This window comes from Labrys sp. F242, assembly GCF_057813875.1.
Genome location: NZ_JBVASG010000006.1, coordinates 282934 through 338557 on the forward strand (window position 1 = coordinate 282934; position 55624 = coordinate 338557).

At 64.4% G+C, this 55624-nt stretch carries 57 protein-coding genes and 1 pseudogene (2 of these 58 running past the window's edge); 37 read left to right on the forward strand and 21 right to left on the reverse strand.

Translation table 11 applies throughout. The annotated features are described in order from the left end of the window. The 5 genes from ACZYTC_RS29595 to ACZYTC_RS29615 all read left to right on the forward strand — a co-directional run. Positions 1–851: the 3' portion of an ABC transporter permease gene (locus ACZYTC_RS29595; protein WP_434960002.1), read on the forward strand. It extends 145 nt beyond the left edge of the window; 851 of the gene's 996 nt are visible here — the last part of the coding sequence; its start codon lies off the left edge, out of view; the stop codon is at positions 849–851. A gap of 151 nt (positions 852–1002) precedes the next feature. Continuing rightward, positions 1003–2031: a sugar ABC transporter substrate-binding protein gene (locus ACZYTC_RS29600; RefSeq protein ID WP_434960003.1), complete on the forward strand. Its 1029-nt coding sequence runs from the start codon at positions 1003–1005 to the stop codon at positions 2029–2031. Positions 2032–2200: 169 nt separating this feature from the next. After that, complete coding sequence (locus ACZYTC_RS29605) at positions 2201–3730, forward strand: sugar ABC transporter ATP-binding protein (RefSeq protein WP_488991282.1); 1530 nt, start codon at positions 2201–2203, stop codon at positions 3728–3730. Then, positions 3720–4778: an ABC transporter permease gene (locus ACZYTC_RS29610; RefSeq protein ID WP_488991223.1), complete on the forward strand. Its 1059-nt coding sequence runs from the start codon at positions 3720–3722 to the stop codon at positions 4776–4778. The genes ACZYTC_RS29605 and ACZYTC_RS29610 overlap by 11 nt, the downstream gene beginning before the upstream one ends. Then, the gene (locus tag ACZYTC_RS29615) at positions 4775–5755 is read left to right on the forward strand and encodes an ABC transporter permease (RefSeq protein ID WP_488991224.1); all 981 of its coding nucleotides are present in this window, start codon (positions 4775–4777) and stop codon (positions 5753–5755) included. The genes ACZYTC_RS29610 and ACZYTC_RS29615 overlap by 4 nt, the downstream gene beginning before the upstream one ends. A gap of 18 nt (positions 5756–5773) precedes the next feature. On the opposite strand, the gene ACZYTC_RS29620 is transcribed toward ACZYTC_RS29615, so the two are convergent. After that, entirely contained in the window at positions 5774–6187 is a 414-nt protein-coding gene (locus ACZYTC_RS29620; protein ID WP_488991225.1) for an NUDIX hydrolase, read from the reverse strand. 96 nt (positions 6188–6283) lie between these two features. On the opposite strand from ACZYTC_RS29620, the gene ACZYTC_RS29625 reads away from it, so the two are divergent. The 8 genes from ACZYTC_RS29625 to ACZYTC_RS29660 all read left to right on the forward strand — a co-directional run bounded on the left by ACZYTC_RS29625 (position 6284) and on the right by ACZYTC_RS29660 (position 12234). Continuing rightward, complete coding sequence (locus tag ACZYTC_RS29625; RefSeq protein ID WP_322433168.1) at positions 6284–7195, forward strand: LysR substrate-binding domain-containing protein; 912 nt, start codon at positions 6284–6286, stop codon at positions 7193–7195. A gap of 246 nt (positions 7196–7441) precedes the next feature. Beyond that, positions 7442–8212, forward strand: a complete 771-nt coding sequence (locus ACZYTC_RS29630; protein WP_488991226.1) for an ABC transporter ATP-binding protein — start codon at positions 7442–7444, stop codon at positions 8210–8212. Between the two features lie 250 nt (positions 8213–8462). Continuing rightward, positions 8463–9242 carry a transporter substrate-binding domain-containing protein gene (locus tag ACZYTC_RS29635; protein WP_488991227.1) on the forward strand — a complete coding sequence of 260 codons (780 nt, stop codon included), beginning with the start codon at positions 8463–8465 and terminating at the stop codon, positions 9240–9242. A gap of 6 nt (positions 9243–9248) precedes the next feature. Further along, entirely contained in the window at positions 9249–9938 is a 690-nt protein-coding gene (locus tag ACZYTC_RS29640) for an ABC transporter permease (protein ID WP_488991228.1), read from the forward strand. After that, the gene (locus tag ACZYTC_RS29645) at positions 9935–10627 is read left to right on the forward strand and encodes an ABC transporter permease (protein ID WP_481271805.1); all 693 of its coding nucleotides are present in this window, start codon (positions 9935–9937) and stop codon (positions 10625–10627) included. The genes ACZYTC_RS29640 and ACZYTC_RS29645 overlap by 4 nt, the downstream gene beginning before the upstream one ends. Positions 10628–10701: 74 nt before the next feature. Continuing rightward, on the forward strand, positions 10702–11661 hold the full coding sequence (locus ACZYTC_RS29650; RefSeq protein ID WP_488991229.1) for an arginase family protein: 960 nt from the start codon (positions 10702–10704) through the stop codon (positions 11659–11661). A gap of 76 nt (positions 11662–11737) precedes the next feature. After that, positions 11738–12028, forward strand: a complete 291-nt coding sequence (locus ACZYTC_RS29655) for a hypothetical protein (protein ID WP_488991230.1) — start codon at positions 11738–11740, stop codon at positions 12026–12028. Then, positions 11971–12234: a DMT family transporter gene (locus tag ACZYTC_RS29660; RefSeq protein ID WP_488991231.1), complete on the forward strand. Its 264-nt coding sequence runs from the start codon at positions 11971–11973 to the stop codon at positions 12232–12234. Before ACZYTC_RS29655 ends, ACZYTC_RS29660 begins: the two co-directional genes overlap by 58 nt. A 130-nt stretch (positions 12235–12364) precedes the next feature. Here the strand turns inward: ACZYTC_RS29660 and ACZYTC_RS29665 are convergent, their stop codons facing one another. The 4 genes from ACZYTC_RS29665 to ocd all read right to left on the reverse strand — a co-directional run bounded on the left by ACZYTC_RS29665 (position 12365) and on the right by ocd (position 17229). Then, positions 12365–13426: a hypothetical protein gene (locus ACZYTC_RS29665; RefSeq protein WP_488991232.1), complete on the reverse strand. Its 1062-nt coding sequence runs from the start codon at positions 13424–13426 to the stop codon at positions 12365–12367. Then, the gene (locus ACZYTC_RS29670) at positions 13427–14695 is read right to left on the reverse strand and encodes a KAP family P-loop NTPase fold protein (RefSeq protein WP_488991233.1); all 1269 of its coding nucleotides are present in this window, start codon (positions 14693–14695) and stop codon (positions 13427–13429) included. 484 nt (positions 14696–15179) lie between these two features. After that, positions 15180–16112 (reverse strand): citrulline utilization hydrolase CtlX, encoded by a 933-nt coding sequence (ctlX, locus tag ACZYTC_RS29675; protein WP_488991234.1) that lies wholly within the window; start codon positions 16110–16112, stop codon positions 15180–15182. Between the two features lie 67 nt (positions 16113–16179). Continuing rightward, the gene (ocd, locus tag ACZYTC_RS29680; protein ID WP_488991235.1) at positions 16180–17229 is read right to left on the reverse strand and encodes an ornithine cyclodeaminase; all 1050 of its coding nucleotides are present in this window, start codon (positions 17227–17229) and stop codon (positions 16180–16182) included. A 123-nt stretch (positions 17230–17352) separates the two neighbouring features. Here ocd and ACZYTC_RS29685 point away from each other — a divergent pair, with 123 nt between their 5' ends. From ACZYTC_RS29685 to ACZYTC_RS29695, 3 genes are all read left to right on the forward strand, one after another. Then, the gene (locus ACZYTC_RS29685; RefSeq protein ID WP_068289037.1) at positions 17353–17811 is read left to right on the forward strand and encodes an Lrp/AsnC family transcriptional regulator; all 459 of its coding nucleotides are present in this window, start codon (positions 17353–17355) and stop codon (positions 17809–17811) included. Positions 17812–18271: 460 nt separating this feature from the next. Then, complete coding sequence (locus ACZYTC_RS29690) at positions 18272–18724, forward strand: (2Fe-2S)-binding protein (protein WP_441771637.1); 453 nt, start codon at positions 18272–18274, stop codon at positions 18722–18724. Positions 18725–18738: 14 nt separating this feature from the next. Continuing rightward, positions 18739–20916 (forward strand): xanthine dehydrogenase family protein molybdopterin-binding subunit, encoded by a 2178-nt coding sequence (locus tag ACZYTC_RS29695; protein WP_488991236.1) that lies wholly within the window; start codon positions 18739–18741, stop codon positions 20914–20916. A 128-nt stretch (positions 20917–21044) separates the two neighbouring features. On the opposite strand, the gene ACZYTC_RS29700 is transcribed toward ACZYTC_RS29695, so the two are convergent. Beyond that, entirely contained in the window at positions 21045–22241 is a 1197-nt protein-coding gene (locus tag ACZYTC_RS29700) for an NAD(P)-binding domain-containing protein (protein ID WP_434960020.1), read from the reverse strand. A 134-nt stretch (positions 22242–22375) separates the two neighbouring features. Here ACZYTC_RS29700 and ACZYTC_RS29705 point away from each other — a divergent pair, with 134 nt between their 5' ends. Next, positions 22376–23041: a helix-turn-helix transcriptional regulator gene (locus ACZYTC_RS29705; RefSeq protein ID WP_434960021.1), complete on the forward strand. Its 666-nt coding sequence runs from the start codon at positions 22376–22378 to the stop codon at positions 23039–23041. Between the two features lie 135 nt (positions 23042–23176). Beyond that, positions 23177–24487 carry an MFS transporter gene (locus ACZYTC_RS29710; RefSeq protein WP_488991237.1) on the forward strand — a complete coding sequence of 437 codons (1311 nt, stop codon included), beginning with the start codon at positions 23177–23179 and terminating at the stop codon, positions 24485–24487. Between the two features lie 87 nt (positions 24488–24574). Here the strand turns inward: ACZYTC_RS29710 and ACZYTC_RS29715 are convergent, their stop codons facing one another. Further along, the gene (locus ACZYTC_RS29715; protein WP_434960023.1) at positions 24575–24961 is read right to left on the reverse strand and encodes a c-type cytochrome; all 387 of its coding nucleotides are present in this window, start codon (positions 24959–24961) and stop codon (positions 24575–24577) included. Positions 24962–25262: 301 nt separating this feature from the next. Between ACZYTC_RS29715 and ACZYTC_RS29720 the strand changes: the two genes are divergently transcribed. The 10 genes from ACZYTC_RS29720 to ACZYTC_RS29765 all read left to right on the forward strand — a co-directional run bounded on the left by ACZYTC_RS29720 (position 25263) and on the right by ACZYTC_RS29765 (position 34606). Continuing rightward, a complete protein-coding gene (locus tag ACZYTC_RS29720) occupies positions 25263–26249 on the forward strand; it encodes an ABC transporter substrate-binding protein (protein WP_488991238.1) in 987 nt (328 codons plus the stop codon). Between the two features lie 89 nt (positions 26250–26338). Then, the gene (locus tag ACZYTC_RS29725; RefSeq protein WP_434961312.1) at positions 26339–27019 is read left to right on the forward strand and encodes an ABC transporter permease; all 681 of its coding nucleotides are present in this window, start codon (positions 26339–26341) and stop codon (positions 27017–27019) included. After that, positions 26988–27719 carry an ABC transporter ATP-binding protein gene (locus tag ACZYTC_RS29730; protein ID WP_488991239.1) on the forward strand — a complete coding sequence of 244 codons (732 nt, stop codon included), beginning with the start codon at positions 26988–26990 and terminating at the stop codon, positions 27717–27719. Before ACZYTC_RS29725 ends, ACZYTC_RS29730 begins: the two co-directional genes overlap by 32 nt. A 69-nt stretch (positions 27720–27788) precedes the next feature. Then, on the forward strand, positions 27789–28727 hold the full coding sequence (locus ACZYTC_RS29735) for a quinoprotein relay system zinc metallohydrolase 2 (protein WP_488991240.1): 939 nt from the start codon (positions 27789–27791) through the stop codon (positions 28725–28727). Between the two features lie 353 nt (positions 28728–29080). Then, entirely contained in the window at positions 29081–30883 is a 1803-nt protein-coding gene (gene xoxF5, locus ACZYTC_RS29740; protein WP_441771642.1) for a lanthanide-dependent methanol dehydrogenase XoxF5, read from the forward strand. A 336-nt stretch (positions 30884–31219) separates the two neighbouring features. Further along, positions 31220–31708, forward strand: a complete 489-nt coding sequence (locus tag ACZYTC_RS29745; protein WP_434961313.1) for a c-type cytochrome, methanol metabolism-related — start codon at positions 31220–31222, stop codon at positions 31706–31708. Between the two features lie 52 nt (positions 31709–31760). Next, positions 31761–32567, forward strand: a complete 807-nt coding sequence (locus ACZYTC_RS29750; protein WP_441771643.1) for a substrate-binding domain-containing protein — start codon at positions 31761–31763, stop codon at positions 32565–32567. Positions 32568–32571: 4 nt separating this feature from the next. Further along, positions 32572–33120 carry a PQQ-dependent catabolism-associated CXXCW motif protein gene (locus ACZYTC_RS29755; protein WP_488991241.1) on the forward strand — a complete coding sequence of 183 codons (549 nt, stop codon included), beginning with the start codon at positions 32572–32574 and terminating at the stop codon, positions 33118–33120. 72 nt (positions 33121–33192) lie between these two features. Then, positions 33193–34032 carry a quinoprotein dehydrogenase-associated SoxYZ-like carrier gene (locus ACZYTC_RS29760; protein WP_488991242.1) on the forward strand — a complete coding sequence of 280 codons (840 nt, stop codon included), beginning with the start codon at positions 33193–33195 and terminating at the stop codon, positions 34030–34032. Positions 34033–34321: 289 nt separating this feature from the next. Further along, the gene (locus ACZYTC_RS29765) at positions 34322–34606 is read left to right on the forward strand and encodes a hypothetical protein (protein ID WP_434960031.1); all 285 of its coding nucleotides are present in this window, start codon (positions 34322–34324) and stop codon (positions 34604–34606) included. A gap of 14 nt (positions 34607–34620) precedes the next feature. Here the strand turns inward: ACZYTC_RS29765 and ACZYTC_RS29770 are convergent, their stop codons facing one another. The 6 genes and pseudogenes from ACZYTC_RS29770 to pqqA all read right to left on the reverse strand — a co-directional run bounded on the left by ACZYTC_RS29770 (position 34621) and on the right by pqqA (position 38825). Beyond that, the gene (locus ACZYTC_RS29770; protein WP_488991243.1) at positions 34621–34980 is read right to left on the reverse strand and encodes a hypothetical protein; all 360 of its coding nucleotides are present in this window, start codon (positions 34978–34980) and stop codon (positions 34621–34623) included. Continuing rightward, positions 34961–35650 carry a hypothetical protein gene (locus tag ACZYTC_RS29775; protein ID WP_434960033.1) on the reverse strand — a complete coding sequence of 230 codons (690 nt, stop codon included), beginning with the start codon at positions 35648–35650 and terminating at the stop codon, positions 34961–34963. Before ACZYTC_RS29775 ends, ACZYTC_RS29770 begins: the two co-directional genes overlap by 20 nt. Next, complete coding sequence (gene pqqE, locus ACZYTC_RS29780; protein ID WP_454817049.1) at positions 35647–36777, reverse strand: pyrroloquinoline quinone biosynthesis protein PqqE; 1131 nt, start codon at positions 36775–36777, stop codon at positions 35647–35649. Before pqqE ends, ACZYTC_RS29775 begins: the two co-directional genes overlap by 4 nt. Continuing rightward, positions 36774–37792, reverse strand: a pseudogene (pqqC, locus tag ACZYTC_RS29785) (pyrroloquinoline-quinone synthase PqqC). The gene pqqE and the pseudogene pqqC overlap by 4 nt, the downstream one beginning before the upstream one ends. After that, a complete protein-coding gene (gene pqqB, locus ACZYTC_RS29790) occupies positions 37789–38688 on the reverse strand; it encodes a pyrroloquinoline quinone biosynthesis protein PqqB (protein ID WP_441771701.1) in 900 nt (299 codons plus the stop codon). The pseudogene pqqC and the gene pqqB overlap by 4 nt, the downstream one beginning before the upstream one ends. Before the next feature lie 44 nt (positions 38689–38732). After that, a complete protein-coding gene (pqqA, locus tag ACZYTC_RS29795) occupies positions 38733–38825 on the reverse strand; it encodes a pyrroloquinoline quinone precursor peptide PqqA (protein WP_068288997.1) in 93 nt (30 codons plus the stop codon). Between the two features lie 347 nt (positions 38826–39172). Here pqqA and ACZYTC_RS29800 point away from each other — a divergent pair, with 347 nt between their 5' ends. After that, complete coding sequence (locus ACZYTC_RS29800) at positions 39173–39724, forward strand: hypothetical protein (protein ID WP_434960035.1); 552 nt, start codon at positions 39173–39175, stop codon at positions 39722–39724. A gap of 95 nt (positions 39725–39819) precedes the next feature. Here the strand turns inward: ACZYTC_RS29800 and ACZYTC_RS29805 are convergent, their stop codons facing one another. The 7 genes from ACZYTC_RS29805 to ACZYTC_RS29835 form a co-directional block, all read right to left on the reverse strand. Next, a complete protein-coding gene (locus ACZYTC_RS29805) occupies positions 39820–40521 on the reverse strand; it encodes a response regulator transcription factor (RefSeq protein WP_434960036.1) in 702 nt (233 codons plus the stop codon). Continuing rightward, entirely contained in the window at positions 40518–42098 is a 1581-nt protein-coding gene (locus ACZYTC_RS29810) for a sensor histidine kinase (RefSeq protein WP_488991244.1), read from the reverse strand. The genes ACZYTC_RS29805 and ACZYTC_RS29810 overlap by 4 nt, the downstream gene beginning before the upstream one ends. Positions 42099–42224: 126 nt before the next feature. Further along, entirely contained in the window at positions 42225–42431 is a 207-nt protein-coding gene (locus ACZYTC_RS29815) for a hypothetical protein (RefSeq protein ID WP_434960038.1), read from the reverse strand. 133 nt (positions 42432–42564) lie between these two features. Next, positions 42565–43371 (reverse strand): formylmethanofuran dehydrogenase subunit C, encoded by an 807-nt coding sequence (locus tag ACZYTC_RS29820; RefSeq protein WP_488991245.1) that lies wholly within the window; start codon positions 43369–43371, stop codon positions 42565–42567. Then, entirely contained in the window at positions 43368–44312 is a 945-nt protein-coding gene (fhcD, locus tag ACZYTC_RS29825) for a formylmethanofuran--tetrahydromethanopterin N-formyltransferase (RefSeq protein WP_488991246.1), read from the reverse strand. Before fhcD ends, ACZYTC_RS29820 begins: the two co-directional genes overlap by 4 nt. Further along, positions 44300–45934: a formylmethanofuran dehydrogenase subunit A gene (locus ACZYTC_RS29830; RefSeq protein ID WP_488991247.1), complete on the reverse strand. Its 1635-nt coding sequence runs from the start codon at positions 45932–45934 to the stop codon at positions 44300–44302. The genes fhcD and ACZYTC_RS29830 overlap by 13 nt, the downstream gene beginning before the upstream one ends. After that, positions 45928–46956 (reverse strand): formyltransferase, encoded by a 1029-nt coding sequence (locus ACZYTC_RS29835; protein WP_488991248.1) that lies wholly within the window; start codon positions 46954–46956, stop codon positions 45928–45930. The genes ACZYTC_RS29830 and ACZYTC_RS29835 overlap by 7 nt, the downstream gene beginning before the upstream one ends. A 180-nt stretch (positions 46957–47136) precedes the next feature. Between ACZYTC_RS29835 and ACZYTC_RS29840 the strand changes: the two genes are divergently transcribed. The 7 genes from ACZYTC_RS29840 (at position 47137) to fae (ending at position 53687) form a co-directional block, all read left to right on the forward strand. Next, positions 47137–48189 (forward strand): beta-ribofuranosylaminobenzene 5'-phosphate synthase family protein, encoded by a 1053-nt coding sequence (locus tag ACZYTC_RS29840; protein WP_454817062.1) that lies wholly within the window; start codon positions 47137–47139, stop codon positions 48187–48189. Continuing rightward, a complete protein-coding gene (locus ACZYTC_RS29845) occupies positions 48189–49082 on the forward strand; it encodes an NAD(P)-dependent methylenetetrahydromethanopterin dehydrogenase (protein ID WP_441771652.1) in 894 nt (297 codons plus the stop codon). Before ACZYTC_RS29840 ends, ACZYTC_RS29845 begins: the two co-directional genes overlap by 1 nt. Next, positions 49048–50202 carry an ATP-grasp domain-containing protein gene (locus ACZYTC_RS29850; protein ID WP_441771653.1) on the forward strand — a complete coding sequence of 385 codons (1155 nt, stop codon included), beginning with the start codon at positions 49048–49050 and terminating at the stop codon, positions 50200–50202. Before ACZYTC_RS29845 ends, ACZYTC_RS29850 begins: the two co-directional genes overlap by 35 nt. Further along, entirely contained in the window at positions 50199–51173 is a 975-nt protein-coding gene (gene mch, locus ACZYTC_RS29855) for a methenyltetrahydromethanopterin cyclohydrolase (RefSeq protein WP_434960046.1), read from the forward strand. The genes ACZYTC_RS29850 and mch overlap by 4 nt, the downstream gene beginning before the upstream one ends. 94 nt (positions 51174–51267) lie before the next feature. Continuing rightward, on the forward strand, positions 51268–52179 hold the full coding sequence (locus tag ACZYTC_RS29860; RefSeq protein ID WP_434961315.1) for an ATP-grasp domain-containing protein: 912 nt from the start codon (positions 51268–51270) through the stop codon (positions 52177–52179). Continuing rightward, positions 52176–53024, forward strand: coding sequence for a triphosphoribosyl-dephospho-CoA synthase (locus tag ACZYTC_RS29865; RefSeq protein WP_441771654.1), 849 nt, complete (start codon positions 52176–52178; stop codon positions 53022–53024). The genes ACZYTC_RS29860 and ACZYTC_RS29865 overlap by 4 nt, the downstream gene beginning before the upstream one ends. 156 nt (positions 53025–53180) lie before the next feature. After that, positions 53181–53687 carry a formaldehyde-activating enzyme gene (fae, locus tag ACZYTC_RS29870; RefSeq protein WP_441771655.1) on the forward strand — a complete coding sequence of 169 codons (507 nt, stop codon included), beginning with the start codon at positions 53181–53183 and terminating at the stop codon, positions 53685–53687. Positions 53688–53824: 137 nt separating this feature from the next. On the opposite strand, the gene ACZYTC_RS29875 is transcribed toward fae, so the two are convergent. Continuing rightward, positions 53825–54547: a HisA/HisF-related TIM barrel protein gene (locus tag ACZYTC_RS29875; protein ID WP_488991249.1), complete on the reverse strand. Its 723-nt coding sequence runs from the start codon at positions 54545–54547 to the stop codon at positions 53825–53827. Positions 54548–54614: 67 nt separating this feature from the next. Between ACZYTC_RS29875 and ACZYTC_RS29880 the strand changes: the two genes are divergently transcribed. After that, positions 54615–55624 carry the 5' portion of a hydantoinase/oxoprolinase family protein gene (locus ACZYTC_RS29880; protein WP_488991250.1) on the forward strand. It continues 103 nt past the right edge of the window, so only the first 1010 of its 1113 coding nucleotides appear in the window; the start codon lies at positions 54615–54617; its stop codon lies off the right edge, out of view.

The following is a 55624-nucleotide window of genomic DNA, read 5'->3' on the forward strand; positions in this document are numbered from 1 at the left end:
ATGCAGTCGCCCATGCGCTGCGCCTCGACGAGCCCTGGCATGTCCAGCTCTGGCAATATCTCTATCGCGGTCCGGACATCCAGGGGGCGGCGATGGGGCTCGCGCACTGGCCGCCGGGTCTGGGCTATTCCTTCCGCAAACAGACGGGCGTCACCGAGCTGATCCTCGACAAGGTGCCCGTGACCTTCTCGCTCGCTTTGGGAGCGCTGGTGATCTGGATGGCGGTCTCGCTGGTGCTGGGGATCCTGGCGGCGCGGCGGCCCGGCTCCCTGCTCGACCATGCTCTGGCGGCCATCGCCTATGTCGGGCTGTCGGTTCCCACCTTCCTGAGCGGGATGTTGTTGTCCTTCTTCCTGTTCTACCAGCTCTCGACCGTGGGCATCGACTGGTTCCCGAGCAGCGGCTACGTGCCCTTCTTCGACAATCCCTTCGAATGGGCTCGTCATCTGGCCTTGCCCTGGCTGACGTTGGCGATCGCGGAGATCGGCATCTTCCAACGTGTGGTGCGGGCGGCCATGCTGGACGTATTGGGAGCGGACTATATTCGCACGGCCCGGGCCAAGGGCCTGAGCGAATGGCGCGTCCAGGTCGGCCATGCGCTCAAGGCCGCCCTCAATCCCATCATCACCCTGGCCGGGCTGGAACTGGCGGTGATCATGGGCGGGGCGATCGTGACCGAGCAGATCTTCGGCCTCGACGGTGTCGGCAGGCTGGCGATCAATGCCGCGCTGGACGGGGATTTTCCCGTGGTGATCGGCACCACCATCTTCACCGCGGCGATCTTCGTGGCCTGCAACTTCCTGGTCGATGCCATCACCAGGCTGCGCGACCCGCTGGCGGCAGCCGGATGAGCGGCCGATGGGCATCCTCACGGTCGGCTTGGGAAGCGCTCGATGATTTCAATATATTAAGTCTATAAATTTAGTTGACATATAATCGGCAAACGTGTGTGCTCTGACCAGGCCTCGACAGACGGGCTGAGATCAAAGCTGGACCGACACGATGACGACTTCCTCCACGCCGCTCGGGCGCCGCTCGCTTCTGAAAATGGGCTCGGCCCTGGCTGCCGCCGCAGCCTTGGGCGGCACTGCCCGGGCCGACGATGCCGCCAAACCGGAAGCGGCCAAGCCTGAAGCGGGATTGCCCTCCCTCAAGGGTAAGACCATCGCGATCAGCGTCGCGGGTACCGACCATTTCTTCGACCTGAAGGCCTATCAGGCCCAGGTCGAGACCGTGAAGGAACTCGGCGGTACGCCGATCGGGCTCGATGCCGGGCGCAACGACAAGACGCTGGTCAGCCAGCTGCAGACGTTGGTGACGCAAAAGCCGGATGCGGTGATCCAGACGCTCGGCACCCTCTCGGTCGTCGACCCCTGGCTGAAGAAGCTGCGCCAGGCCGGCATCCCGGTCTTTTCAGTCGACCTGCCCTCGACCAACGTCATCAACACGGCGACCTCGGACAATTTCTCCCTGGGTGCCCAGCTCGCCTTGCAGCTGGTCTCCGATATCGGCGGCAAGGGCAATGTCGTCGTCTTCAACGGCTTTTCGGGCGTTCCTGTCTGCGAGATCCGCTACACCCAGCTGCGCAACGTCCTCAAATATTATCCCGAGGTGAAGATCATCCAGCCCGAGTTGCGCGACGTCATCCCCAACACGGTGCAGGACGCCTATGCGCAGATCACCGCCCTGCTCAGCAAATATCCGGACAAGGGGTCGATCTCGGCGATCTGGTCGGCCTGGGACATTCCCCAGCTCGGCGCCACCCAGGCCCTGATCGCCGCAGGGCGCAGCGAGATCCTCACCTATGGCGTCGACGGCACCCCCGAGGTGCTGGCGCTGGTCAAGGATCCCAAGGCGCCGGCCGGTGCGGTGGCGGCCCAGCAGCCCTCGGTCATCGGCCGCCAGGCGGTCTTGAACCTCGCCCGCTATCTCAACGGCGATACCACGCTGCCCTCGCAGACTTTCCTGCCGGCCGTCATCGCCAACAAGAAGAACGCCGCCGAGGTGCAAAAGCAGCTCGGCCAGGCTTGATCGCCATTACCTGATCGACCCGCATCCGACCAACCCCGCAGGGTGCCCTCGTTGACACCATCCTGCCCAGCCACCCCATCCGCAAGCCCGGATGGGGTGGCTCTTCCTCGTGGCCGGTCCCGTGCCGCATTCCTCTGAGCAAGGGCTGAGCTGGCCGGTGATCGACGCCATGACATCCATATCTCCCGTTCTGGCCATGCGCGGCCTCGTCAAGACCTTCGGACCGACCCGGGCCCTCGATGACGCTTCACTCGTGGTCGCGCCCGGCACCGTCCACGGCCTGGTCGGGCAGAACGGCGCCGGCAAGTCGACCCTGATCAAGGCTTTGGCCGGTCTCGTCAGCCCGGAAGCCGGCAGCATCGAATTCGAGGGCCGGCCGCTCGATCATCTCTCGCCCCAGAAGGCCGAGCAACTCGGCATCGCCTTCATCCACCAGGACCGGCTGCTGGTGCCGACCGCGACGGTCGGCGAAGCGCTGTTCCTGGGGCGCGAAACCGTGGGGTCGCGCCTCGGCGTTTGGCAGCCGAGCCTGCAGCGCCGCGCGGACGAGGCCCTGCGGCATTTCTTCGGCATCACGTTGCCTCGCGGCGCACTCATCCGCGACCTGTCGACGGCGCAGCAGCAGATCGTTCAGATCACGCGTGCGCTGCTGGCCAAGCCCCGCCTGATCATCTTCGACGAGCCCACGGCGGCGCTGGCCAAGCGCGAGGTCGAGAGCCTGTTCGCCGCCATCGCGCAACTGAAGGCGCACGGCCTGACCAGCATCTACATCTCGCATTACCTGGCCGAGATCGAACGCATCTGCGATGTCGTGACCATTATGCGCAACGGCCGGGATGTCGCCCATCTCGAGCCCTCGCGCACGACCATCAGTGAGATTACCCGCCTGATGGTCGATCGCGACGTCAAGGACCTGTTCCCCAAGCATCGCGCTGAACGCGGCAAGCCCGTGCTGTCCCTTGCCGGCCTCGGTGCGCCGCCGGCCTTTGCCAATGTGTCCCTGACGGTGCATCGCGGCGAGGTGATCGGGCTGACCGGGCTGCTCGGCTCGGGAGCTAAGGAACTCGTCCAGGCCTTGTTCGGACTGCGGCCGGCGCGGGCGGGCACCATCGAGGTCGATGGACGTGTGCGGCGCCTCTCCAGCCCCGTGGCGGCGGCGCAGGCGGGTCTCGCTCTGGTGCCGGAGGACCGCAGGGCCCAGGGCGTGGCGCTCGGCCTCTCCATCCGCGAGAACGCCACACTTGCCAGCCTCGGCCAGATCACGCGCCTGGGCTGGCTCGACCGCTCCGGCGAGCGTTCGAAACTGTCGAAGCTGATCGAGGCGCTCAAGATCAAGGCCAGCGGCCAGGACGCAGCCGTGCGCACCCTCAGCGGCGGCAACCAGCAGAAGGTGGTGATCGCCAAATGGCTGGCCCGTCGCTCCGACATCTATGTGCTTGACGAGCCGACGGTCGGGGTCGACGTCGCGGCCAAGGCCGAGATCTATCGCCTTATCGCCGAGCTGGCGGAGGAGGGGGCGGGCATCCTGCTGCTCTCTGCCGATCTCGACGAGCTCCTGGGCGTGTGCGACCGCGTCCTGGTGATGCATCGCGGCGCCGTGGTCGGCACCTACGAGACCGCGGCCACCTCGTCCGACCAGCTGCTGGCCGCGGCCCTGACGGGCGCCGATCCCGGGGAAGGAGCCAGCCATGCCGCATGAAACCCTGGAAGCGGTTGCATCCGCGACATCGGCCTCGATCTACCCCAAGCCTCATGAATCCAGGGCCGGTGCGAGCTGGCGTGATCTGGCGGGAGGCGCCGGCGCGCGCCTGGTCCGGGCCGGCGGGCTGCTGTTCTTCCTGGCTGTGATGGCCTTCTTCGCTGTCAACGTGCCCTCCTTCGTCTCGCCCGCCAATATCGGCCTCATCCTGTCGCAATCGGCGGTGCTGGGCATCTTGGGCTTTGGCCTGACGCTGGTGCTGATCACCGGCGGTTCGGATGTGATCGCCGGCGGCATCGACCTCTCCCTTGCCGGCACGCTCGGGCTTTCGGCCGCCGTCTTTGCCCTGCTCAACCAGGCCGGCTTCTCTGACACGACCTGCGTGGCGGCCGCGCTCGGCGTCGGCCTCCTCGTCGGCCTGGTCAACGCGCTTGCCGTGGTCTGGCTGCGGATCCTGCCTCTGCTGGCGACCCTGGCCGCCATGAATGTCTGCGCCGGGCTCGAACTGGTGGTGACCGAGAACACCACCATTCCCGCCACCTCGCCGCTGATCGACTGGCTCGGCCTGGCCGGCCCGCTCGACATTCCCGTGCTCGGCTGGTTGCTCCTTGCCCTGTGCGCGCTGCTGGCCGTGCTGCTGCATCTCACGCCCTTCGGCCTGCGCGCCTATGCGGTGGGCGGGCATCGCGAGGCGGCCAAGGCCGCCGGCATCGCCATCCATCGCTATGTCGCGCTGTCCTATATCGCCAGCGGGCTGCTGGGCGGGCTGGCTGGCGTGGTTTCGGTCGCCTTCCTCAATGGCGCGACCGGAGGCTCGGGCGACATGCTGCTGCCGGTGGTGGCAACCGCCTTTCTAGGCTTCATGTTTTCGCGCCGGCTGCTGCCAACCGTGGCAGGCACGCTGCTCGCCGCCGTCTTCCTGGGCGCGCTCACCAACGGGTTCCAGCTCCTCCATGTCTCGACCTATTGGGTCAATGGCATCGAGGGCGTGCTGATCCTGGCCGTCGTCGCCGCCACCGCCAATCTCGCACGCAGGAGGGCGTCATGAGCGCCGTTGGAGCCGAAGGGCCGCGCATCCGGCCGGCATCCGAACTGCTGCGCTTCGGCATTCCGCTGGCGCTCGTGCTGGTCGTAGCCGTCTTCTCCGTGCTGGCGCCGGGCTTCCTGACGCTTGGAAACATCACCGGCGTGCTTGTCAACAATGTCGCCCTGACGGCCATCGTCGCCATCGCCATGACCTTGACGGTGGCCTCGGGCGGCACGGATCTGTCGGTGGGCACGGCGGTTGATCTCGGCAGCCTCGCCTTCGTCTCGGCGGTCTCCTCGGGCCAGCCTGTGGCGCTCGCCTGCCTCTATGGCGTCGGCGCGGGCATCGGCACCGGGCTCTTCAACGCCTTCCTGATCGCGCGGCTGTCGATCACGCCCTTCCTGGCGACGCTGGGCACGCTGTTCATCGGCCACAGCCTCCAGCAGCTCACTACCGACGGCGGCAATCCCGTCTATGTGCCGGCCGGCAGCATACCGCCCGCGCTCGCCTTCATCGGCCATGGCACCCTCCTCGGGGTGCCGGTCTCGCTGCTTCTCGTCGCGGTGCTGGCGCTCGGCGCCTGGCTCCTCCTGGAGAAATCGAGTTTCGGCCGCACTGTCCTGGCCGTCGGCACGCAGGAGGAGGTCGCGCGCTATTCCGGCCTGCCGGTGCGGCGGATCCTGGCGATCGTCTATATCCTCTCCGGCGCCGTCGCCGCCGTGACCGGCATCCTGCTGTCGTCCAACGTCAACGCCTATGTGCCCTATTCGGGCAATGCCTATCTGCTCAACGCCATCGGCGCGGCCTTCATCGGCACTTCGCTCAGCCGTAACCGGCGCGCCAGCATTCCCGGCACGATCCTCGGCGTTCTGCTGTTCGGCTTCGTCTCCAACGGCCTCCTGCTGATCGGCTGGAATTTCTATTGGCAGCAGGTCGGTGCCGGGGTCCTGATCTTCCTTGCCTTGCTGCTGGCCTTTGCCGGCCGGCGTGAGAGCTGAGACGGATTCGGCAGAAGGCTAGCCCGCACCGCGCGCCGTCGCGAGGGCCAGCACATGGTCGCGCGTCAGGGCGGCGAGGGGCAGCGGGCCAGGTGCGCTGGGGTCGACCCAGGCGATTTCCTCGATCTCGGCGGTGGCGGCGACCGGCTCGGCGATGTCGAGGCGGAAGATCTCGGCCTCGACCATCCGGTTGTCCTCATGCGCAGCCGGGGCTTCGAACCGGCCGAGATAGACAGGGCGCGCCGGATCGACCGCAAGGCCGATCTCCTCGGCGAGCTCGCGGCACAGGGCCTGCCGGGGCTGCTCGTCGGGCTCGATCTTGCCGCCCGGCTGCATGAAGGCCGATGTCCCTCGTTTTCTGACCAGGAGTGTCATACCGTCGGGACGGACGATGACGGCGGCTGCAATACGAATCGCATCGGGGGAGGACATGGCGCCATCCTAGGTGATATCCCGGCCGCCATCCATATTTTGGGAGATCCGAGGTGGAGGATGAAGGCCAGGCTGGCGTCATGACGGGGCGCGGCGATGCGTAACCTGCCGCTCGGCGTGCTGCGCACCTTCGAGGCGGCTGCGCGGCATGAAAGCCTGACCAAAGCCGCCGGGGAGCTTGCCCTGACCGACAGCGCCGTCAGCCACCAGCTGCGCCGGCTGGAGGAGGTGCTGGGCTATCCGCTCTTCCACAAGGCCGGGCGCGGGGTGGTGCTCACCGATGCCGGCCGTGTCTTCGCCAAGACGGTCTCGGCCGCGCTGCAGGACATCACCAACACCGCGCTGCGCCTGTCCGAGGCGGACCAGGATGGCGGGCGCATCGGCATCGCCTGCCCGCCGATGTTCGCCAGCGGCTGGCTCGCCAAGAACCTCGCCGATTTTTGCCAGGACCATCTCGCCGTCGAATGCCATATCAAGCTCACCGAGAACCACCGCATCCACGAGCTGGTGGATGCCGATATCGGCATCGTCTTCGGCGCCGGCGGCTGGGACGACAAATGGTCGGCACAGCTTGCCCATGTCAGCATCATGCCCGTCTGCAGCCCGACCTTGTTCCAGCGCATCGGCCGGCGCATCACCAGCCCGGTGGAGCTGCGCAGCGCCATCCTGCTGCACTGGGACGATGGCTCGGAATGGCGGCGCTGGCTCTCCGAGGCCGGCGAGCGCGACTTCGGGCCCTATAGCCGCCATCTCTATTGCAGCGATCTCGGCATGGCGATCGACCTCGCCATCAACGGTACCGGCGTCGCCCTGGCGAGCGACACGCTCTCGGGCGCGGACGTCAGGAACGGCACGCTGCTGCGACCCTTTTCCACCGCCATCGACGCCTTCGGCGGCTGGTATGTGGTCTCCACCCATGCCGGCCTGCAGCGCTCGGGCGTGCGGCTCTTCCTGCGCTGGCTGCTGGCGCGCTTCGGCAAGGATGCCGCCGCCTGGCAGATCGGTTGACTGGATGGTGTACAGTTGAGACTAGTTCAGGAATTGACCGAATACGCCGCCAGGCGATGCCTCCTTCGCAGGCAATATGCATTGGAAATGCACAATAGATGAAATGGCGTCATCTATTTGATGATCAAATATCAATTGCCCCAAACCGGCCTTCTGATTTTATGAGCATCGTCGCGATGGGCGGACAAGCCCGGCGCAGGAGAGGGGTCTTGGTGGCGGACGAACGCGGCCGGATTGGGAAGAAGCATGCACAAGCTGGCCGTGGACGGCATCCGCAAATCCTATGGCAAGGTCGAGGTCCTCAAGGGCGTGTCGCTCCAGGCCGCGGCCGGTGACGTCATCAGCATCATCGGAGCCAGCGGCTCGGGCAAGAGCACCTTCCTGCGCTGCATCAATTTCCTCGAGCGCCCCACCGCCGGCAGCATCGTCATCGACGGCGAGGCGCTGAAGACGGCCAGGGATGGCGACGGCTTCCTCAGGGCGACCGACAAGAGACAGCTTCAGCGCATGCGCAGCCGCCTCGCCATGGTGTTCCAGAATTTCTGCCTGTGGTCGCATATGAGCGTGATCGACAATGTCATCGAGGCGCCGATCAGCGTGCTGGGCGTCTCCAAGGCGGAAGCGACCGAGCGGGCCAGGGCCAATCTCGCCAAGGTCGGCCTCGGCCAGGAGGTGCTGCAGCGCTATCCCGCCCATCTCTCCGGCGGCCAGCAGCAGCGCGTGGCGATCGCCCGGGCGCTCAGCATGAACCCCGACGTGATGCTGTTCGACGAGCCGACCTCGGCGCTCGATCCGGAGCTGGTGAGCGAGGTGCTCAAGGTCATGCAGGCCCTCGCCGAGGAGGGCCGCACCATGATCGTGGTGACGCATGAGATGGGCTTTGCGCGCCATGCCTCCAGCCGCGTCGTGTTCCTGCACAACGGCGCCATCGAGGAAGAGGGCCGGCCCGAAGCCGTTTTCACCGATGCCCGCAGCGACAGGCTGCGGCAATTCCTTGCCGGGCGTTTGCAGCACTAGCCATCGCTTCACCCTCCCCTGGAGGTATCGGCACTTCCTCTTTGAAGTGCCTGGTGCCGGCCTGAAAAGGCCGGGGTGGGGTGATCTTCGGCAAAAAACAAAGTGGTTTCCATCATGACGACCTCCACATTTTCACCCCACCCCGAGGCTTCGCCTCGACCCTCCACCTTCAGGGGAGGGTAAATCGACCCCACCAAGGCCGGTGGAAACCGGCTTCCACAACGACAAATCCCATCCCGAGAGACCCATCATGAGCATTCGCTTCAGAAACGCCATCGCCGCCCTCCTGCTCGGCCTTGCCGCCTCCGGCGCCCAGGCCCTCAGCGCCCAGGCCGCCGACAAGATCAAGATCGCCACCGACGCCACCTTCCCGCCCTTCGAATCGATCGATGCCAACGGCAAGCTGGTCGGCTACGACGTCGAGCTGATGCAGGCGATCTGCGAGGCCGCCAAGCTCGATTGCGACATCTTCAACGCCGCCTGGGACGGCATGATCCCCGGCCTGATCGACGGCAAATATGATGCGCTGATCTCCCAGCTCACCGTCACCGAGAAGCGCCGCAAGGTGATCGCCTTCTCCGACATCTACAACCACCCGATCTTCCGCTTCGTGGCCAAGAAGGGCTCTTCCTACGAGTTCACGCCCGAGGGCATGGCCGGCAAGACCATCGCGGTGCAGACGGGAACGCCGATGGACGCCTATGTCACCAGCCATTTCCCCAAGGCCACCATCAAGCGCTACGACACCGGCAGCGCGCCCTATCTGGAGCTGACCGCCGGCCGAGCCGAGCTCCATATCAGCTACCAGGCCCAGATCAGCGCCAGCTTCCTGAAGTCGGACGCCGGCAAGGAGTACGAGCTGGTCGGCCCGCAGCTCACCGGCAAGGACGCCAAGGAGTTCGGCGAGGGCGTCGCCATCGCCATCGGCAAGAAGAACACCGCGCTGGTGGCCGAGATCAACAAGGGCCTCGCCATCCTCAGGGACAACGGCAAGCTCAAGGCGCTGGACGCCAAACATTTCGGCGAATGACCGGAGATGGTCCTCGATTTCGTCCGCACGATCCTGGCGGCAGGGGCGATCACCCTGCTGCTTGCCTTCGCCTCGCTGGTGGTGGCCGTCCTCCTCGGCCTCGGCGCGGCCCTGTGCAAGGTCTCGCGCCATAGGACGCTGGCGGCGCTCGCGGGGATCTACACCTTCGTGGTGCGCGGCATCCCCGATCTGGTGATGATGCTGCTGGTCTTCTACAGCCTGCCCTCTTTCATCGATCAGCTCGGCGAATGGCTCGGCTTCGACATCCATGCCGAGTTCTCCCCGCTGGGCGCCGGCATCGCCACGCTCGGGCTGATCTTCGGCGCCTACATGACCGAGACCTTCAAGAGCGCGCTTCTCAACATCCCCCGCGGCCAGATCGAGGCGGCGCAGGCCTATGGCCTCAGCCGCACCCGCACCTTCACCCGCATCGTGCTGCCGCAGATGATCCGCCTGGCGCTGCCCGGCTTCACCAACAACTGGCTGGTGCTGGTCAAGGCGACGGCGCTGGTCTCCCTCATCGGCCTGCAGGACGTGATGTTCCGCGCCAAGGGGGCGGCCGAGGCCACCGGCAAGCCCTTCACCTTCTACCTGGTCGCCGGCGGCTTCTATCTCGCCATCACCATCCTCTCCATGCTGGTGCTGGCCTGGCTGGCGCGGCGCTACGAACTCGGCACAAGGAAGCTGGCGCCATGAACTGGGACGTCATTGCCGAAAATCTCGGCCTCTATGCCGAGGGCGCCCAGCTGACGCTGACCCTCACCGTCGCGTCCCTGGCGATCTCCTTCTGCCTCGCCATCCCGCTCTCCTTCGCGCGCAACAGCGCCAACCGGCTGATCCGCCACCTCGTCTTCGCCTATACGCTGGTGTTCCGCGGCACGCCGCTTCTGGTGCAGCTCTTCCTAATCTATTTCGGCCTCGCCCAGTTCGAGCTCGTGCGCGCCAGCCTGCTCTGGCCCTGGCTCTCCAGCCCGCTCGTCTGCGTGCTGATCGCCTTCGTGCTCAACACCACAGCCTACACCACCGAGATCTTCGCCGGGGCGCTGCGCCACATCCCGCCCGGCGAGGTGGAGGCCGCCACCGCCTATGGCATGTCCGGCTGGACGCGGGCGCGGCGCATCCTGGTGCCGGCGATGCTGACCCGGGCGCTGCCGCTCTACGGCAACGAGACCATCATGATGCTGCACGCCACCTCGCTCGCCAGCACCGTCACTTTGCTGGAGACCACCGGCGTCGCCCGCATGATCACGCTGAACTACTACATCCAGTTCGAGCCCTATGTCGCGGCCGCGATCGTCTACCTCACTTTGACCTTCGTCCTGGTCGGCGCCTTCCGTCTCGTCGAGCGCCGCTGGGCCGGCTACCTCGACGTCCGCCCGTCCTGAGGTTCGCCGCCGGCCATCCCCCGCTTTTCCAACCCGATGCCGCCCGCGGGCGGCCCGCATAGAGGATCCCCATCATGAACCAGAAAGCCGATCTCGGCGCGCTGTTCGGCGCGGCGGCCGATACCCTCACCTTCCTCGGCCTGGAGGAATGCCGCGACCTTGCGACGCTCACCGCCCCGATCGCCCTGATCGGCGCGCCCTGCGCCACGCCCTATCGCTCCGTCGGCGCCTATTGCCGCAACGCGCCCGACGCCCTGCGCCGCGCCACCGCCGCCTTCACCGCCAATGTCGACCGCCATGATTTCGACAATGGCGGCAAGGTCTTCCCGGAGCCGCGCCTGCGCGCCGTCGATTGCGGCAACCTGCCCTATGACGAGAGCGACGGCGCCGCCAACCGCGCCGCCATCGCCGCTGCCGTCAAGGCCATCCGCGCCCGCGGGGCGGTGCCGATCGTCCTGGGGGGCGATGATTCCATCCCCATCCCCATGCTCGAAGCCCTGGGGGCGGAGGCGGGCGCCCGCTACACCATCCTGCAGATCGATGCCCATATCGACTGGCGCGAGGTGCATATGGACGAGCGCCTCGGCCTCTCCTCCACCATGCGCCGGGCGTCGGAAATGCCCCATATCGAGCGCATCATCCAGGTCGGCGCCCGCGGCATCGGCTCGGCCGCGACCAGCGACTATGAGGATGCGCTGGCCTGGGGCGTGACATTCGTGCCGGCCCATGACCTGCACCGCCAGGGCGTCGAGGCCGCGCTCGACCTCATCCCCGAAGGCAGCCGCATCGTCATCTGCATCGACGCCGACGCCCTCGACCCGGCCCTGGTGCCCGGCGTCATCGGCCGCGCCCCGGGGGGCCTCACCTACTACCAGCTCGTCGACCTCATCAAGGGCGCCGCCCGCCGCGGCCGCATCGAGGCGATGGACTTCGTGGAATTCATGCCCGAGCGGGATGTGGATGGGATCGGCGCGCTGACGTTTGCCAGGGTGATCACCACGGCGCTGGGGGTGATTGCGCGGCAGAGGGCGTGAGGGACGAGGGGGGGCCGCCGGTGAGGAGCCGGCGGCTGTTCGTACGAAGTGCCGCCGTTCATAGCCTTTGGCCGGCATGCTGGTCATCGTCGCTCATGGCGATCTCGGCGCGCTCAAGGGGCTGCAGTTCAGTGCCGGCGAATTGCGGATCGTCGGCAGCACCTTCTGCTGGGGCCTCTACGCCGTGCTGCTGCGCCGCTCGAAATTCGGCATCCCCCTGCTGCCCAAGGTGGTGGTCCTGCTTGGCGCCGGCTCCCTTGCCGCCCTTGCCCTTCTATCTGTGGGAACTGAGCGCGCGGCGACTGGGCCTTGCGCGTCAATGGCCTGCCGGCGCTCGCCTATCTGGCCGGGCCGGGCGGCGTGCTGATGTATTATCTCTACAATCGCAGCGTCGAGGCGCTCGGCGCCGGCCGTGCCAGCATGCTGCTTTACCTGCAGACCGTCTTCGTGGCCCTGCTCGCCTATCTCCTGCTCGGGGAAAGCCTGCACGACTACGACATCTGGGGCGCGGCTTTTATCGTTACTGGCTTGGTGTTATCCGTAATGATCAAGCAAAGGCGCGACGTTGCTTGAGAAGGGTAAGATGGATGCCGGAGAGCTGTCGGCGGCATCTGACCCTTCGCGATCTTCTGTCTTCAATTAACTGCACTGTCACCGTAATTCCAAAGATATCAGTCAGATGTATTATTCCTGATACTATGCCTTAATCCCGTATGTTGAAATCAGAGGTGCGACCTTTATTAAGCGCGTGTAAGAACCGGTCGGCGACAATTCTGTCGTTTTCACGCTGCGATTCCCTCAATAGTAAAGCAAATTTCTCTAATCTCTTAAGATCAACGATCATGTTCCAAGAGGCTTGATTTATATGCTCGTAATTTCCAGCTGTTGACCTCACATAACTGATTGGTATATCTAGTAGAATGCGGAGACCATCTTCGGTCTCCATCAGGCGATCGGTATATTCTCGAACCTCGTTTTCATTCCCGGTGCCCCACCAATACCAGAGAATATCACCGAGCTGGGCCTGCTTGTGCAAGGCGCCGTCAATGGCCATCTGCCTTAGTCGATTCAAGAGGGCATCACGCAGCTCTTGAGTTGCTGTACCGAGGCTATCGGGGCGGTAGGCTGCTCCATCGGCTTGCGTATCTCCCGAGATAGAGCGCATAAGCTCGCAAAGCAGGGAAATATCACTTGCCTCAAATATCGCATTCTTTAGAAGTGTGGCGCGCTCATCTACGTTCAGAGTCACCATGACCTGCGTCAGCATTATCCGAGTCAAGTCGTCATTTGAATAATCAAAAATATTTGCGGTCTTCCAATTTTCATTTTCAAGTAAAATAGAGGCATTATTCAGCAATGCAACCAACCATTTTTTGCGGTTGTTTTCAGTCTTTATCACTTCTTCCAAAAAATCAAGAATGATACGTCGAATTTTTTGTTTTTCTGATGCGTTTTTTGCTCGAATATGAGCGCGGAATACATCAAAGACGATTTCCGGTTCGCTATTCTTCAGCTGCTCTAGCTGAGATTTACTCCAAAGACCAGTGTCGGGCGTCAAGCGAAAATAAACGGGTGCGAAATCAGCTTGCCTGATTTTACGGCCGCGCCCTTCTCCTTCTTTGTCACCGGTATCAAGCAGGTCTGTGCTGAGCAGCTTTTTTAATTTTGGAAATAGCATTGAAACAGCGGCGCTTGCGGCCTCGCTATTTTTGGCATTTCCCATCAAGGTCAATAGCTGGTCTTTTAATATATCCTGTACAGACACCTAACGCTCCACAAGTTGATCTAGGTTCTCGCGGACCCAATTGTAAATCGACGGTTCGTAAATTCGGATTGTCTCCAAGATAAGGAGATCGACTGGGTCCGTGTGATCGCCGAGCCCGGCGCTAGCAACCGAAAACGCGTTCATTAGTCTGCGGACGTCACGAGGAGTTCGTAAATAGTGCCTTAGCACCAGAAACCACGCGATTCGAAGCCTATGTTGCTCCTCCGCATGCAAGGTCGGAATAATTTCCCGCAGGTCGACATTCAGAAGATTAGAAATGTCAGCGGCGTCAAGTGGCGGAAGATGAATGGAATACTGAACGATCTTTTGAAGATACTCATTTCCACTAACCTGCAACGCCGTGGTAATCAAGCGAGAAAGTCTCTCCTCATCGTAGCAGAGCAAATAGATCACGTTGGGTAGGTCGCCGAGGCCTTTAAGAAGCGATACCATTTCGACCGCTTCTATTGGAGTTAATCGGTCGAGGTCGTCTACCACGACGACTATCTTTTTCGTGCCGAGGTTCCGCAATGTTTGCCGTAGCCGATCGCGAACGCTTTCTAGCGTCGGCCCAGTGGTAAGCCGTTTGGCAAGCTTGTCGGAAAGATCAACGCCGGTAGAAAAGAGACTACCGAAAACTCCCCCAGTCACCATGTCCGTGGCTGCGCCTGCCAATGGAACTGCCTGGGTAAGGCGACTCAGCACAGACGCGAATGCCTCGCGAACTTCATCTCCTAGCTTTTCTCCAATCGCACGTGCCAAATCGCTGATTAGTGCACTGGCTAGTTCGGCCCTTCCTGGGAATAGCCATGGGGAAAAGCGAACAATAATGTTCCTGGGGTCATTTTCGACGGTGCGCTTTAGGTACCAGTATTTGAGCGCCAAAGTTGCGTCTTCTTTGGAGCCGCATGCCTTAAGGAATTCGCGGTCACGGTGATTGCGATCCCACAAATCAACATCGAGGTTGTTGGCTATTAGTGATTCCGTAATTGGTTCGACCCGAGAAAATTTGCGGGACATTTCTTCTAGTTCTTGAAGGCTCGGTGTATTCCCCTCGTCGGCCCGGATCATGTCGCTATGCTTTAAGTAGCGAACGGTTAGCTCAGCGACGCTGGATTTACCTGCTCCCCAGGCCCCAATGAGACCGATGACGAACCCGTCTTTTGCCACGCTTAGTTGGTCAATCGATCGGGCGAGCGCGAGTGCGAAATCAGATCGCCCCAATACGTCGTCGTCAGGATGAGAGATTGGGCGATCACTATGACGCATTGCAATGGTACGACTGATATGCCTGTCCGTGAAGCTCGAAACGGAGCCATTCTGGATGCGATCTTAGAATCTATACCTTTGAGTGGCAACCTAATTGATTAAATCTGGGAGCTTATCCGTTTTTTATCATTACATTCAGTTCGTATAATTACAATGCGATTTGCCATAACGTCGAAATGTTAGGGTAACATTGTGTCGATTCGCTATATAGAAAATAATAATCAATAGTAAGATCTATATTTTTTAGTAATTTTATCGTGAATTAAATTCACATTGACTCGAGCATCTCAAGATGCGTCGGAGTGGATTTCTACGATCGGCATGAAGATCAGGCAGTTGTTGATGCAAGGTCGCGTAAAGGGGTTACCTGCTAAGTTCCGTCTGTAATTAAAATGGCTTCATTGAGGTAAGCTTCAAATAGATTGGCAAGCCTCTCCCAAATGCAATTGATAGCAATACAAAGCGAGCTCCTCGCTTCCTTCCCTCAGCCCCTCGGCGTGAGATGCACCCCCGCCAGCGTGCACCGCACGGATCCCCCCGCGCGTTCGATGGTGGGGATGTCGAGGGCGACGCAAATGGCGCTTTGCTCGATGATCCCGCGCTGCTCAGGCGTCAGGGCTGCCAGCGCCGTGGTCGAGAGGGCGAGGAGGCGGCTGTCCTTGCCCTGCAATTCGATTGCGTTGCCGGCAAAGTTCTCGATCTGGCGGTTGCTCAGCGCCAGCACGTCGCGGCCGGAGCGTTCGAGGCGGGCGATGATCTCGGCCTTGCGGGCGGCGTCGACGATCATGTCGAGGCCGATCAGCACGAAATCGGTGGCGACGCACATCAAGACATTGGTGTGGTAGATCGCGGCTCCCTTGTCGTCGCGGGCGTCGAAGGCCATCGGCTCGAAGTTGAAATGGGTGCAGAAGCGCTCGAGGGCGATCGGGTCGGTGCGGTCGGAGCGCACGGCATAGGCCACCCTGTCGATATGGTCGAGCACCATGGCGCCGGTGCCTTCCAGGAACAGGCCGTCGGGCTCGAGGCCCGAATAGTCGATGACCTCCTGCACGCGGTAATCGGTCTTCAGCATCTCGATGACGTCGGCCCGGCGCTCGCGCCGCCGGCTCGGCGCCTTCATCGGATAGAGGGCGACATGGCCGCCGGCATGGGTGGAGAACCAGTTGTTGGGAAACACCGAATCCGGGGTTGTCCGGCTTTCGTCCTCGAAGAGATGCACGGTGACGCCGTCGGCCGCCAGCGTCTCGGCCGCCCTGGTGATCTCGGCATGAGCGAGCGGGGCGAGGTCTTCCCCTCCGCTGCCCGCGACCTGGAAATGATTGTCGGCGGCCGTCTCGGTGTTGACGGTGAAGTGGTGCGGGCGAACCATCACCACGGCGGAGGGGGCCTGGACCGAGAAGGCAGGGCGCTTGGACATGGGGGGCTCCGGAAGGGGGCGTGAGTCTGCACCCTCCCCTGGAGGGGGAGGGTGGGGTCGCGGCGCCTCAGCGGGCGCGCTGCAGCATGCCGAAGAGGTCGCGCGGGTCGTCGGGATCGGCGATCATGTCGAGCTCCTGGTAGAAATCGGTGCCGACGATCTGGGCGCGCAGGTAGCGCAGGGCCGAGAAGTCCTCGATGGCGAAGCCCACGCTGTCGAACAAAGTGATCTGGCGCTCGTCGCGCCGGCCCGGCACCTGGCCGGTGACGACCTGCCAGAGCTCGGTGATCGGGTAGGAGCGCTCCATCTGCTGGATCTCGCCCTCGATCCAGGTCTGCGGCGGATATTCCACGAAGCAGTCGGCGCGCAGGAGGATGTCCTTGTGCAGCTCGGTCTTGCCGGGGCAGTCGCCGCCGATGGCGTTGATGTGGATGCCGGGGCCGACCATGTTGTCGGTGAGGATGGTGGCGAACTGCTTGTCGGCGGTGCAGGTGGTGACGATGGCGGCGCCCTCGATCGCCTGCTGCGAGGAGGTGCAGGGGATGACGGTGAGGCCGCTGCCCTGAAGGTTGCGGGCGGTCTTCTGCGTCGCCTTGGGATCGATGTCGTAGAGCCTGACAGTGTCGATGCCGCACACCGCCTTCATGGCGAGGGCCTGGAACTCGGCCTGGGCGCCATTGCCGATCATCGCCATCACCTTACCGCCTTTGGGGGCGAGGTGGCGGGCGGCCATGGCCGAGGTCGCCGCAGTGCGCAGCGCCGTCAGCAGCGTCATCTCGGTCAGCAGCACGGGATAGCCGGTGGCGACATCGGCGAGCAGGCCGAAGGCGGTGACGGTCTGCAGGCCCTCGGCGGTGTTCTTGGGATGCCCGTTGACATATTTGAAGCCGTAGATGGTGCCGTCCGAAGTCGGCATCAGCTCGATCACGCCGTCCCGCGAATGGCTGGCGACGCGCGGGGTCTTGTCGAAGCTCTCCCAGCGGCCGAAATCCTCCTCGATCAGGTCGGTCAATTCGGCCAGCACCCGCTCGATGCCGAGATGGTGGACGAGGCGCATCATGTTGTCGACGCTGACGAAAGGCACCATCGCCTTCTCGGAGGGCAGGGGAGCGGTCATCGAAGGATCCCGGAACGGTCACTGTTGTTTCTAGTTGTAGGCCGTACGAATGTTCACCGAAATCGCAATCCTGTGTTAAATCCGTCAACGGATTATACAGATTGCTAGGTCGGGTTGAGAAAAATGTCAGTGACGGGCCGGGACGCCGAAACGGTCAAATATATTCCCGATGCGCTCGACCGCGGCATCATCGCGCATCTGCGCACCGATGGCCGGGCCTCCCTTTCCAAGCTCGCCGATGCCCTGGGCGTGGCGCGCGGCACCGTGCAGAACCGGCTCGACCGCCTGATCGAGACTGGCACGCTGCTCGGCTTCACCGCCCGCGTCCGCGAGGATTACGACATGAACGCCGTGCATGCGGTGATGATGATCGAGGTGGTTGGCAAGTCGACCACGCAGGTCATCCGCAAGCTGCGCGGCTTGCCGGAGGTGCACACGCTGCACACCACCAACGGCAATTGGGACCTGGTCGCCAACATCCGCGCCGCGAGCCTGGCCGAATTCGACCGCGTGCTGCGCGAGGTCCGGCTGATCGACGGGGTGTCGAACAGCGAGACGAGCCTGCTGCTGAGCAGTGTGTGAGGCGGGGCAGCGGACTGTCGCGGTCGCCTCGGTGCCCCAACAGAACAAGGCGCAACCAGCCTTCTCCACAAAGTGGGGAAGGTGTCATTGCGAAGCAATGACGGATGGGGTGTGGCGGGCAGCGCAACTCGGATCGAGGGATTGGCACGACCGTTGTGCCAGTTGTCGTAGGGCATCGCGCTGCACACCACACCCCATCCGACCCGGCTTCGCCGGGCCACCCCATGCATTTCTTTCAGAAACGCAAAGACCACTTCGTGGAGAAGGCTGGTTGTGCGCTACTGGGCAAGGTTGCGCTCCCTGACTGCGGGAGGTGTCGGGCCTATCTACCCGCCATGCGGGTGCCCCAAAGCCCACACCGGCTTGTGATCGATTGAACCCTTGCCCCGACAGGCCTAGGCTGATTGTCTGGAATGGCTCCAAGGAGGGGATATGCCCTTCCGACTCGCGGGAGACTGCCATGGCCTATACCATCAAGATCAACGGAACCGCTCACACCATCGATGCCGATGGCGACACGCCGCTGTTATGGGTGCTGCGTGACATTTTGGGCATGACCGGCACCAAGTTCGGCTGCGGTGCCGCCTTGTGCGGTGCCTGCACCGTGCATGTCGACGGCACGGCGACGCGCTCCTGCGTCACGCCGCTGGAAAGCGTCGGCGAGAGCGCCGTCACCACCATCGAGGCGATCGGGCAGACCGCGCAGGGCAAGGCCTTGCAGAAGGCCTGGCTCGATCTCGAAGTGGTGCAGTGCGGCTATTGCCAGTCCGGCCAGCTGATGTCGGCCGCGGCCCTGCTCGCCGCCACGCCCAAGCCGAGCGACGAGGACATCGATGCCGCCATGTCCGGCAATGTCTGCCGCTGCGGCACCTATCAGCGTATCCGCGCCGCCATCCATCACGCCGCTGCTTGAGGAGGGAAGGGATCATGCCCGACGGTACCGATACACGTTCACACCTCGATCGCCGCGCCTTCCTGAAGGCGGGAGCCGCCATCGGCGGCGGCTTCGTTCTCACGCTCGCTTTGCCGCCGCTGGCCGGATCGCCGGTCGCCGCGGCCGAAGCCAAGGACTTCGCGCCCAATGCCTTCATCCGCATCGACAGGCAGGGCCTGGTCACGCTGGTGATGCCGATGGTCGAGATGGGCCAGGGCGTCTATACCGCCCAGGCCATGCTGCTGGCCGAGGAGCTGGAGGTCGGCCTCCACCAGGTCAAGCTCGAACATTCCCCGCCCGACGACAAGCTCTATGGCAATGCCCTGCTCGGCAGCCAGGCGACGGGTGGCTCCACCACCATACGCGCCTTCTGGCTGCCTTTGCGGCAGGCCGGCGCGGCCGCCCGCACCATGCTGGTCGCCGCCGCCGCCAAGCGCTGGAACGTCGACGCGGCCAAGCTGACGGCCCGCGACGGCGCCGTGCTCAATCCCGCCAGCAATGCGACGCTCGGCTATGGCGAGCTCGCCGACGACGCCGCGACCATGCCGGTGCCCAAGCCCGAGAGCATCACCCTCAAGGACCCCAAGGATTTCAAGCTGCTGGGCACGCCGGCCAAGCGGCTGGATACGCCGGACAAGGTGGTCGGCAAGGCCGAGTTCGGCATCGACGTCAAGCTGCCGGGCATGAAGGTCGCCGCCATCGCCATTTCGCCGGTGTTCGGCGGCAAGCCCAAATCCGTGGACGACAAGGCGGTGCTGGCCGTCAAGGGCGTGCGCCAGGTGGTCAAGACCGACGATGCCGTCGCCGTGGTCGCCGACCATATGGGTGCGGCCAAGAAGGGCCTCGCCGCCGCCAACATCACCTGGGACGACGGGCCGAACGCCAAGGTCGACAGCGCCGGGATCGTCAGCCAGCTCACCGAGGCCTCCAAGCAGCCGGGCGCGGTGGCCCGCAACGAGGGCGACACCGCCAAGGCGCTCGCCGGCGCCGCCAAAAAGCTCGAAGCCATCTACCAGGTGCCCTTCCTCGCCCATGCCGCCATGGAGCCGATGAACTGCACCGTGCATGTCCGCAAGGATGGCTGCGATGTCTGGGTCGGCACGCAGGTGCCCACCATGGCGCAGGCGGTCGCGGCCGAGATCACCGGCCTGCCCAAGGACAAGGTCAAGGTCTACAACCACCTCATCGGCGGCGGCTTCGGGCGCCGGCTGGAGGCCGATGGCGTGGCGCGCGCCGTCAAGGTGGCGCAGCAGGTCGACGGGCCTGTGAAGGTGATCTGGAGCCGCGAGGAAGACATCCAGCACGACATGTACCGGCCCTACTATTTCGACCGGATGTCGGCGGGGCTCGATGCCTCAGGCAAGCCGGTGGCCTGGACCCATCGCATCGCCGGCTCCTCGATCCTGGCGCGCTACTTCCCGCCGGCCTTCAAGGACGGCATCGATTCCGATGCGGTGGAGGCGGCGGCCGAACCGCCCTATGCCCTGCCCAACATCCATGTCGACTATGTCCGGGTCGAACCGCCGGGCATCTCGACTTCCTGGTGGCGCGGCGTCGGGCCGACGCACAACGTCTTCGTGGTCGAGAGCTTCATGGACGAACTCGCCGCTGCCGCCAAGGCGGACCCGGTCGCCTATCGCAAGGAACTGCTCGCCAACAACCCGCGGGCGCTCGGCGTGCTCACGCTGGCGGCCGAGAAGGCGGGCTGGGGCAAGCCCCTGCCCAAGGGGCGCGGGCGCGGCGTCTCCGTGCAGTTCGCCTTCGGCAGCTTCATGTCGATGGTGGCCGAAGTCGAGACGGCCGCCGACGGCTCGCTCAAGGTGCATCGCCTCACCTGCGCCGTCGATTGCGGCCTGCAGGTCAACCCGGACACCATCGCCGCGCAGGTCGAGGGTGGCGCGATCTTCGGCCTCACCGCGGCGCTGCACGGCGCCATCACCTTGAAGGACGGCCGGGTAGAGCAGGGCAATTTCGACACCTATCTGCCCATGCGCATCGACGAGGTGCCGGTGGTGGAAACCCATCTGGTCAAGAGCGCCGAGGCCCCTGGCGGCATCGGGGAGACGGCGACCGTCGCCGTCGGCCCGGCCGTCGCCAACGCCGTCTTCGCCGCGACCGGCAAGCGCGTACGCACCCTGCCGATCGACACGGATGCGCTGAAGACCGGGTGAGACTGCGACCTGCCTTACCCTCCCCTGCAGGGGAGGGTCGAGGCGAAGCCTCGGGGTGGGGTGACTTCTTCGGAAAAAGACCTGTTTCTATGGTCACGATCCGTGTTTCTGCACCCCACCCCGGCCTTTCAGGCCGACCCTCCCCCTCCAGGGGAGGGTAAGGGATTGGGGCTTATACCGCCGATCCCCAATGTCGCCGTCAGCTCCTGGGCCGCCGCGGCGCCGGCGCGATTGGCGCCGATGGTCGAGGCCGAGGGACCGTAGCCAACGAGATGGATGCGTGGGTCCCGGGCGACCTGCGTCGCCAGGCGGCCGGTCATCACGATGCCGCCATCGTCCTCGCGGATCTGCAGCGGCGCCAGATGGTCGAGCGACGAGCGAAAGCCGGTGCACCACAGGATGACGTCGACCTTTTCCTCGCTGCCATCGGCCCAGCGCACGCCGTCCTGCGTGATCGCGCTGAACATCGGCCGGCGCGCCAGCACGCCCCGCTCGCGCGCGGCCCTCAGGGCCGGGGTGAGAGGCAGGCCGGTGACCGAGACGATGGAGCCGGGGATGAGGCCGCGCCGCACCCGGTCCTCGACGATGGCGACGGCCGCCCGTCCGTCCTCGGGCGTGAAGGGGCGCTCGCGGAATTGCGGCTCGCGTCGGGTCACCCAGATCGTCTCGGTCACGCGCGAGATCTCGTCGAGGATCTGCACGGCCGAGATGCCGCCGCCGACCACCAGGACGCGCTGGCCGGCGAAGGCTTCGGCGGTCTGGTAGTCGCGGGTGTGGAGTTGCCGCCCGCTGAAGCGATCCCGGCCGGGAGTGTCGGGAATATAGGGCGTCTCCCAGGTGCCGGTCGCGTTGATGAGGCCGCGGGCCGAAAAGGTCTCCCGGTCCGTCTCGACCCGGAAGCGGCCGCCGCGCTCGCAGACGACCTTGACCGTCACCGGACGATAGACGGGCAGCTCGAATTTGCGCTCATAGGCTTCGTAATAGCGCGGCACCGCTTGCGCCGCCGGCACCTCGGTGAGGCCGGGATCGATGATTTCGGCAAAGGCCATGCCGGGCAGGTCGTGCACGCGGTTGACGGTGCTCAGCGTCAAGGACGGCCAGCGATATTGCCAGGCCCCGCCCGGTGCGGGCGCCTTGTCGAGCACCAGAAAACCGCGCCCCGCCGGCAGGCCGAGCTCGTGCAGATGATAGGCGCTCGACAGCCCGGCCTGGCCGGCGCCGATCACGACGATGTCCACCTTGTAGGCGAGGTGGACGTCCCGCGCGGTTGCCGGATCGGCGGGGGGCGAAGCGGCATTCGCTCCCTCTTCATCATGCTCAGCCATGTTGCGAGAGTGGAGGCCGGGTTCCCGGAATTCAAGAGGGTGGAAACGGGCCCTGAACCATCGGCGAGATTGCATCCCGTTGCCCGAGTTCATATAAAGCAAGCTGACGCTTTGAATATAACCCGCAGAGGACCATGTCGACGCCTGAGCTGGAAAATTCGAGCCCGCAAGCGCGCTCGGGACCCGATCGCCTGTTGCTTCTCCTGAAGACAAGGGGACAGCAGACGGCGGCCGAGCTCGGCCAGGCGATCGGCACGACCGGCGAGAACGCCCGCCAGCAATTGATGAAGCTCGCCGCCGAAGGCCTGGTCGAGACCGAATCTGTCGCCAGGGGCGTCGGCCGGCCCTCCCAGTTCTGGCGCCTGACGGCGCAGGGACATGGCCGCTTCCCCGACACCCATGCCGAGCTGACGGTGAATTTGCTGCGCAATGTCCGCGACCTGCTCGGACCCGAGGCGCTCGAACGCCTGATCGCTGCGCGCGAGGACGAGATGCGCGCGGCCTACCGGGCCGAGCTTGGCCCGGTCGAGGGCCCCGAGGCCCGTATTGCCGCGCTCGCCGAGATTCGCACGCGCGAGGGCTATATGGCCGAGCAGCGCCCCGCCGAGGATGGCGCGGGCTGGATCCTCATCGAAAACCATTGTCCCATCTGCGCGGCTGCCACGGCCTGCCAGGGCTTCTGCCGCTCGGAACTCGCGATTTTCCGCGAAATGCTGGGGCCGCAATGCTCGGTGGAGCGAACCGAGCACATCGTCCATGGTGCCCGGCGCTGCGCCTATCGTATCCGACAGGAAGGATAGTGAGGCGTTGCGCCCACATTGTCTCGCGGTGTCGCGAGACGGGTGGTAGGTCTGCGATGGAAAGAGCGGCACGTTGCCATCCGCTGTTCAGGATGGCCGTAAAGACCGCTCGGCGGTAATGGGAAGGAAAGGCCGATGAGCGTCATGTCGGAACAAGAGGGGAGTGCGCTGGAAGCGTCGACCGTGCGGGCCGTGTCCTGGCAGCTGCTGCCGTTCCTGATGCTGGCCTATCTCCTGGCCTATCTCGACCGCGTCAATCTCGGCTTTGCCGCCTTGACCATGAATGACGAGCTGAAATTCTCGCCTTTGGTGTTCAGCTGGGGCGCCGGCATCTTCTTCATCGGCTATTTCCTCTTCGAAGTGCCCAGCAACGTCATCCTGCACAAGGTCGGCGCAAGCCGGTGGATCGCCCGCATCATGATCAGCTGGGGCATCATCTCCGCGCTGATGGCGTTGGTCGCAGGACCGGTGAGTTTTTACGTGTTGCGTTTCCTGCTCGGCGTGGCGGAGGCCGGCTTCTTTCCGGGCATCATCCTCTATCTGACCTATTGGTACCCGGCCAAATATCGCGCCCGCATTCTCGCGGCCTTCGCCGTCGCCGTGCCGGTATCGACCATGATCGGCGCACCGATTTCCGGCTATCTGCTCGGCATGGACGGCATCGGCGGCCTGAAAGGCTGGCAATGGCTCTTCATCCTCGAAGGTATTCCGGCGGCCCTTCTGGGCATCGTGACCTGGTTTTATCTCACCGACCGGCCAGCGGCCGCCGGCTGGCTCAGTCCAGAGCAGAAAAGGTGGCTCTCCGACCGCCTGGAACGGGAAGAGGCCGCCAAGCAGGCCGCCCATCATCTGGGCCTGCGCCAGGCCTTGGCCTCGCCCAAGGTTCTCGTGTTGAGCCTGGTCTATTTCGGCTTCGTCGGGGCGCTCTATGGCATGCAGTTTTGGCTGCCGCAGATCGTGAAGGCCTTCGGCCTCAGTAATATCCAGACCGGCTTCGTGACGGCGATCCCCTATGTGTTCGGCTCGGTTGCCATGATCCTGTGGGCGCAGCACTCGGACCGCGTCCGCGAACGGGTCTGGCATGTCGCTCTGCCACTCTTCCTGATCGCCTTGTCCCTGGCCGCGGCCAGCACGCTCACCGATCCCGTCCTGACCATGATCGCGCTGACGGTGGCGGCCATCGGCGTGTTCTGCACCTTCTCCCTGTTCTGGACCTTGCCGACAGCCTTTCTGAGCGGGGCATCGGCTGCGGCCGGCATCGCATTGATCAATTCGATCGGCAATCTCGCCGGCTTTGGCGGACCCTATCTGATCGGCTGGTTCAAGGACCAGACGGGAGGCACCGCCATGGGGCTGCTGGCGCTATCGCTCCTGCCGCTCGTCTCGGCCCTGCTGGTGCTGGGACTGGGCCATGATTCGAAAACGGAATTCGTGGCCGCCGAATGACGGGTACTGCGCGGCCGGCGGGAGGGTCATGGCCCGATCCCGCTTGCCACCGGTTTCAGTATCGGTGCGGAACGGGCATCGGGGCCCTCAAGGTGCCTTCTTGCCGCTGGCATCGAACTGCTTGAGAAAGGCGATGACATTGGCGATGTCGTCCGGCTTCGACAGGCCGACAAAGGCCATCTTGTTGCCGGGCACCTTCTGTTTTGGGTTCTTAAGATATTCTGAGAGAGTGTCCTCGGCCCAGGTCAGGCCGGCGCTCTTCATTGCCGGAGAATAGGTATAACTGTCAATGGATCCCGATTTGCGGCCGATTACTCCGTTCAACTCGGGGCCGACGGCGTTCTTGGCAGTTTCTCCAACCTGATGGCAGACTTTACACTTGATGAAGACTTTTTCACCGAGCGCCGCATCTTGCGCGAAGGCGGCACTCGATATCAGGATAGAGGCAAGAATTCCAACGGCGACCTGTCGCATTTTCTTTCCCTTTCGACCGTTCATCCAAGGTCATTGAAGATTAAGCTTAATTTCTGCTTATTTTATTCTTCATGTGTCGTGCTGCGTTGTGAATCAGTCTAGGCGCAACGTAAAGTGACTGGACAGCATGAAGAATGATGACCACACTGCTTGTCAAGAATAGATATTATCTGCACAGGGAGGATACGTGCTTGCGGGCGGGTGCAATCAGGTCGCTCCCGGTTCGGCAGCAGCGGTCTTTTCAGAAGCAATATGATGGGGATGGGCCCATGATGACCCGCTCCGGTTCCGGGTTATGGTAATGATGAAGCGGCGACAATTTTTCGCGCTTGCGGGTGCAGGGCTGGGCGCGAGTTTTCTAGGCGGCATCGGCACGGCCCAGGCGCAATTGCCGCCGCTGCGCCTCGGTGTCCTGTCCTTCGGCACCGTCGAATGGGAACTCGCCGCCATCCGAGCGCTCGGCCTGGACAAGGCCGCGGGTCTGGCGATCGATCCGCTCAAGCTTGCCTCAAACGATGCGTCGCGGATCGCTTTTCTGGGCGATGCCGTCGACAGCATCGTGTCGGATCTGCTCTGGGCGGCGCGCATGCGCGGCGAGGGGCGCGATATCGTCTTCCTGCCTTTCTCGGCATCGGAGGGCGCGGTGATGCGGGCGCCGAACTCGACGATTGCCACCGTGGCCGATCTTGCCGGCAAGCGCATCGGTGTGGCCGGCGGAGCGCTCGACAAGAGCTGGATCATGCTGCAGGCCTACGCGCAGCATCAGGCCAGTCTCGATCTTGCCAAGGCGGCCATGCCGGTGTTCGGGGCGCCCCCCTTGCTGAGCATGAAGCTGGAACAAGGGGAACTCGATGCTGCCCTGCTCTACTGGAACTTCTGCGCGCGGCTCGAGGCCAAGGGCTACAAGCGCCTGATCGGTGCCGACGAGGTCGCAAGATCCTTCGGCGTCGAGGGGCCGCTTTCCTTCGTCGGCTATGTCTTCAAGCGTGGCGATGCACAGGCCGATGAGAAGATCTCGGCCTTTGCCCGCATATCGCGGCAGGCCAAGCAGGCGCTGGCCAGCCAGGAGGCGCTATGGACACAGCTTCGACCCTTGATGCAGGCCGATGACGAGGCAACCTACGGTGTCCTGAAGCGGACTTTCATCGCCGGCATTCCCAGCCGTTCCGTCGAGGAGGAGCGCGCCGATGCCGCCAAGCTCTATGCCATGCTGGCCAAGCTCGGTGGCGAGAAACTGGTCGGCAAGACCGCCGCTCTTCCGGAGGGGCTCTATTGGACGGGGCGCTGACGGCATCGGGTCTGGGGCGTCTGGCGGGCGTTGTGGCCCGGCTGGTCTCGCTGCTCGCCTTGCTCGTGATCTGGGAGGTCGCTGCCAGGATGGCGAACGGGCCGCTGCTGCCCTCGCCGGGCGCGGTGTTCGCCTTCATCGTCGCTGAGACGCAGCGCGGAGACCTCATCGCCAATGTCGGCATCACGCTGTGGCGGGTAGCCGCCGCCTTTGGCGTGGCCATGCTGATCGGCAGTATCATCGGCGTCGCTCTCGGCCGCTGGCGCCGGGCCAATGCGGCTTTCGACGTCTGGCTGCTGGTGCTGCTCAACATGCCGGCCCTGGTGATCGCGGTGCTGTGCTACATCTGGCTCGGCTTGACGGAGGCCGCTGCGGTGACGGCGGTGGCCCTCAACAAGATCCCCAATGTCATCGTGGTGCTGCGCGAGGGGACGCGGGCGCTCGATCGTGATCTGGAGGAGATGAGCCGGGTCTATCGGTTCTCGGCCGTAACTTGGCTGCGCCATGTTCTGCTGCCGCAACTGGCGCCCTATGTCGCGGCCGCGGCGCGCTCCGGCCTGTCGCTGGTCTGGAAGATCGTGCTGTTGGTCGAATTGCTCGGCCGTTCCTCCGGCGTGGGCTACGCCATTTCGCTCTATTTCCAGCTTTCCGATGTCACGGCAGTGCTGGGCTATGCTCTTGCCTTCACCTGCGTCATGCTTGCCATCGAGTTCCTCCTGCTGCAGCCCCTGGAAAAGCATGCCCAACGCTGGCGTCCCGCCCTTGCTTGACGTGCATATCGCCAGCAAGGTCTACCGCGATGATCGCGGCAGGGCGGTGGAGGCCGTCAGGGATTTCGGCCTGTCGCTGGCATTCGGCGAGTTCGCCTGCCTGATCGGCCCCTCCGGCTGCGGCAAGACCACGGCCTTGAAGATCCTGCTCGGCCTTGACCGTAGCTTCGAGGGCAGGGTGGAGCCGGAAATCGAGACACTGACTGTTGGTGTGACCTTTCAGGAACCGCGCCTGCTGCCCTGGCGGACGGTGGAGCAGAACATCCGGATTGCCCTGCCGCCGGCGCAGCGCCGGCGTAGTCTCGACGACCTGTTCGGGCGGCTCGGCCTTTTGGAGTGGCGCAGCCATTATCCGCATACGCTGTCGCTCGGCCTGCAGCGCCGTGTTTCGTTGGCCCGGGCTCTGGCGCTGGAACCGCAATTGCTGGTGCTGGACGAGCCCTTCGTATCGCTCGACGACAAGGCCGCCGCCGACCTGCGAGCCGGCCTGCTGGCGGCAGTCGCCCATCATCGCATCACGGTCCTGATGGTCACCCATAATGTGCGCGAGGCGATCGGGCTCGCTGACCGGCTGCTGTTTCTGAGCCACCGCCCCACCCGCATCCTGCATGAGGTGGTGATCGGCGAGGCGCGCGAGGACCGCCATTCGGCCTGGATCGAGGAGCGGCATCGCGAATTTGCCCGCCGCTTCGGCCTGTGATGCCCTTATAATAAGGCGTGTCGTCCGCGGTCCCCAGCCGCGGCGCCTGATGTGGGAGACTATGAGGTGATGCGCCGGCTCGTCGTACAGGTCTTTTTGTTGGCAATTTACTTTGTGTTCGCGACGAGCGCGGCCCTCGCGCAAACGCCGCCGCCCTTGCCGGTGACCGAGGTGGCGGAGGGTGTCTTCGTCTTTGCCGCGCCGCATGAACTTGCCGCGCCGGGCAATAGCGATGCCATCGGCAATGCCGGCTTCGTCGTTGGCGGCGAAGCGGTCGCGGTCATCGATACCGGTGGTTCGAAGCAGGCGGGTGTTGCCTTGCTGGCGGCCATTCGTGCCCGCACCGATAAGCCCATCCGCTATGTCATCGATACCCACGTTCACCCTGACCATCTGCTCGGCAATGCCGCATTCCGTCTGCCCGGCGCGGTGATCGTCGGTCATGCCAATCTGCCGGAGGCTCTGGCAGCGCGCGCCGACACCTATCTTTCGGCGACCCGCAGGCTGATCGGTGAGACCGCCTTTGCCGGGACCGAGGCGATCCCTCCCACTTTGCTGGTGAAGGATCGTCTCGCGCTGGATCTCGGCGGGCGGCGCCTCCTGCTCGAGGCATGGCCGACCGCGCATACCAACACCGATCTCACCGTGATGGACGAGAAGACCGGCACTTGGTTTCTCGGGGACCTGCTTTTTTCGGGCCATGTACCGGCCCTCGACGGCAGTCTCAATGGCTGGCTTGCCGTGATCGGTACACTGCGATCGCGGCAGGCCGCGCGCGTCGTGCCGGGGCACGGGCCGGCGGCGATGGCCTGGCCGGGCGCGGCCGACGCCATGGTTCGCTACCTCGAGCGCTTGCGGGACGATTTGCGCACCATGATTGCTCAGGGCAAGCCCTTGCAGCAGGCCGTGAAGGAGGCGGCGCAGTCGGAACGCGGCAACTGGAAGTTGTTCGACGACTTCAATGTTCGGAATGCGACAAGCGCCTATCGCGAACTGGAATGGGAATAGGCGGCAACCTGCTGGGGCACCGTATAGTACCATCGTTATTTTGCGCTGCACGCAGAAGATGATGCGGTGCATCATAATAAGGTAAAAATAAATCTAGTGGTATGTCAGTCAAATCTTGCACGAACTGAACCCGTTGCATAAGGTAACGCATCTTCGACTTCCAACGGCACCGTGATGGGGATCGCAGTGTCGATTCGAAAGCCAGCGGCTTATGCCTATGGCTCCGAGGCGAAACCGCCGGCTGTGACACGCTGTCGAAGAGACGAGGTATCCCCAAGGCTAGAAGAACGACAATCAAGTTCGGCATGTGGTCCGGCGGGACGGCATGCGTGTGGCCACTCGGAGGAAGCCCAATGAAAATACTGATAGCGTGGCTGGGCGTGGTCTGCTCGCTGTTTTTTGGCGCGCAGGCCTACGCCAATGATGAAGTCCAGAAACTGACGCAGGACCCCAACCAGTGGGTACTGCAGACCGGCGATTATGCGAACACGCGATATTCGAAGCTCGACCAGATAACCTCGGAAAACGTCAAAAAGCTCCAGGTCTCCTGGACCTTCTCGACGGGCGTCCTGCGCGGCCATGAAGGGGCCCCGCTCGTGGTCGGCGACATCATGTATGTCCATACGCCTTTTCCCAACACGGTCTTCGCCCTCGATCTCAACAATGAAGGCAAGATCATCTGGCGTTACGATCCCAAACAGGATCCCAACGTCATTCCCGTGATGTGCTGTGACACCGTCAATCGCGGTCTGGCTTATGCCGACGGCAAGGTGTTCCTGCATCAGGCCGACACCACGGTGGTGGCGCTCGACGCCAAGACCGGCAAGGTGGTCTGGTCCGTCGTCAATGGCGACCCCAAGAAGGGCGAAACCAATACGGCGACCGTCATGCCCGTCAAGGACAAGCTCCTCGTCGGCATTTCCGGTGGTGAATTCGGCGTGCGTTGCCATCTCACCGCCTATGACCTGAAAACCGGCAAGCAAGCCTGGCGCGCCTATTCCATGGGCCCGGACGATGAAATGCTGGTCGACCCGGAAAAGACCACCGAGCTCGGCAAGCCGATCGGCAAGGATTCCAGCATCAAGACCTGGCAAGGCGACCAATGGAAAACCGGCGGTGGCTGCACCTGGGGCTGGTATTCCTATGATCCCAAGCTGAACCTGGTGTATTATGGTTCGGGCAATCCCTCGACCTGGAACCCCAAGCAGCGCCCCGGCGACAACAAGTGGTCGATGACCATCTTCGCCCGTGACGCCGACACCGGCATGGCCAAGTGGGTCTATCAGATGACGCCCCATGACGAATGGGACTATGACGGCGTCAACGAAGTTCCGCTGGTTGATCTCAAGATCGACGGCAAGGAGCGCAAGGCCCTGGTCCATCTGGACCGCAACGGCTTCGGCTACACCCTCGACCGCGAGACGGGCGAGCTGCTGGTCGCCGAAAAGTATGACCCGGTGGTGAACTGGGCCACCAAGGTCGACATGGACAAGAACAGCAAGACCTATGGTCGTCCGCTGGTCGTGGCCAAATATTCGACCGAACAGAATGGCGAAGACGTCAACACCAAGGGCGTATGCCCTGCCGCTCTCGGCTCCAAGGACCAGCAGCCGATGGCCTATTCCCCCAAGACCGGTCTCTTCTACGTGCCGACCAACCATGTCTGCATGGATTATGAGCCGTTCAAGGTGAGCTACACCCCGGGCCAGCCTTATGTCGGCGCCACTCTGTCGATGTATCCGGCCCCCAACAGCCATGGCGGCATGGGCAACTTCATCGCCTGGGACGCTGCCAAGGGCAAGATCGTGTGGTCGCTGCCCGAGCAGTTCTCGGTGTGGTCCGGACCGCTCGCAACCGCCGGTGGCGTCGTGTTCTACGGCACGCTGGAAGGCTATCTGAAGGCCATCGATGCCAAGACGGGCAAGGAACTCTACAAGTTCAAGACCCCCTCCGGCATCATCGGCAACGTGATGACCTACACCCACAAGGGCAAGCAATATGTCGCAGTGCTCTCGGGTGTCGGTGGCTGGGCCGGTATCGGCCTGGCGGCAGGCCTGACCGATCCGAATGCGGGTCTGGGCGCCGTTGGCGGCTATGCAGCCCTCAACAGCTACACGGCGCTCGGCGGACAGCTGACGGTGTTCGCACTGCCATGAGTGGATGAGGCCACCCAGAGCAAAGCGCGTTCAAGCGTGAACGCGTGTTTGCTCTGGCTCGCTGCTTCGAGGCGTCTTTGCGATTCTCGTCGATGTCGACAAATCGCAAAACACTCTAGTCGATCATCCAGTTGAGGCTGGAGGAAGCTTCGTCTTTCCTCCAGCCTCCTCGCCAGACAAAAGCAGAGCCTGCCTGTTTTCGGTGCCGTTCGGCCCGCGAAATGGTGGCCTGCGCCCTGAGTGGGAGACAGACGATTGCTTGTCCAAGCCAATCCAATCAAATTACAAACCGGGAACCGCCCCGCCGCCCCCCTTCAACGTAGCGCGCTCTTCGGCTTGACGGCGCTGGCGTTGAGCCTTTTTGCAGCGACGTCGGCCTTCGCCGATCCTGCCAAGCCGGCAAGCAGCGAGGATGGCAAATATAGCGATGCCGAGGGTGCACCAACCTATAACGTTACTGCAGATGGCAATGTGGATTGGTATACTTTCTCCGGTTACCGGCGCTATCATTCCGAATGCACGGTGTGCCACGGCCCGGACGGAGCGGGTTCGACCTATGCGCCGGCTCTCACCGATTCCCTGAAAAAAATGAACTATGAGCAGTTCACCACCGTCGTGGTGCAGGGCCGCAAGGATGTCAGCACGTCAAGCCAGAAGGTGATGCCCACTTTCGGCACGAACCGGAACGTGATGTGCTATCTTGATGACATCTATGTCTATCTGCGAGCGCGCAGCGACGGTGCACTCGCGCGCGTCCGTCCCGAAAAACACGACCCCAAGCCGCAGAGTGCCAAGGATGCCGAAACGGCCTGCATGGCGAATTGAGTTCAGCCAGCTTCTCGTGCCAGGACTTGCCCTGGCCGGGTTGGCGTTCGGCTTGAATCCTGCCAGCGCCCAGCAGGTGCCCGAACTCGTCGACAAAGCCAATCTGCGCGTATGCTCGGATCCGGCCAACATGCCGTTCTCGAACCGCCGCCAGGAAGGGTTCGAGAACCGCATCGCCGAGATCGTGGCCAGGGAGTTGCAGCGGCCGGTGCGGTATTACTGGCTGCAGCAGGGCATGGGCTTCGTGCGCAACACGTTAGGCACGGGTCTGTGCGACGTCGTCATCGGGGCAGCATCGGGCTCCGATCTGACGCAGCATACCAACCCCTATTACGCATCGACCTATGTCCTCGTGGTCAAGGCGGCCGGACCCCTTGCCGGTGTCACCAAGTTGGAGGATGCCGCCCTCAAAGGACGCAGATTTGGCATCATCGCCGGGACGCCGCCCGTCGATCACCTCCAGCGGCTTGGCCTGGTCGACAAGGCCAAGAGCTACGGGCTGACCCTGGATCAGCAGGATAATGCGGCGGGCAAGGAAGCGATCGACGATCTCGTCGCGGGGACGACTGATGGCGCCCTGCTGTGGGGGCCGATCGCCGGTTATTACGCCGGCAAGGCCAGCGTGCCGCTCAAGGTCATTCCCCTCGTGCAGGAGAGCGAGCGGCCCCTGCTGGCCTATCGCATCACCTTCGGCATCCGGGCGAACGAGACGCAGTGGAAGCACACGCTCAACGCCGCTATCCGCAAACGCCAAAAGGACATCGAACAGGTGCTTGACGACTATGGTGTGCCCAGGGTTTCCATCGAAAGCCTGCCGGCGGAGCGGCCCAATCTCGCCGCCGGGCAGATGCAGGAGTGATGTGATGACCCGAATGACAGTGCGCAGTGCCGTCATTCTGGTCCTCGCGTTTTTGGCGCAACCCGTGCATGCAGGCTCCCCTCCCGAGCCAAATGGCTACCGTCTCGATGACTACAAGGCGCCGACGCCGGCAACTCTTGCCGGCGCAACCGTGCTGGACACTGGGCGGGCCGAGGCGCTCTGGAAAACGCGAGAGGCCATCTTCGTCGATGTCCTGCCGCACCCGCCCAAGCCGGCGGAGCTCCCAGCCGGCACGGTTTGGCGGGACCCGCCGCATGAAACCATAGCGGGCGCGGTCTGGTTGCCGGAAGTTGGTCGCGGAGCCCTGGCGGCACCGACGGAAGAGTATTTCAAGCGCAGCCTCGCGGAGCTGAGCCAGGGGCGCCACGAGCAGGCGCTGGTATTCTTCTGCAAGAAGGATTGCTGGATGTCGTGGAACGCCGCCAAGCGGGCGCTGAGCTACGGCTATGGCCGCATCTATTGGTACGGCGATGGCGTTGACGGCTGGAAGGCCGCAGGCCTGGCCATGGAGGTGGCCAAGCCGAGGCCCTGATCGGTGATGCTGCAGGCCGGGGCGGAACCAGAAGACGTCCTTGGTCGTCTTGTTCATCAGGAAGGGAGAAGCATGATGTCTTCTATCCAGACTCTTGCCGGACCGGTGCCTTCGCGCCGGCAGGTCCTCGGCGGTGCATGCTTGGCCGCCATTCTTCTTCTTGCCGGTCCGGGCGTGGCTGAGGCGGGCGATACGCCGAGCGAAGCGACCTGGGATTCCATCCGTACGGACATTTTCGGCCAGCAGGGCATAGATGCCGAGCCGACTGTGACGCTCGGTGCGCCCGCCAGGGCCGAGGATGCGGCGCTCGTGCCGATCGAGGTGCATATCAACCTGCCACCCGGCGATGCCCGTACGGTCAAGGCAATCACGCTGGTGGTTGACGAGAACCCCTCGCCATTGGTGGCTGTCTTCAAGCTCGCAGAAGGCAGGCGGCAATTCGGCCTGTCGACGCGCATCCGCGTCAATTCCTATTCCTATGTCCGGGCGGTCAGCGAGACCAGCGACGGAAAGCTGCACATGACCAAGGTCTTCGTGAAGGCGGCGGGCGGCTGCTCTGCCCCGGCGGGGAAGGACCCGGCCGAGGCCAAGGCCAATCTGGGCAAGATGCGCTTCCGCGACTTTACGAGCACGGGCAGCCAGGAAGCCCAGGTCCAGATCCGCCATCCCAATTATTCCGGCATGCAGATGGACCAGGTGACGCGGCTCTACACACCAGCCTGGTTCGTGCAGACCCTTGCGGTTGCCCAGGGCAACAAGCCGGTCTTTTCCATGGAGGGCGGCATCTCGCTCAGCGAGGATCCCACTTTTCGCTTCAGCTATGAGAAGAATGGTCAGGCCGTCACCGTCGACGTCAAGGACACCGAAGGCAACGAGTTCAAGCGGGCCTTTCCGGCTGACGGGGGCAGCTGAAGCGAGGCGCTGGTAGGCAGACAGGAAGAAGAGGCAGTATGCCCATAGGCGCTGACTTTGCGGCGATTGGTGCTTATCTGGTGGGTCGATCTCCAGATCGACCATCTTGGAAGCGCGGTGCTTGCCGGCAGGAAGATGCCGATCTGGAGATCGGCACACCTCGTTTCAGGCGCCTCCACTCGCAAAGTCAGCGCCTATGGGCAGGATGCCTGCGATCCTACATCGAGTAGCTTTCCCTGCGACCTGGTCTTAGAAGAAGCGTCACCGAAACACGTGATGTGATCAAACAATGGCCGGCAACGTCGAGACGCAGGATCATCTTGAAATCGGTCTCGATGCGAACGAGGCCGTCGTCTTGTTCGAGCTTCTTTCGCGCTGGTGCGATCCGAAGACCGGCGCCACGCCGGCGGGCTCATGTTTTGAAAGCACCGCCGAATGCGTAGTCCTTCACAGGCTTCTGGGTAGCCTCGAGAAACAGCTCGTCGCTCCGTTCAAGCATGATCATGCCGAGACCCTCGCACGGGCCCGAAGCCATCTTCAGCATGATTGGGATTATCCGACGTTGAACGGCTGAACTCGCATACAGTTCTATTTGAAGCAGCGGATCTCGGCCTCGGCCTGGGTGCGCCTGAGATTGGCGACGACATCGTCGAACTGCTTGGTGCTGCGGAAGATGGCGGATTGCTGGCCGACGCCCTGCCGCATGGCCAGGATGGTTTCGGCCTTCTCATAGCCGTCATAGGGCAGGATGGAGGCGATCACGTCGATCGAGCAGGTGCAGCGCTCCATGGCCTCCCGGCTCTCGCCATTGGCGGCCATGCAGCCAATCACATAGTCGACCCGTGCGTTGGTCGGATAGTCGTTCTCGACCTCCGCGCCAAAAGCGGGAGCAGCTGCGGCTGCCAGCACAAGGAGTGCCAGAAGTGTGTCAGTCGGGCTTGGCCTCATAGGAAATCCCTTCGTCAAGCAGCGGGCTGTTCTTTCCCGGTGCCGAGACCTCGATACGGGCGATCTCGCCCGGCAGATCCCTCGCCACCAGGAATTCGTAGCGTAGCGTGTCCAATCCGTTGAGCCGGGCCTTGTTCGGATCGTCGCTGAAGGGCTGGATCGTGACGCGCCAGCCGGGGAGGGCGCGGCCCTCGAACGGAATTTCTGCGGGCTTGACCTCGGCCTTGTCGCGCAGGGCAACACGGATTGCCGTCTTGAAATAGCGCGGATTGGCCCGGTAGCTTTCGGCGAGCACGCCGATGTGATGCTCCAGGAAGAGGCTCAGCACCGGGTTGCCGCTCATGTTCTCGAAAGGCCCGGCGGCGCGCCGGTTGGCGCCGCTGAACAGCTGGACTTTCACCGTGCGGGTTTGCGGTGTCTCACCCTTGTCGAGGGTGAGGCGGATCGTGTCCTCGAAAGAGGCCCCATAAAGTTTGTCGTCGGCACTCTTGCGATGATAGGCGTAGGTCAGCACCTGGTTGGCACTGGTCTTGTCGAGCTGAGGTTCCTCGAACAGCAAGGTGGCGGCATCCGGTATCGCGGGGGCGGCATGGGCCATGCCGGCGAGGGCGAGGAAGATCAAGCCCACCAGGCATGGTCGCCTCGGGCTGCGATGGAAATAGCTGTTCATGCCGGTTGTCCCTCCGCGTGGCTCGGCGCAGCCGTCATGACGCGGTAGTCATAGGCCGGTGGCGAGGAAACGGCCGACTCGGATGCGGCCAGGGCCTGCATGCGGTCGTGCCAGGGCGATTTGTGGCAGGCTGGATCGGTTGCGCCGGCATCGCCGGTCAGCGCGAGGGCCTGGCAGCGGCAGCCGCCCCAGTCGCGCTCCCGCCGTTCGCAGCTGCGGCAGGGATCGGGCATCCAATCGGTGCCGCGATAGGCATTGAAGGCCGGCGAGGACTGCCAGGTTTCCGCCAGCGTGTGCTCGCGAACCGACCAGAACTCGAGATGGGGGATGGTTTCGGCGGCATGGCAGGGCAGGACCTTGCCGGAGGGCGTCACATTGAAGGTGCGCCGCGCCCAGCCGCCGCTGCATGGCTTGGGATAGGCAGAATAATAGTCGGGCACGACGAGGTCGATGACGATGCGACCCTTCAGCCGCTCGCGCGCCTCCTCCACCAAAGCGATCGAGGCGTCTGCCTGCGCGCGTGTCGGCATCAGGGCGGCACGATTGCGCTGGGCCCAGCCATAATATTGGGTGTGAGCGATTTCGACGCGCTTGGCCTGCATCTCGACGGCGAGATCAATGATGTCGCCGACCTCGCCAATATTGGCGCGGTGAACGACCGCATTTACCGTCAGCGGCAGATCTAGCGCCACCACGTGCCGGGCGAATTCCCGTTTCCTGGCGTGCGCACCGGCAAGGCCGCCAATGCGCTCGGCTGTCTCGGCCGCGGCCGCCTGGATGGAGAGCTGCACATGATCGAGGCCGGCCTCGGCCAGGGCGTCGAGCCGGCTATCCGCTGCCCCGACGCCGGCCGTGATCAGGTTGGTGTAGAGGCCGAGCTCGGCGCAATGGGCCGTCAGTTCCACGATGTCGGGCCGGGTGGTCGGCTCGCCGCCAGACAGGTGCACATGCAGCACGCCCAGCGCGGCTGCTTCGCCGAACACGCGCTTCCATGTCGCCGTGTCCAATTCCTGCGCGCGGTGATCGAGTTCGAGCGGGTTCGAGCAGTAGGGACAGCGCAGCGGGCAGCGATGCGTGAGTTCGGCCAACAGGCCGATGGGATTGGGAATGCGGGCGCCGCTCGTCATCGCTCGATCACCCGCTTGATGAGAAGGTCGTCGAGCATGGCGATGACGTCACCCTCGATCACCTCGCGCGCCTCGCCATAGCGCTCGGCGAGCAGATCGCAGATTTCGCCGACGTTGCGCTGCCCGTCCACCAGTTCCACTACGCTCGCCGCCACCGCATCGAGGCCGAAGGCGCGTTCGGGTGCCAGCAGCATGTGCTTGTCGCGGACCGTGTCGAAGCGAAGCCTGACGCCGCGCGGCAGGCGCGGCACGTCCTGGGGCGAGAGCGCACTCATGACGCCAGCTCCATGCCCGGAATCCAGGCGCCGGGCGGCGGTAGGCCGGGCGTCACATAGGCATGCTGCAGCGCATCGAGCTGCGCCCACAGCACATCGCATTTGAAGGCGAGGGCAGCCAGGACGGCTTGTTGCAGCTCGATGGTGGTGGCGTGCTGCTTGACGTAGTCGAGCGCGAAATCGGCATCGCGAGGCGCTTGCGACAGGCGCTTGTCGAAATAGGCGAGAGCCTGGGGCGAGATGAAGTCGTAACTGGCCAGCATGCCGGCGATGCGCTCGGAGATGATGGTGGGCGCGAACATCTCGGTCAGGGAGGAGGCGATTGCCTCCAGCAGCGAACGGTCGCGCACGAAATCGACATAGGCCTGCACGGCAAAGCGCGTCGCCGGCAGCAGGCCGCGGGTAGAGACCACATAGTCGCGCGGGAAGTCGAGGCTGTCGGTCAGTTTCAACCAGCGCTCCAGCCCGCCATCGCCGTCGGAGGTGCCGTCATGGTCGACGATGCGCTGGCGCCAGATCCGGCGCAGGGCCGCCTCCTGCATGCGGGCGAGGAGGGTGGCGTCCTTCACCGGGATCATGGCCTGGTAGAAGTAGCGGTTGAGGGCCCAGGCGCGCACCTGGTCCCGGCTGAGGCGCCCGCCATGCAGGGCGGCGTGGAAAGGATGGAGATTGTGATAGCGCCGATGGCCGATGTCGCGCAGCGCGGCTTCCAAGGCGGAGGGCGAAAGGAGCTTGGTCATAGGCGAAACACCATGCCGTCATGGGCGACCTGCCAGCCGGCTGTCTCGACCGCTCGCCGTTCGGGCGAGCCTTCCACCAGCACCGGGTTGGTATTGTTGAGATGGATGAAGACCCGCTGTCGCACCTGCAGGCCGGCGAGGGCAGCCATCGAACCATCGGGGCCGGCTATCGGCATATGGCCCATGCGTCGCCCCGTCTTGGTGCCCACGCCATGCCGGATCATCTCATCGTCCTCCCAGAGGGTGCCGTCGAACAACAACAGATCGGCATCGGCGATGGTTTCGCGCAGCCAGGGTGGCACGGCGGCGCAGCCCGGTATGTAGGCGATCCGCCTGGAGCCGCTCGCCAGGATCGCCCCGACCGTCGCTTCGCTTTCCTCACCCAGACGCATCGGCTCATCCTCGCGCCAGAGCGGCAATTTTCCCGGGACCGGCACCAACGTCACGGTCAGGCCCGGCACGGCTTCGAAGCCCTGGCCGGGTAGCACGGCCTGGCGCCGCACGACATCGCGCGCCAGCACGTCGAACACCCGGTTGTCGGCCAAGCTGTCCAGCGTTTCGGCCGTGCCGTAGAGCGTGAAGGCCTGGCGTTCGCGCAGCCCCAGCAGGCCGGCGACATGGTCGACATCGCCATTGGTCAACAGGACCGCTGCAATCGGCGAATGGCGCGGAAATTCCTTGGGCTGGAGCGCGGGCACCGCCAGGATCTGCTGGCGGATATCGGGCGAGGCATTCAGCAAGAGCCAGTCTGCCCCATTCGCCGAAACGGCGATGCTCGACTGGGTGCGGGGCCGGACCCGATTGTCGCCAGCCCAGGCCAGACGGCAAACCGGACAGCCGCAATTCCATTGCGGAACGCCACCTCCGGCTGCCGCCCCCAGAACGACGGCATGCAAGTCTGCTTGCATGGCTCCGGTTCCGTTACTGTCGCCGGTTCAGTTCAGAATTCCGGCGGCAGATCCTCGTCGGACATATAGCCCGTCACTTCCATTCCCACGCAAAACTCGATGATTTCAGGTTTGGTCCAGCGCATTCCAATTCCTCCGTTGCTTGGGTTGTGAGCTTTTTCATAAGGAATTTATAAGTATTAATCTTGGAGGTTGCCAAGATCACTACCAACAACACTATCCACGTCTTCCATCAATACCGCAAGTGAAAATAGGCGTGGGATTGCACGGGCCTCGTTTGAAGAGAGTAGGAGCGGGCAGCATTGTGATCGGCGCTCCCTGGGGCGCTGGCATCCAGCCGGTTTTTGGCCATGCCGCCTCCCGCACGGGAATGGATTCGATCTGTTGGAGACAGCGACATCATATCCAAATATGTGGTATCGGACTCGAATAATGTCCAAGCTACTTTGGTGTCGAAAACCTTAGGTGAGACATGCGCCATTTTGGGAGTGCTATTGCTGCTGCAATCATCTTGGCGATCTTGCCGAGCTACACGATGGCGGCTCCAATTTGCCAAGTATCGCAGGCCATACAACAACGCATTCTTTTTTCCATTTGTGGGGAATTGGGCTCCCATCCCGCTCGGGAGGGCAAGAGCTGTATTTTGCCGACCACCAGCCTCAATATCCAGGAGGCCGTCATTTTCACGGCATTCATCGAGCGATGCGGGAAGCGGGATTTTGCGGAACAAGCCTATCGCGGCATCGCCCGGGTATACGGCACATTCGCAACCATGGCTCGCTGCACCGGGGTCGATCTCGACATTGACGATATGATCGCCGCCGCCCGATCGAAGGAAGCAGCCAACAGCGCCGGACGGGCTTGCCCGCCCGCGCAGAGCGATGCGGCAAAAATGGCTCTGGCGGGTGTCGTCAAATTTTGGCAGGCCGAGACGGATTCGAACGCAATGGCTCTAATTGAGCGAGGTATTTATGGCGAGGCCGGCGTCGCCGTCGATGCAAAGGGCAATGTCACCGAAAAATAGATCCATGTCATCGCCCTCCGGGCTCGGCAGTCGCCTCCGGCGGAGCGGCTGCACGTCGCGCTCTTAAAATCCCCTCGCCCGCCCGTGCTGCCTCGTCAGCGTCCCGAGCGGTTGCCGGCCATGTCGAGCATGAAACCGCGGCCGCGTACCGTGCCGATCAAGGGGCCGCCGACGCGGGTGATATCGGCGAATTTGGTCCGGAGATAGCCGACATAGACGTCGACGACATTGAGCGAGACGCCGCCTTGCGTGGCCCAGAGGCGGTCGAAGATCTCGCCGCGTGAGACGGGATGGTTGGCGCTTTGCATCAGCAAGGCGAGCAGTTCAGCCTCACGCTGGGTCAGGCGCACATGTACGGTGCCATAATGGGCCTGCCGCGTCTCGTGGTCGAGCACGAGACGTCCGACGATCAGGCGCTCATGCTCTTCCGCGGTGCCGGAGCGATGCAGCAGGTGGGTGCGAAGCCGCGCCACCAGTTCGTCGAACTGGAAGGGCTTGACGATGTAATCGTCCGCTCCGGCCGTGAGGCCGTCCACCCTGTCCTGCACCTCGTCCTTGGCGCTGACAAACAGGATCGGCCCAGTATAACCGGTCTCGCGCAAGGCGCGGCAAACGTCGAGCCCCGAGCCGTCGGGTAGAATCATGTCGAGCACCACCGCGCAGGGATTGATATCCCGGGCGGTGTCGAGGGCCTGGTCCGCCCGCTCCACCGTGGTGACGTCGAACCCTTCCACCTTCAGGCCGCGGCTGAGCATCGAACCGATGTCAACATCGTCTTCGACGAGCAATACATTCATGATGTAAATCCTGTGTGCGTATTCCCCTCGGCGGCTCGGGGCAGTGTGATCGCCACCCGCGTGCCGCGCTCGATCTTTGGATCCGATGCTATAACGATGCTGCCATGATGTCGCGTGATAACCCACTGGGCCAAAGCGAGGCCGATGCCGAAGCCTGAGGCGGCACCGCCGTCGCGGCTGACGAAACGCTCGAACATCTGCTCGCGTGCCTGGGCCGGGATGCCGCAGCCATCGTCGCTGACGAAGATGCTGGCGGCGTCGGATGCATCCTCCAGGCGCACTTCTATGCGCGTGGCCCCCTTGGCATGGCGGACCGCATTGTCGATCAGTCCTTCGACCACCTGGCGGATCCAGTCGCCATCCGCGACGATGTCGCCTGGTGCCTCGGGGAGAGCGAGCGCAATCTCAAGCTGGTGGCGCCGCGCCACGGGTGCATAGCTCTCGACGGCGTCTGCCAGCAGGCGCGCCAGGTCGATGCGGCGGAAATCGAGGGTGATCTCGCCGCTTTCCGAGCGGGCGACGCGCAACATGTCCTCGACCCGCCGATGCAGGCGGAAGGCGCGCTGGCGGATGATGGCGAAGGTGGTGCGGACTTCTTCGGGGGCAATGGAGGGCGCGCGCAGGGCGATGTCGCATTCGCCCAGGACCACGGTCAACGGCGTGCGCAGCTCATGGCTGACATCGGCAAAGAAACGCCGGCGCGAGCGGTCGATGCCGGCCAGCCTCTCATTGGCGGTGGTGAGATCGGCCGTTCGCTCGGCCACGGTGCGTTCGAGCGCGGCTCTGTCCAGCGACAATCTATCTTCGCGCCGGGCCAGCGAGGCCGCCATGCGGTTGAAACGGGCCACCAGCAGGCCGAGCTCGTCGCGGGCCCCGATGGCGAGCCTGATATCGAGCTTGCCGCGGCCGATGGCGATGGCGGCATCGTCGATGGCGCTGATACGCCGCAGCAGCGGTCGGGTGATCCGCTGGTGCAGCAGGATCGCGATGAGAATGGCCAGGATCGCGGCAGCAATGGCAGCAATGGTGAGGCGCTGCGAAGTACGGGCGATATCCTCGCGTGCCAGCTTGACAGCTTGGCGCTCGGCCTCCACCAGAGCGGACAGCCTCGGGCCGGCGCTCAGGCCGAAGCCGTTGAGGGCTCCGCGAATGGTATCGCTGCGCGCGGCCGCATCCACCTGCTCGAGTCCGCCGGCGATAGCTGCATCCAGGCCGGCAACATCCGCACGCAGCAGAGCCAGCATGCGCTCCGGCGGCTCGGTGCGGCCGGGCACGGCTTCGCCCTGCCAGGGATCGGCACCGGCCGAATTCAGCACGGTGTCGATCTGGCTCTTCAAGGCGGTCAGGCGCAGGCGGCTCGGCGCCGCGGCCTGGGCGCTGTCGATGGCGGCGAAGGCATAGTCGGTGAGGCGTCCAGAGGCCTCGGCAAGCAGGTCGAGCCGGCGCTGCGACACGGTGAGCCGCTCGACGGCGAAATCGGAGGTGCGCACCGCGAACAACAGACCGGCCGCCGCCAGCAAGGTCAGCATGGCGGCACCGGCGATCAGGAAGGAGAGGGAGCCTCGGATCGATCCCATGCCGCCATGAACCAGAATGTTCCGACCATTTGCAGTCGGTTGCGTATGCACACTTGCCCAGCCGAGGCACCGACGCAAGGCTGCGGGGCCCAAAGTCCTGGAGCGTTTTGCGGCAGTACCCTGTTTTCAGATGTCGGTGGACAGGTCGCGCTTGGTGACACAGCGCCAGTTGCGTACTTTCCATTGGCGATGCGTGGATTGCCACTGGGCGATGGTTTCCTGTGCATGCAGCAGGCAGGCCATGCTGTCGCGTGTTTCCATGGACCAGCTGATGCGCTCCTCGCGGCAGTTGTCGGGCGCGCCCATCAGGCAGACTGTCATGAGAATCCACATCGCTTGCCTCTTGGGATGCCTCTCGTGCAGATGGAGACAATAAGCGTGTTCTCGTTCGGGGTTTCAATCAAGCTGCACATGCGGCCTACCTCCGGGGAGGTAGCGGCAAGGTCCTGGGCTTCATCGGGCCGGCTCATGACGCCGGCATCAGGATTTCGCCCTTGCCGAGGGTGGCAAGGTCGCCGGCCAGGCGCTCGGCTTGCTCGCAGATGATCTCGGCCGATTGAGGCCTGATTGCCGCCACGGCGCGGCGAAGCAGTTGGGCGACCACGAGGCGGTGCCGGCCCGTTGGCACGAAGCTCGGCAGCAGGACGCCATGCGTGGCGGCGATGATGGTGCCGCGCCGCATGCCATAACCGGGATTGTCGCCAACGCCTTGGGCCACGATAGTCCCGGCTATCAGGCCCGAGCCGGCGTAATCGCCCGCTCGTCCACCGACGAGAATCAGTCCTCGCCGCATGCGCTCGCCCAGCCTGTCGCCCGCGTCGCCTTCGATCACGAGGGTGGCGCCGTCAAGGCCATGCATCGCGCCATGGGTGGCACCGCCGGCACGTTCACCGGCGTGGCCGGCGATGCGGACAAGTCCTGCCGTCGCGGCGCTTGCGGCAAACGGGCCGGAATTGCCGGAGATCTCGATCGTGCCGCCCCGCATCGCCTGGCCGAGTCGCTGGCCGACATCGCCTTCCACCACGAGGCGGCCGGATTCGAGGCCGGCACCCACAAGGTCGAATCGCGTCGATCCGCCGTGGAAGCGAATATCGGTGCGTTCGCCTTCCTCGACGGCGAAGATATCGGCCACGGCGACGCCCCGCCGCGAGGTGCCGATCGGCAGTCTCTCGATCTCCGCGATGGAAAGCGCACCGATGCGATGCGGCACCAGGCCCGACAGGTCGAGGCGTTCGGGCGGGGCTTCGCGCAGGCGAAAAATGAGGGCACTCATGTCAGCAACTCGCGCAGATGAAAGTGATATTTGCCGAGCTTGCCGCCGTAATTGCCGGCGGTGACACGCACCAGGCCGTTCTGCGGGCCTACTTGGACGGCCGCATGCAGGCCCTCTCGCATCGAGGCCCGCACGGCCTCGGCCGAAAATCCGTCGATGACGATTTCGAGCACCGCTCCGATTTCGGGCGCCAGGGCCGCGCGACTGCGGCCCTTCAGCGTCGGACAATAGGGATCGTTGGTCGAGGCCATCATGCCCTTGGTGCGCCCGCCGACCTTGGAGCCGGAGCGCACGATACCGCCGGGAAAAGGCAGGATCACGTCCGATACCGCCGATGCTGCCTTGGCCGCGGCCTCGGCCACCGCCAGCGTGCCTGCCTGGTCGCGGCCGAGGAACAAGAGATTGCCGCCACCGACTGCGCCCTCGACGAGGCCGGTATCGTGTTCGCAGACGAATTCGCCGTCCATCACCGGCACCCGCCAATAGCGATGGCCACCGACACGCTTGGCCGTCTCGTAGCCATCGCCGAAATAGCGGATATTGGCGCCCAGCTTGAGACGCCGCGCGCCCTCGGAGCCGGCATAGCAGGCCGAGCCGGGGCTGGTCAGCACGCATTGGCCGACACGCCGCGCGAGCTGCTTTCCGAGCCCGTCGGCGTCGAAGCCGAACAAAAGAACGCGCAGGCCCGGCCTGCCGTCCGGAGTCTCCTCCGGCGAGAGGCTGCGGTCGATGCCGGCCTCGATGCCGCAGCCGATCACCGAAGTGGCGAAGCCCGTCAGGCTCGCTGCCGCAATCTCGGCCCAGCGCGGCGTATCGGCCGTCAACACGATTGCCGTCGCGGCCATGCCGAAGGCTTCGGCAAAGGTATCGTCGATGGCGATGCCGTTGAGCGTCAGTTCGGAGCTGAGTGTTGGGTCAGAGCTGAGTGTTAGGTCAGACATGGCTCGACCTCGAAAACGTTTCTTTCGCCGAAGGCCTCCAGAGGTACGGCAAAGCTTTCCAGGCCGGCACCGAAGCGCTCCTCGAGATAGCGATCGGCGTGACGCTGCATGGCCGGGTCGAACTGTGGCGCCAGCGTCAGGGTGCGGCCGGCGCGCCATCCCAGCGGCTCGCCTTTGCGCACCACAACCGCGCCGTCCTTGAGCACGAGCTCGGCCGAGGCGAACATGGCAGTGCGGTCGGCATCCTCGCGGTAGACAGCTACGTCCGCCCGTGCGCCGGGCTTGAGATGGCCGCGATCCGCCAGCCCGAGCAGGCGTGCCGGGGCGGCGCGGGTCATGATTGCCACCTCCGTCAGGGTGTATTCGCGCTCGATCGCGGCAAGGCCGCTGCGCTCACGCACGATATCCGGCAGGCTCGCCAGGGTCCGGTCCCGCTCCGCCTTGTCCATGAGCAGATGAATGAGGCGGGGATAGGCGGTGAACGGGCCACCATTGGGATGGTCGGTGGTGAGCAGCACACGCCAGGGATCCGGCGAAAGCAGGAAAAGTTCGAGGCCGATGGCGAACTGCAGGGCATTGATGTCCGAGTTTCGGCGATAGCGGTAGGGCACGATGCCGCCGCCCTCGGCGTCGCCATCGACCAGGATCCATTTGCGCGGCCGGCCGGCCTTGCGGCTGGAGAATTGCCGGAGAATGTCGAGCGATATCGTACAGGTCTGGCCGAACACCACCTGGCCGACATCGATGGTCGCGTTGGGATTTGCCGCCAGGGCCTCGCAGACCTCGGCGGCGGCGGAGGCGATCCCGCCGCTCTCGTGCCGGGCATAGCTATAGAACTGGGCGTGGGCGAAATGGATGGGCCGGCCTTCCGCGGCCTGCATGGTGGCGACCAGCGTATCGACGGCGCCGGGCAGGCCGAGATTGCTGCAGTGGACATGCAGCGGGTGCGGCACGCCGATGGCCATGGTCGCGTCGAGCAGGGCCAGGAGGATCTGGCGCGAGGTCAGGCCATAGCTCGGCACCTCGTCGTCGAGCCCGAAGGCGCGGACATTCTGCTTGAAGGCGGCCGCCCCGCCGGCATTGATGACCTTCACCCCGAGCCCGCGCGACGTCGCCAGCGTCAACGCCGTCAAGTCGCGCACCGCCTGGGCGCCCTCCTTGCGCCGGAGCAAGGAGAGCAACTGATCATCATTGCCGAGCACGCTGAGGGCGCCACGGTCGATGAGGGGAATGTCGTCGAGCTCGAGATGGGTTGCCAGTGCGGCGCTGGGCGCCAGTGCCGGCTCGATCACCGTCGTATATCCCATGCGCGCGTAGAGGCGTCCGGTCTCGAAGGCCGACCAGCGGGCCGTCGAAAAGGGCAAAGCCGGGTCGCCGGCGGTTTCGCTGACATGGAGTTCGGGCAGCAGCAAGCGTGCCAGGGTCACGTTGCCGCCGGCAATATGCGAATGGACGTCGATGCCCCCAGCCATCACCACGCAGCCGCGCGCGTCGATCACGGTGTCGGCGACGGCCTGTACCGGCTTTTCGACGATGCGCTCGTCCTGGATCCACAGATCCGCCTTGCCGTCTCGGCCGGAAGCGGGATCAACGATACGGCCGCCTGCGATGCGTGTCAGCATGATGCCTGCCCCTTCTCGCCGATCGCGGCCTGGATGGCGTCGAGGATCTCGGCCGCGCCGGCGTTTCGCGAGGCGGTCCCGGTTCCGATGGCGGTGAGGGTGGCGCGGCGCTCGTCGAAGCAGACGGCCGCGCCGGCCTCTCCTGGAACGTCGACCTCGATCACGATGCGGGCCTGCGCTCCATCGGGGCGTCCCGAGAGCGCGATGCATGGAAGGTTTGTCGGCGCCGCTTCGGTATTGGCCAGGGCATCGAGCCATAAGACCGCATCAGCCTCACCGTCCGCCATCAGGCGTCGCGCGTCGAAGCGCCAGGGATCGTGCTCTGGATAGCCGCGTCCCAGCCCGACGCGCGGCGCGTCGCCGGTCGTCCAGCTGCCCACCGACAGGGCTAGCCGCGCCGCGGCCGGCACCCCGAGCGGCAGGCTGGAAAAGCGGGTCTTGTCATTGAGATCCTTGATCAAGCCTTGCAGCATGCCGACGGCTGGTTCGCCCAGTTCCTGGGGATCATAGACGGCGACCCCGAAACGGGCAGCTTTCGCCCTGTCGGCGACGGCCTCCAGCGCCGTCGTCTCGGAACCGGATGGCAGGTGGCCGGCCGCCAGCGCGCGCAGCAAGGCGAGCTGCCCCGGCAGGTTTGCTTGCTCGACGTCCAGGCCGACGACGTCGCGCTTGACGACACCGGCCAGGGGCGCGGGAGCCACCACGAGTTCGGCGAGCAGGGGATGGGCGCCGACCTTGCGCCCCACTATCAGGAGCAGGTCGGCGCGGTTGCGCGCTTCGGCCCAGGTCGTGGTCATGGCGCCGTGAGCGGCGAGCGCGCCGAGATCGGCATACAGCGCGTCCGAGCCCGCGCAATCGAGGGAAGCACCGATATGGAAGGCGAGCCGATAGGCGGCGCGTACCGCGTCGACATCTCCGGCCAGTCCGCCGATGAGGGGAGTGCGAGCCTCGCGCAGAATCCTCGCCGCCGCGGCGACGGCCTCGTGCTGATCAACTGGCTGGCCTTCGATCCAGGCTCGCATCCGAATGCCGTCTCCTGCCTTTCATTTTCGCTATAGCTAACAACCACCTCAGCGTTCGGCCAAGTACCTCAGCGCTCTCTGGCAAATTTATAAGAATAATATGGACTATTTCTAAGAAATCGCTGCGTTGCCAACGATGTTTATTTGTTATGATATTTTCCTATTGGGGAGGCCGAGCCGATGTATCAGCACAAGGGAACGACCTTACCCGGATTTGAAACCGCCTCACCGGCAAATCCCGCATCGATCCGCGTGAAGGCCTGTGCCCGGCTTCATCTCGGTTTTCTCGATCTGAACGGGGGCCTCGGCCGCCGCTTCGGCAGTCTCGGCCTCGCGGTGAGCCGGCCTGCGGTGGACCTGATGGTGTCGGACGCCGAGCGCTTGATTGCCGAGGGCGAGGAGGCCGAGAGGGTATTGCGCTATGCCGAGGCGGCCGCACTCCATCTCAATGTGGAGCCGCGCGGCCATTTCCGGCTGCGTCACAGTATCATCCCCCATGCCGGCCTCGGTTCGGGTACGCAGATCGCCCTGGCGGTGGCGGCGGGCCTCGCCCGGTTGCGAGGGCGGCCCTTTCGGGCGCGCGATGCCGCAGAGGCACTCGACAGGGGCAATCGTTCTTCAGCCGGCCTGGCCACGTTCGAGCGGGGCGGCCTCATTCTCGACGGCGGACGCGGCGAGGACGATCGAGCGCCTCCGATTCTTGCCCGCCTGCCTTTTCCCGATGCCTGGCGGGTGCTGTTGATCTTCGACACGTCCACCCATGGCCTGCATGGCGAAGCAGAGGTCAGCGCCTTCCGGCAATTGCCGCCCTTTCCAGCGGAGGCGGCCGCTCATTTGTGCCGGCTCGCCCTGATGCGCATCCTGCCGGCCGTGGCGGACCGGGATGTCGAGGCCTTTGGGGCCGGCGTGGCCGAATTGCAGCGCGTGGTGGGTGATCATTTCGCGTCGGCGCAAGGCGGTCGCTTCACCAGTCCTTCCGTCACCAAGGTGTTGACGGCTTGCGAGCAGCGCGGCGTAGCCGGCATCGGCCAGAGTTCCTGGGGCCCGACAGGCTTTGCCATCATCGGCTCCGAGGGCGAGGCCCGCAGATTGGTTGCCGCTCTCAAGGCGGACGGACTGCCACCCGGCATCCATCTGGATATCGTGCGCGGCCGTAACCAGGGTGCCCAAGTTAGGATTGAGCACACGGGGGTCAACCGAGACACCACGCTCAAGAGGAGGCTTGCGTCCTGATGGCCCGATCGATCCTGCATATGCTCTCGCCGCTCAAGCATATGAGCCCCTTCGACATCAACATGGCTGTCGATGCGGGGTTCGATGTCGTCATTCCCTATACTGGCGTGACGCTGGAGGAGATCCGGCCGCTGGTGCAGGACGCCATTTTCTCACGGGCGCCGGGCGATGGCAGCCGCACGTCGATCTTCATCGGCGGCAAGAATGGCGCCCTTGCCCTCGACATGCTCGATGCCGCGAAAAAGGCTTTCGTGCCGCCCTTTGCCCTCAACCTGTTCACAGACCCCGCAGGCTCCTTCACCACCGGTGCCGCCATGGTCGCCAAGGTCAAGGCCGTGCTCAGGGACAAGCATGGTGGCGAATTGGCCGGGCGCAAGGTCGTGATCTTCGGCGGCACCGGTGTCGTTGCCTATTGCGCCGGCGTGCTGGTCGCGCTCGAGGGTGCCCAGGCGGTGCTGGCGGGCCATGACGGTACCAAGCGCGTCGCCGATATTGCCGCCGGCATCAAGCAGCGCTTCGGCGTCGATATCGGCTATGCCGATGGCAGCACGCCCGAGGCTCGTCGGGCGGCGGTCGCAGGTGCCGAAATCGTCCTGTCCAGCGGACCCGCCGGCGTCAACATCCTTTCCGCCGCCGATCTCGATTCCGTGCCGGGGCTGCTGGTCGCGGCCGACGTCAATGCCGTCCCGCCGGCGGGGGTGGAGGGTGTTGGTGTCATGGCCAATGGCGAACCCTTCGGAAATGCAAAGGCGCTGGCGGTCGGCGCACTTGCCATCGGAAACGTCAAATACAAGACCGAACTCGGCCTTTTCAGCCGCCTCCTGGCGACTGACAAGCCGATCAGCCTGGATTTTCGCGATGCTTACAAGCTTGCCCTCGAGATCGCAGGGTGAGGGCGCCTGCGTCCTGATCGCCGCACAATCGGGCCGCGGCCTTGCCGCCGCCGCCCGTCGCGCGGGCTACAGGCCGCTGGTCGTCGACCTCTTCGGTGACAGTGACACGAGAACCTTGGCTGCCGGCTATCGCCAGGTCCGAGGCCGGTTCGGTGTGGGGGTTGCCGGAGCCGCCGTTCTCGATGCGCTGGAGGAATTGGCTCTTGCCAGCGCCGATTCGCCTTTCGGTGTCGTGCTGGGCAGTGGTTTCGAGGCGAGCCCCGCCTTGATCCAGGCCATCGACGAGCGTTTCGGCCTGATCGGTGCCAGCGCTCAAACGGTGGCACAGTTGAAGAATCCCGCGGGCTTTGCGCGCATGCTGGCAGAGCTCGGCATCGGCCATCCCCAGATCCGGCTGGAGCCCGTGGCGTCATCCGTGGGATGGCTGTCCAAGCGTCGTGGCGGCTCGGGCGGGGGGCACATCCGCAAGGCTCGCGTGAACAGGCTGGCGCCTGGGAATTATCTGCAGCGGGCGGTGGAGGGGGAGCCGGTTTCCATCGCTTTCCTCGCCGATGGCCGCCAGGCACGGACGGTCGCCCTCACGCGCCAATGGCCTTCGCCGGGCCGGGGCGCTGGCTGGCGTTATGGCGGCGCGATCGAACCGGGCGGACCGGCTGCGGTCGATCGGGAGATCGAGGTCGCGATAGGCCGGATCGTGGCCGCCACCGGGTTGCGGGGTCTCGCCAGCGCCGACCTGCTGGTGGCGCCGGACCGCTGGTGGCTCCTGGAGATCAATCCGCGGCCGGGCGCCACCCTTGACTGTCTCGATCGGCGCCCGACGCCGCTATTCGAACGTCATTGCCGCGCGAGCATGGGCGAACTGGGCGAGGCCGAGGCGCCTCCCGAGGAGGCCGCCGGCACCATGATCGTCTATGCCGACAGCACCATCGCCGAGGTGCCTGACGTTGCCTGGCCCGCTTTCGTGATGGACCGGCCGGAGCGCGGCAGTGCGATCAGGGCTGGCGCGCCGATCTGCACGGTAGCCGCCACGGGACTGGATATCGCCACCGTCCGCAACCTGCTCGACGCGCGGGCATCTGAAATTGCACGTCTCGTTCAACAAGAGAGAGTTCCCGCGTGACGATTTTCCCGCAGCTCCCGAGCGTCAATGCGCTGGCTAGACCGCTGGTCGACAATCTCGTCGCCGATGCCGCGGGCCTGCGGCTGACGGTTGGCGTGGGGCCAGGCGGGTGTCGCTTCATCGATGCCGGTGCCGATGTCCCCGGTTCCATCGAAGCCGGCCGCCGGATTGCCGAGATCTGCCTGGCGGGCCTCGGCCGGGTGACGATCGCGCCCACCGGACCGGTCGAGCGCTGGCCCTTTTCCGTCAATGTGCAGACGACCAATCCGGTATTGGCCTGCCTCGGCTGTCAATATGCCGGCTGGAGTCTGCGCGCCGGAGCCGGCAAGGAAGCCTATTTTGCCCTGGGATCGGGGCCGGGGCGTGCCGCGGCGCGGGTGGAGCCACTCTTCGTGGAACTGGGCTACAGCGACGAGGCCGACAGCGCCGTCCTGATCCTGGAAACGGCCTCGCCGCCGCCGGAGGCCGTGGTGCGCAATGTCGCGGAGGCGACGCGGCTGGCGCCCGACGCCCTGACCTTCATCTATGCGCCGACCCAAAGCCTGGCCGGGGCGACCCAGGTCGTCAGCCGGGTGCTCGAGGTCGCCCTGCACAAGGCCCACAGCCTCGGCTTTCCGCTCACCGACATCGTCGATGGGCTGGGCACGGCGCCTTTGGCGCCACCCACGCCGGATTTCGTGCGCGCCATGGGACGCACCAATGATGCCATCATCTATGGCGGGCGCGTGCATCTGTTCGTGTCCGGCCCTGCCCAGGCCGCCAAGTCCCTGGCCGAGGCGTTGCCGAGCCCGGCCTCCCGCGATCACGGCAAGCCCTTCGCCGAGATATTCAGCCGCTTCAAGGGAGATTTCTATGCCATCGACCCGCATCTGTTCAGCCCGGCGGAAGTCATCGTCACTGCGCTCGAGAATGGCGAGACCTTTCGCGGAGGTTATCTGATGCCGGATCTCGTGGACGCCTCCTTCTCGTAAGATCACCTGGCCACCCGCTCGGAACCCAACCTCGCAGGAACTCTTGGCAGGACATGTCGAATTGAACCCGGTCGAATATCCCGTCGGACGCGGATTGCGTATCGGTCTCGCCGCCGACAACGGCGAATGGCACCGCGGGCGCCTGCTTGGCGCCCTGCGCGCCTGCGGCATCGAGCCGGTGCTGTTTTCCCTGGCCGACGTGGCTGTGGTCACGGGCGGGGGCGAGCCGCTGCGCCTGCCCGGCTTCGACGGAGAACTGCCCGACGGGGTCTTGCTGCGCACCATTTCGGGCGGCACCTTCGAGGCGACCACCTTGCGGCTCGGGGTGCTGCATGCCCTGGTTGCCGCAGGGGTGGTGGTGTGGAACGACCCGCGGGCCATCGAGCGCTGCGTCGACAAGTCGATGACCAGCCTGCTGATCGCCAGGGCGGGCTTGCCGACCCCGGATACGTTCGTGGTGTCGAGCCGGGAGGCGGCAGCCGACACCGTGCGGCGCGAGGCCAGGCCGAACGTGCCGCTGGTACTCAAGCCTCTGTTCGGTTCGCAGGGTGAGGGCTTGCGCCTCATCAGTGTGCCGGAAGATCTTCCGCAGCCCGAGGAGGTGGCGCGGGTCTATTATCTGCAGCGCTTCGTACGCCGGAACGTCGAGGGGTGGCGGGATTACCGCGTCTTTGTCTGCGATGGCCGCGTGGTGGCGGCCATGGCGCGCGAGGGTGATGGCTGGATTACCAATGTCCATCAGGGCGGGCGTCCCTCGCGCTGGCAGATGCCGGAAGAAGCAGAGGACCTTGCGCTGAGAGCAGCCCAGGCGGTGGACGTGTCCTTCTGCGGCGTCGACCTCATCGAGGATGATCAGGGTCGCTTCCTGCTGCTCGAGGTCAACAGCATGCCGTCCTGGTCCGGCCTGCAGAGCATTGTCGACGTCGATATCAGCCAGGCCATCGTCCGCGCCTTCTTGAAGGCCGTCTATGCCGCCCGCCGTCCCGCCATGGTGGCGGTGTCATGAATTATCATCAGCATGGCCTCGATCTCGCCAGTGCCTATGAGGACGCCTGCCTGGCCGAACTCCAGGCCTTGAAGCCCGGCAATGTGCATGTCTTTGCCGATACCGGGGAGACCAAGGTCGCCGATTTCGAGGCGAGCGCGCGAACCTCCGCGCCGTCGATCGGGCGATCCGGTGCCGGCGTCGGGGCGCGTATCCTCGGTGCGATCCGAGCGACGCATGAGGCCATCGGCTGGAACACCAATCTCGGTATCGTGCTGCTCTGCGCGCCGCTTGCCGCAGCGGCCGAGCTGCAGGGGCCGCTGCGCACCAGCCTGGCCTCGATCCTGCGCGCTCTCGACACAAACGATGCCGCCGATGCCTTCGAGGCGATCCGCCTGGCTTCGCCCGGCGGTCTTGGAAACGCCGACCGCCACGATGTCCGCGAGCCGCCGACCGTGACTTTGCGCGAGGCGATGAATGAGGCCGCCGAACGCGACCGCATTGCCCGCGCCTATGTCACGGATTTCGAGGATGTCTTCGAGACGGGCTTGCCGGCGCTCGAGGTGGCTCATGCTGCTGGCCTCGAACGATCCTGGTGCGCCACGGCCGTTCACATGACCTTTCTGTCGCGTTTCCCCGACACCCATATCGAGCGCCGGGGGGGTCGCGACCAGGCTGAAACCGTCAGGGCGCATGCTGCCCGGATAGTCGAGGCAGGGCTGTCAGGTCCCACCTCTCTCGCAACCTTGCTGGCATTCGATGCCGAATTGAAGAAAGGAGATCTAAACCCCGGAACTTCCGCCGATTTCACCGTGGCGACATTGTTTGCCGCCGCGATCATGCGCCTTCCGGCCGCTGGCAACTGAACGGATGCTTGCTGGTAACGGAATGCGCGGTTACGCTCACAAAGCTATCTGGCCAACCGGTTCGGCGCCGTGCCGAACGCTGCAAACAAGGATAGATGGCCCGGCCGCCGTTCCCAGGGATCGGGGCCTTTGTTCTCGCAGGGAGGACTATCGAATATGGCAAAGATCAACAAGGTTTTGATCGGTGAATCCCTTGTCGGCGACGGCAATGAAGTCGCTCATATCGACCTGATCATGGGTCCTCGCGGCTCGGCCGCGGAGACGGCGTTCTGCAATGCCCTCACCAACAACAAGGATGGCTTCACCTCGCTTCTCGCGGTGATCGCCCCAAACCTGCAATGCAAGCCCAACACCTTGCTGTTCAACAAGGTGACCATCAAGGGCGCCAAGCAGGCCGTGCAGATGTTCGGCCCGGCTCAGCACGCCGTGGCGCGCGCGGTACAGGACAGCGTCGCCGACGGTACCATTCCCGCCGACGAGGCCGACGACATCTTCATCAGCGTGGGTGTCTTCATCCATTGGCTGGCGGACGACGACGCCAAGATCCAGAAATACAATTACGAAGCGACCAAGCAGGCGATCGAGCGGGCGGTTACCGGCTGGCCGAGCGCGGCGGAAGCCACCAGCAAGCGCGAAGAGGTCAAGCACCCCTTCGCCGCTTAGATAGGGGACAGCCCTGGGCAGGAGCCGCCTGCGCCCATGCCTGCAGGCCTGCTTCAGCGGCTGGCCGCCATCTTTCTCGGACGCTGAAATTTCGCCGGAGGGAACCTGTTTCCTCCGGCGAGACCTGAGTTTTTGTTTCAGAGGCGCCCGTCATGCAGGGCCGAGGCGACGAGAATGCCGGACACGCCGATCTTCGAGAGGGCGGCAAGATCACGCCCGTCCCGAAGACCGCCTGCGGCATAGAGCCCGCAACGGGTGGGAGCTCGCCGGCGAAGCGCGGACAGCCGTTCGAGATCGGGTCCGCTACCCATACCCACGCGCCCCAGCGTCATGACGATCACCCGCTCCGGCCAGATCGACGGCGTGGCGAGGATCGCGGCCGGGCCGACATAGTCCTCGCCGCGAAAATCCAGGGACAGCACGGCATGATCGGCCAAGTCCCGCACGAGCTCGTCGTCAGTCTGGCTCTCCGAGCCGAGTACCGGAAGGCCGAGCCCCTCTGCCAGGAAGGCCTCCGCTTCGGAGCGGGTGGCAATGCCCGAGTCGACCCACAGACGCACCGCCGGAAAGGCGCTGGCGAGGCGTCCGAGACTGGCGACATCGCGCCCGCGTCCCTCGATACCGTCGAGATCGGCGACATAGAGATGGCGGGCCGGTGCGGCAGCGAGCAGGCCGGCGGCGACATCGACCGGATCTGCCGTGGGGCTGAGCGGCGTGACGATCGGCTGGTAATGGGCGCGATCGCCTGCCTTGGCCCGCACCACCGATCCGTACCGGAGATCGATCACCGGCACGATCTCGACACCCGAGCTTTCCCGCCGGGCGGCATGGCTTTCGTCCTGTCGATCCGGTGCGGGCATGATGATAACTCTATCGGTGACGTGCCGTCTTTGTGGCACGATGCCGTGAACGGTGGAAGCGACAGCTATGGACTCGACGGGGCATCATGATCCCGAGATCGCCGGGGGTGATCTGGTGCTGGGCTGGGACCTCGGCGGCGTGCACGTCAAGGTCGCCGCCGTGGCACAGGGCCGGCTGCTGGCGGTGACGCAGGCACCCTACCAGCTCAGGCAGGGGCTTGCAGTGCTTGACAGAGCCTTTGCTGCCTTGCCGGCTTGGGCGCGGCAAGCACGTCGGCATGCCGTGACCATGACCGGCGAGCTCAGCGCATTGTTCGACGACCGCGCTACCGGCGTTGCCGCCCTGACCGACTGGGCGACCCGTCATTGCCAGGGCGAGATCGCCATCTATGGTGGACGGACGGGCTTCCTGTCGCCCCATCGCGCGGTTGCTCATGCGGTGGATGTTGCCTCGGCCAACTGGCACGCGACGGCCGCCTTCGTCGCCTCCCGCCTGCCGAATGCCCTGCTGGTCGATATCGGATCCACCACCTCTGACCTCATCCCGATCGAGGAAGGGAGTGTTGCGGGTCTTGGCTACACCGACGCCGAGAGGCTGGCGTCGGGCGAGCTGGTCTATGCTGGCGTGGTGCGCACGCCCCTGATGTCGCTCGCCGACAGACTGCCCTTCCAGGGGCAGGATGTCACGCTGGTCGCCGAGCATTTCGCCACCATTGCCGATGTCCATCGCCTGCTCGGCACCTTGCCCGAGGAGGCCGACCAGCACGACACGGCTGATGGCCGCGACAAGAGCCTCGCCTCCACGCGCACCCGGCTGGCACGCGTCGTCGGCCAGGATGCGGGCGATGCGCCCGATCATGTCTGGAGCGAGCTTGCAGCCCATTTCGCCGAGCTGCAGCTGCGCCGCCTGCACGACGCCGCCGCCCGCATCCTGTCGCGCCGAAAAGGGGAGGCGCGCCCGCCTCTGGTGGGTTGCGGGGTTGGCCGCTTCGTGGCGCAGGCGCTGGCGACCCGCATGGGCCTGGCCTATCACGATCTTGCCGATCTGGTGCCGAGCTCTGACGGATCGAAGAGCTA

Coding starts and splice junctions, on each gene's coding strand:
- ACZYTC_RS29850 (WP_441771653.1), top strand. CDS start 49,048: ATGCTTACAAGCTTGCCCTCGAGATCGCAGGGTGAGGGCGCCTGCGTC.
- ACZYTC_RS29800 (WP_434960035.1), top strand. CDS start 39,173: ATGCGCCATTTTGGGAGTGCTATTGCTGCTGCAATCATCTTGGCGATC.
- ACZYTC_RS29615 (WP_488991224.1), top strand. CDS start 4,775: ATGAGCGCCGTTGGAGCCGAAGGGCCGCGCATCCGGCCGGCATCCGAA.
- ACZYTC_RS29865 (WP_441771654.1), top strand. CDS start 52,176: ATGAATTATCATCAGCATGGCCTCGATCTCGCCAGTGCCTATGAGGAC.
- ctlX (WP_488991234.1), bottom strand. CDS start 16,112: ATGTCCAAGCGCCCTGCCTTCTCGGTCCAGGCCCCCTCCGCCGTGGTG.
- ACZYTC_RS29810 (WP_488991244.1), bottom strand. CDS start 42,098: ATGGGATCGATCCGAGGCTCCCTCTCCTTCCTGATCGCCGGTGCCGCC.
- ACZYTC_RS29715 (WP_434960023.1), bottom strand. CDS start 24,961: ATGCGACAGGTCGCCGTTGGAATTCTTGCCTCTATCCTGATATCGAGT.
- ACZYTC_RS29840 (WP_454817062.1), top strand. CDS start 47,137: ATGTATCAGCACAAGGGAACGACCTTACCCGGATTTGAAACCGCCTCA.
- ACZYTC_RS29710 (WP_488991237.1), top strand. CDS start 23,177: ATGAGCGTCATGTCGGAACAAGAGGGGAGTGCGCTGGAAGCGTCGACC.
- ACZYTC_RS29700 (WP_434960020.1), bottom strand. CDS start 22,241: ATGGCTGAGCATGATGAAGAGGGAGCGAATGCCGCTTCGCCCCCCGCC.
- ACZYTC_RS29630 (WP_488991226.1), top strand. CDS start 7,442: ATGCACAAGCTGGCCGTGGACGGCATCCGCAAATCCTATGGCAAGGTC.
- ACZYTC_RS29830 (WP_488991247.1), bottom strand. CDS start 45,934: ATGCTGACACGCATCGCAGGCGGCCGTATCGTTGATCCCGCTTCCGGC.
- ACZYTC_RS29730 (WP_488991239.1), top strand. CDS start 26,988: ATGCCCAACGCTGGCGTCCCGCCCTTGCTTGACGTGCATATCGCCAGC.
- ACZYTC_RS29600 (WP_434960003.1), top strand. CDS start 1,003: ATGACGACTTCCTCCACGCCGCTCGGGCGCCGCTCGCTTCTGAAAATG.
- ACZYTC_RS29835 (WP_488991248.1), bottom strand. CDS start 46,956: ATGCGAGCCTGGATCGAAGGCCAGCCAGTTGATCAGCACGAGGCCGTC.
- ACZYTC_RS29695 (WP_488991236.1), top strand. CDS start 18,739: ATGCCCGACGGTACCGATACACGTTCACACCTCGATCGCCGCGCCTTC.
- ACZYTC_RS29765 (WP_434960031.1), top strand. CDS start 34,322: ATGGCCGGCAACGTCGAGACGCAGGATCATCTTGAAATCGGTCTCGAT.
- ACZYTC_RS29610 (WP_488991223.1), top strand. CDS start 3,720: ATGCCGCATGAAACCCTGGAAGCGGTTGCATCCGCGACATCGGCCTCG.
- ACZYTC_RS29620 (WP_488991225.1), bottom strand. CDS start 6,187: ATGTCCTCCCCCGATGCGATTCGTATTGCAGCCGCCGTCATCGTCCGT.
- ACZYTC_RS29605 (WP_488991282.1), top strand. CDS start 2,201: ATGACATCCATATCTCCCGTTCTGGCCATGCGCGGCCTCGTCAAGACC.
- ACZYTC_RS29635 (WP_488991227.1), top strand. CDS start 8,463: ATGAGCATTCGCTTCAGAAACGCCATCGCCGCCCTCCTGCTCGGCCTT.
- ACZYTC_RS29805 (WP_434960036.1), bottom strand. CDS start 40,521: ATGAATGTATTGCTCGTCGAAGACGATGTTGACATCGGTTCGATGCTC.
- pqqA (WP_068288997.1), bottom strand. CDS start 38,825: ATGCGCTGGACCAAACCTGAAATCATCGAGTTTTGCGTGGGAATGGAA.
- pqqE (WP_454817049.1), bottom strand. CDS start 36,777: ATGACGAGCGGCGCCCGCATTCCCAATCCCATCGGCCTGTTGGCCGAA.
- ACZYTC_RS29685 (WP_068289037.1), top strand. CDS start 17,353: ATGTCAGTGACGGGCCGGGACGCCGAAACGGTCAAATATATTCCCGAT.
- ACZYTC_RS29690 (WP_441771637.1), top strand. CDS start 18,272: ATGGCCTATACCATCAAGATCAACGGAACCGCTCACACCATCGATGCC.
- ACZYTC_RS29815 (WP_434960038.1), bottom strand. CDS start 42,431: ATGTGGATTCTCATGACAGTCTGCCTGATGGGCGCGCCCGACAACTGC.
- ACZYTC_RS29845 (WP_441771652.1), top strand. CDS start 48,189: ATGGCCCGATCGATCCTGCATATGCTCTCGCCGCTCAAGCATATGAGC.
- ACZYTC_RS29705 (WP_434960021.1), top strand. CDS start 22,376: ATGTCGACGCCTGAGCTGGAAAATTCGAGCCCGCAAGCGCGCTCGGGA.
- fhcD (WP_488991246.1), bottom strand. CDS start 44,312: ATGTCTGACCTAACACTCAGCTCTGACCCAACACTCAGCTCCGAACTG.
- fae (WP_441771655.1), top strand. CDS start 53,181: ATGGCAAAGATCAACAAGGTTTTGATCGGTGAATCCCTTGTCGGCGAC.
- ACZYTC_RS29770 (WP_488991243.1), bottom strand. CDS start 34,980: ATGAGGCCAAGCCCGACTGACACACTTCTGGCACTCCTTGTGCTGGCA.
- ACZYTC_RS29650 (WP_488991229.1), top strand. CDS start 10,702: ATGAACCAGAAAGCCGATCTCGGCGCGCTGTTCGGCGCGGCGGCCGAT.
- ACZYTC_RS29640 (WP_488991228.1), top strand. CDS start 9,249: ATGGTCCTCGATTTCGTCCGCACGATCCTGGCGGCAGGGGCGATCACC.
- ACZYTC_RS29735 (WP_488991240.1), top strand. CDS start 27,789: ATGCGCCGGCTCGTCGTACAGGTCTTTTTGTTGGCAATTTACTTTGTG.
- ACZYTC_RS29775 (WP_434960033.1), bottom strand. CDS start 35,650: ATGAACAGCTATTTCCATCGCAGCCCGAGGCGACCATGCCTGGTGGGC.
- ACZYTC_RS29755 (WP_488991241.1), top strand. CDS start 32,572: ATGACCCGAATGACAGTGCGCAGTGCCGTCATTCTGGTCCTCGCGTTT.
- ACZYTC_RS29820 (WP_488991245.1), bottom strand. CDS start 43,371: ATGAGTGCCCTCATTTTTCGCCTGCGCGAAGCCCCGCCCGAACGCCTC.
- ACZYTC_RS29720 (WP_488991238.1), top strand. CDS start 25,263: ATGATGAAGCGGCGACAATTTTTCGCGCTTGCGGGTGCAGGGCTGGGC.
- ACZYTC_RS29655 (WP_488991230.1), top strand. CDS start 11,738: ATGCTGGTCATCGTCGCTCATGGCGATCTCGGCGCGCTCAAGGGGCTG.
- ACZYTC_RS29625 (WP_322433168.1), top strand. CDS start 6,284: ATGCGTAACCTGCCGCTCGGCGTGCTGCGCACCTTCGAGGCGGCTGCG.
- ACZYTC_RS29725 (WP_434961312.1), top strand. CDS start 26,339: ATGGCGAACGGGCCGCTGCTGCCCTCGCCGGGCGCGGTGTTCGCCTTC.
- ocd (WP_488991235.1), bottom strand. CDS start 17,229: ATGACCGCTCCCCTGCCCTCCGAGAAGGCGATGGTGCCTTTCGTCAGC.
- ACZYTC_RS29645 (WP_481271805.1), top strand. CDS start 9,935: ATGAACTGGGACGTCATTGCCGAAAATCTCGGCCTCTATGCCGAGGGC.
- ACZYTC_RS29670 (WP_488991233.1), bottom strand. CDS start 14,695: ATGCGTCATAGTGATCGCCCAATCTCTCATCCTGACGACGACGTATTG.
- ACZYTC_RS29760 (WP_488991242.1), top strand. CDS start 33,193: ATGATGTCTTCTATCCAGACTCTTGCCGGACCGGTGCCTTCGCGCCGG.
- xoxF5 (WP_441771642.1), top strand. CDS start 29,081: ATGAAAATACTGATAGCGTGGCTGGGCGTGGTCTGCTCGCTGTTTTTT.
- ACZYTC_RS29875 (WP_488991249.1), bottom strand. CDS start 54,547: ATGCCCGCACCGGATCGACAGGACGAAAGCCATGCCGCCCGGCGGGAA.